Source organism: Kribbella sp. NPDC058245, assembly GCF_042882005.1.
Lineage (GTDB): Bacteria > Actinomycetota > Actinomycetes > Propionibacteriales > Kribbellaceae > Kribbella.
In genome coordinates this window covers 477,222-530,552 of record NZ_JBHVWY010000001.1, presented here as the reverse complement: position 1 = coordinate 530,552, position 53,331 = coordinate 477,222, and the positions used below count along the sequence as shown (strand labels likewise).

Sequence of the window (53,331 nt, the reverse complement as noted above, 5' to 3'; positions counted from 1 at the left end):
CCGGCCACGTTGCACTCCGCGCCACCCACCGACCGGCGGAACGTCTCCACGTCCTCCAGCGGCCCGGCGGCGCCCGCGAGCATGATCATCGCCTCGCCGAGGCAGACCACCGCGGCAGGTTCCGTCTCAGTGCGCGGGTCGGACATCTGCGCTCCTGGGGGCCGGGGTGATGGGATAGGCGTGAAACAGCGGTCGTTGACGCAACTTCGAGCGCGATGCTACAACCGTCAGGTCAGAATGTGCAATGAACGTTGCGTATTCTGCAACTACTCCCAGGGGACTCGATGCCTGCTTACGATGCCGCCGCCGTCGCCGCACTCGCCGACGAGCGGGTCAGCCGCCGCGACCGGGTGCTGCCGCCTGCCTTCTGGGGCCGGACGATCGCCGAGGTGCTGGCCGATCGCCCGCGGTTGTCCCAGTTGCCGACGCCGCTGATGACGCTGTCCGCGCCCGGGGTTCGGCACAACATCGAGACGCTGGCCGGTTGGTGCGCACACCACGGCGTCGAGCACGCACCGCACGGCAAGACCACGATGGCTCCCGCGCTCTGGGCGCAGCAGCTGGATGCCGGCGCCTGGGCGCTCACGCTGGCCAACGTCTACCACCTCGCCGTCGCCCGGCAGTTCGGCGTCCAGCGGGTGCTGATCGCGAACTCGGTCGTCTCTCCGCTGCAACTGCGCTGGGTCGCCGACGAACTGGCCCGCGATCCGGAGTTCGAGGTGTCGGTCTGGGCTGACTCGGTTCGCACCGTCGAGATCATGGAGGCGGCCCGGTCGGCGTACGTCGGTCCGGATGCGCGACCGCTCGACGTCATGGTGGAGCTGGGCGCACCAGGTGGCCGGACCGGCGCCCGGGACTTCGAGACGGCCGAGGCTGTCGCCACTGCGGTAGCGGAGGCATCAACGTTGCGCTTGGTCGGAGTCGCCGGCTACGAGGGCGCGGTCAGCGACAGCGTCGACGAGCCGGGACTGGCCGCCGTACGAGCGTTTCTTCGGGACATGGCTGAGCTGCACTCGCGACTGGGCAAGCTGTACGACGAGGGCGTCGTACCGATCGTCACGGCGGGTGGCAGTGAGTTCTTCGAACTGGTTGCGGAGGTGCTCGGCCCACTGACGGATGCACGCGTCGTCGTGCGCTCTGGCGCGTACATCTCCCACGACGACGGGCTGTACCGGCGGGTGTCACCGCTCGGCGAATCACCACGCACCGATGGCGAGCAGCTCGTCGCGGCGATGCACGGGTGGATGCGGATCACCTCGCAGCCCGAGCCCGGGCTGGCGATCTTCGACGCCGGCCGCCGGGACTTCCCGGTCGATCAGGACATGCCCGAGCCGCAGTTGGTCCGGCCGCGCTCGACCGGCGAACCGGTCCTGCCGGCCACGGGGATGACGGTGACCAAGCTGAACGACCAGCACGGCTACCTGCGGTTCGGCGACGAGCCGGTGGTGATCGGTGACGAGCTACGCGTCGGCCTGTCACACCCCTGTACGGCGTTCGATAAGTGGGGGCTGATCCCGGTTGTCGACGACCCGGACGCCGCCGACCCCGTCGTCGTTGACCTGATCCGGACGTACTTCTGATGGCCGCCTTGGATCCTGCCGCACCGTCCGGCAGCGGACTCCCGGCCTTCGGCAGCTCAGAACGGACGGCGCCGTGACGGACCTGCTGATCACCGGCGCAACCGTCGTGGACGGCAGCGGCGCCCCCGGCGTCCGCGCCGACGTCGCCGTCGGCGATGGGCGGATCGTGGCCGTAGGCAACGACCTGCCGACCGCCCGGCGAACGATCGACGCCACCGGGCTGACCCTGTCCCCCGGCTTCATCGACATGCATGCGCACTCCGACCTGCAGATCCTGGCGAACCCGGATCACACCGCGAAGGTCAGCCAGGGCGTCACACTCGAGGTCCTCGGCCAGGACGGTCTGTCGTTCGCGCCGATCGACGATCCGACCCGGGCCGCGATCCGCCGCCAGATCGCCGGCTGGAACGGTGAACCGGACGACTTCGACTTCTCCTGGTCCACGGTCGCCGGCTACCTCGACCGGCTCGACCAGGGCATCGCCTGCAACGCGGCATACCTGGTCCCGCAGGGCACATTGCGCATGATGGTCGTCGGCACCGAGAACCGCCCGGCGACCCCGGCGGAACTGGCGCAGATGGTAGACCTGCTCACCCAGGCCCTGCGCGACGGCGCGGTGGGGATGAGCAGCGGCCTCACCTACACCCCGGGGATGTTCGCGACCACCGACGAACTCGTCGAACTGTGTCGCGTCGTCGCTCAGTACGGCGGCTACTACGCCCCGCACCAGCGGTCCTACGGACAGGGCGCCCTGGGCGCGTACGGCGAGATGGTCGAGGTGGCCCGCCGGTCTGGCTGTGCACTGCACCTGACGCACGCGGTGATGAACTTCGCGCCGAACCAGGGCCGGGGCGCCGACCTGGTCGCGATGATCGACAAGGCCCTCGGCGACGGCCTCGACGTCACCACCGACACCTATCCTTATTTGCCTGGGGCAACCACTCTCGCGGCGACGCTGCCGAGCTGGACCGCCGAGGGCGGTCCGGACGCGCAGCTGGACCGGCTGCGTGATCCGGCGACCCGCGCCCGGATCGCGCACGAGATGGAGCAGGTCGGCTCCGACGGCTGTCACGGCTGCGTGATCGAGTGGGACACCATCGAGATCGGCGGCGTTCGCAATCCCGCGCTCGGCGACGCGGTCGGCCGGACGGTGGCCGCCCTGGCCGCGGACAGCGGGAAGCGGGCCACCGACGTCTTCTTCGACCTGCTGATCGCGGACGACCTGGGCACCTCGATCCTGCAGCACGTCGGGCACGAGGACAACGTGCGGACGATCATGCAGCACCCGAGCCACACCGGCGGCTCCGACGCGATCCTGGTCGGCGGCAAACCGCACCCGCGCTCGTGGGGGACCTTCCCACGCTACCTGGGCCGGTACGTCCGGGAGCTCGGCGTCCTCGAGCTGGCCGACTGCATCCATCATCTGACGGGTCGCGCGGCCCGGCGGCTGCGGCTGACCGACCGCGGACTGGTCCGGGTCGGCTACCACGCTGACCTGGTGCTCTTCGATGCGGAGACCGTCCACGACACCGCCACCTTCGACAACCCCCGACAGCAGGCCGAAGGCATCCCCTACGTCTTCGTCAACGGTGTTCCCGTCATCGACGACGGCCATCGGACCGATGACCTGCCCGGCCGAGCCATTCGTCGTACTGATGTGTGAGAGGACCTCGATATGACCACCCTGGACCTGCTGCGAGCCGACCGCGTGCTGACTGTTGTCAGGGCGCCGGAGATCGCTGATGCCCGGGACCTGTGCGCGGCGTTGGTGGCCGGCGGTATCCACGTCGTGGAGCTGACCTACACCACCCCGGACCTGCCCCGGCACCTGGAGCGCGCGGCGTCGACGGCCGGCGAGACCGGTGCCGTGGTCGGTGCCGGAACGGTGCAGACGGGTCAGCAGGCGCAGCAGGCGATCGACGCGGGAGCGCAGTTCCTGGTGACACCTGGCCAGGGTCTGGAGGCAGCCGCGATCGCCGAGGCGGCGCGGGCGGCCGGCATACCGGTGGTGCTCGGCGCTTTTACTCCGTCCGAGGTGATGACGGCGCTCGCGCTGGGGTCGGCCGCGGTCAAGATCTTCCCGGCCCACCAGCTCGGGCCGAAGTACTTCAAGGATCTGAACGGACCGTTCCCCGGCGTCCCGCTGATCCCGTCCGGTGGCATCAACGCCGGGAACGCCCGCGACTACCTGGACGCCGGTGCGCTGGCCGTCAGCGCCGGTACCGACGTGGTCTCCCCGACCGATGTCGCCGCCTCCGCCTGGGATGTCATCACCGGCAAGGCGAAGTCCTTCGTGGCCGCGATCAGCTGACGTTGATGCTGCCATAGCTGGTCCGCAGGAAGAGGTGATGCGTCGCGGCCGGATCATTGACGGGAACGATGTCCGTCGACCCCTGCGCCGAGACCGCATCGATGGTGTACGTCGTGGTCTGCGGAACCCGGAGGTCGATCGACCCGTCGCTGGCGATCGCCGTGACCTGCTCGGGCGGGTCGTCGAACTGCATCGTCACCGAACCCCGGCGGCCGTCGACCGAGACCTGCGGACTGCGGATCCGGCTCATCGTCACCGATCCGCCGTCCGTGTCGGCCTTCAGCTTGCCCGCGAGGCCGGCGAGCTCGAGCGAGGCTCCCTGGGTCTTGGCCTGCACCGCGGCGGCCTCGGGGACCTCGATCGTGAGCTGGAGCTCGCAATGTGCGCCCGGACAGCTGGTCCGGATGTCCAGCACGCCGTCGATCGTCCGCGACTCGATCACCGGCCGCTGTGCGGCATAGGTCCCACTGACGGAGATGCGGACCTGACTGCTCGCACCGCCGATCACCTGCGTCGGGATGGACGAGACGATCCGCACTCCTTGCGGTCCGACCGCCATGGTGGCCGCATAGTCGAACGGCAGCTTGCCGCGGATCAGCGCGACTGTGACCGCCGCGCCTCCAATCACCAGGAGGAGAAGCGGTACCACGCCGATCAGCAGCATTCGTCGCTGCGCTGTCGTGAGTGTCATCAGCTGCCCAGGAACCGCAACACGGCCAGCACCCTGCGGTGCTCGCCCTCGGTGGTCGGCAACCGCAGCTTCTGGAAGATGCTGCTGATGTGTTTCTCCACAGCGCCCTCACCCACCACGAGCGCCTGGGCGATCCCGGTGTTCGACTTGCCCTCGGCCATCACCCGCAGCACCTCTTGCTCCCGCGGGCTCAACGCCGCCAACGGATCCGCCTTCCGGGTCCGCACCAGGAGCTGCGAGATCACCTCTGGGTCCAAAGCCGCACCGCCAGCCGCCACCCGACGCAGGCCGTCGAGGAACTGGTCCACATCCGCCACCCGGTCCTTCAGCAGGTAGCCGACGCCGCCAGGGTTCCCGCCGATCAACTCGCTCGCATACCGCTCCTCGACGTACTGGGAGAGGACCAGCACGCCGGTCTGCGGATACTGCTCGCGCAGCACCAACGCAGCCCGCAGTCCCTCGTCGGTGAACGTCGGTGGCATCCGCACGTCAACCACGCAGACATCCGGCCGGTGCTGAGCAACCGCCTTTAGCAGCTCGTCCCCATCACCGACGGCCGCCACCACCGTGCACTCCTGCTCTTCCAGCAGCCGCACGATGCCCTCGCGCAGCAGCACCGAGTCCTCAGCAATGACCACCCGCAAGCTGTTCCCCTCCGATGCCATCACTGTTGGATCGCTCATGTGCACGGCACCTCCGCGGTGAGGACAGTGGGACCGCCCGCTGGGCTGGTCAGACTGAGCCGGCCGTCCACACCGGCGACGCGATCGGCCAGGCCTTGTAGCCCGGTACCGCCGTCCGGCTGGGCGCCGCCGCGGCCGTCGTCGGTGACCTCGACCCGGAGCACGTCGCCGATGCGGGTGATCGTGACCTCGGCCCGCGCCGCGGCGGCGTGCTTGGCAACATTCGTCAGCGCTTCGGTGACGACGAAGTAGGCAATCGACTCGATGGTGAGCGACGGGCGTGGCTCGACATCCACCGACACCCGGACCGGCACCGGCGAGCGGGCCGCGACCGCGGAGATCGCCGCGTCCAGCCCGCGGTCGGTCAGGATCGGCGGATGCAGACCACGGGTCAGATCCCGGATCTCCGCGATCGCCTGCAACGCCTCGGAGTGGGCGTCCTCGATCAGTGCTCGCACTCCGGGATCCGTGTCCCCCAACCGATTCTTCGCCCGGCCCAAGGTCATCGCCAGCGAGACCAGTCGTTGCTGGGCGCCGTCGTGCAGGTCACGCTCCATGCGCCGCCGCTCGGCCTCGGCCGAATCGACGACCTGTTGCCGGCTCGTCACCAGCCGGCTGACGCGCTCGGTCAGTGCGCCGGTCTCGTCACCGCCCAGATAGATCCGCGCCAGGTGCCCGTCCAGCATCGATGCGGTCCGCATCAGCACCGGCGACACGAAGAACAGCAACAGCACCCCGACCAGCGCCGCGGCCATCGCCTCGTGACCGGTGTCGACCACGAACGGACCGAACTGGGCCTGCCGCGCGGCGAACTTCGAGAAGAAGAACGGCAAGGTGATCAGCACCGGCGGAACCGACCAGGCGACGACGATCAGCAGCAACCAGAAGGTTGCTGCTGGCAACAGCAGGACGTAGTACAGAAACTGTCGCCACAGGCCCGGATCGGTGATGGCCCGACGGGCGTCGGCGATCCGGCGGCCGGACGGTTCGGGTGGCACCAGCGGCAGCACCTCCTGGCCACGGGTGATCCGCGCCCGGGCCCGCTCCCACTTCGCCAGCGCATAGACAACCTTGGCCGCAGCACGCGTCAATGGGATCCCAATATAGGCCAGCGGCCACCCGAGCAGGGCGACGCACACCGCCACCAGCGCGAGCACGCCGGAGGTGAGCACCACAACGCTGTCGCCGAGCAGATGGACCGTCGCCAGCCACAGGTACGGCGAGCGCCACAGCCGCCAAGGCCGCCCGGGAACCGGACTCGCGATCGTCGTCACCCGAACCACCTCCCGTGTCTGTGCGGATCCGTTGCGAGCACCAACCTACGTGCCTGCCGAGGGCATCGATATGAGGACAACCCCCGGATCGACTTCGGGTTAACCCCACCTCCGATTCGTGGGTTGTCCTCAATGTGCGGGAGGCGCCACCACGGAACGCTGGAAGCCATGACGACGACACTCCCGCAGGCTCCCTTGACACAGGCCGGCCGGCACCCGCTGAGCGTGCAGCTCGGCGATGCTATCGACGATCGCGTCGCCGAGGCGCTGGACGACTACATCGCCGAAGGCCGCCTCGACGGCCGGATCCGCGCGCGGCGCTCGCCCGGCGGCCTGGCAGCGATGGTGGCCGCCGGGGTCGCGGCCGTGCTGCTGCCCTGGTGCCTGATCCTGGCAGCCACCCTGCCGAGCACCTACCAGGCCAGTAACTGGAAGCTCACCTGGATCGGTCTCGACGCGGCGACCGCGATCGCCGCCGGTCTGACGGCCTACCTACTGCACACCCGCAACAGATACGCCGTCCTGACCGCGATGGCTGCCGGGACGCTCCTGCTGGCCGATGCCTGGTTCGACATCAGCACCGCCGGGGCCGGCCTCGACCGCACGCTCTCACTGACCGAGGGGATCCTCCTGGAGATCCCGCTGGCCGTGTGCGCCTTCGTGGTCGCCGCCCGTCAGCTGCGGCGCTAGCCGATCAACTCGAGGACGGGTCCCTCATGAAGCGCTCGGTAGACCTTGTCGCGCAGCAGGTTCGCCTCGGCATCGGTCAGCGTCCGGTCGACCGGACGGAGGACCAGCCTGACCAGGAGGTTCCGTTGTCCAGGAGTGATCTGCAGCCGCTCGCGCGCCGCCGGCGGCAGCTCGTCGTACGTCGTCTCTCCCAGGACATCCAGCGACTCGGCCGCATCCGCGTCCGGGCCGAGCGCATCGCGCACCTTGTCACCGAGCACCTCCGGCGACACGTCCGCCTCCGCGCCCACCACGACCGACAGGTCCCGGCGGACCGGTGGCATCGTCGACACCGATCGGTAGGGCGACAGGTCGAGCATCTGGCCGGCCACCCGTGGATCCGTCGACCTGAGCAACCGGATGTCGTGGATGCCCTTGCGCAGCATCAGGAGCCGGTCGAGTCCCGGTCCCATCGCGAGACCGGTCCAGCTGTCGTCCATGCCGGCCTTACGCAGGACCTCCGGCGCGGCCACCCCACATTCACCGATCTCGATCCACTGATCGTCGAGCAGGACATCGATCTGTCGTCCATGGGTCGTGTAGGGATGCACAGCGGGCACGGCCCGGTAGGTCTGTCCGGGCAGCACGGTCTCGACCAGCCGGGCGATCATGTCTTCGAGTTCGGGTTCGCCGAGGCTGACGTTGCGGCTGATCCGCCAGAGGTCGAGCTGATGCGGCGTGCCGGTGTGCTGCCAATCCACCGAATCCCGGCGATAGCAGATGCCGGCGCAGACCATCAGCACGTCGGAGGCGTCCGAGCCGGCGAGCTCACGCAGCGCCGGCGGGATCATCGCCGAGGTGTGGCTGCGCAGCACCTCGGTCTCCGAGGCATAGCGCGTGTAGCGGGCCTCGCGGGTCACCGCACCAGCGGCGTACCCGAGGTTGTCGTAGTTGTCGGCCAGGCTGACGACCGGATGGTCGCGCCGGGTCCAGATCTCCGTGTAGGGCCAGGCAGCGCCCAAGGCCGTGCGGATCGAGTCGACGATCAGCTGGACGGCATGTGGGCCCTGAGCCGGATCGGTGAGATCACGCAGGGACAGGGCAGAGTGCAGTTCCTCGAGGGTGAGGACGGACATGAGGTCTCTCCAAAGGGTGACGTCTCGACAGGGGGTCTTCACACACCCCGGTCGGCCACGGTCACCTCAGGAGAGAGCGCAGCAGCTCACCCCGTCGGCACCGTTGTGCCGGCCGGGGCGCAGAAATCGCCGCCCGTGCTGCGTCATGCCGACAGTCTACAGACCCGCGGACCACCAGGCCCGGAATTCTCCTCCCCCTTGCCTAACGAGTCAAAGTCTTTTAGGTTGTTAGGTGAGAGGTGATACCGATGGCCTATCAGCCGGAACTGATCGGCGGACACGTAGCTCTGGACCTGCTGAACACCGTCTCCTGGCGGCTGGACCCCACCCGCATCGTCGACCGGATCGCGACCCCCGAAGCGCTGGCGATCTGGACCGCGGCGGTGGGCCTCGGCACAGAACCCGCACCGTACGAGCGGGTCGCCGCTGTGCGGGAGGTTGTGTACGACGTCGTCCTGCCCGTCGCGCGCGGCATGGGCCCCGGAGATCTGCACGAACTGCAGAGGTTGCTGGTGGCCGCGATGGGGCGGGCGACTCCCACTGCGCTGCAGCCCTTGGACTGGCCGGGCGTCGACCCCGTGGACGAGTTGGTGTTAGCGGCCGGGCGACTGCTGGAGCGCGAGGACCTGAGCAGGCTGCGCGAATGCCAGGACGGCGACTGCGGCTGGTTGTTCCTCGACCGGAGCAAGAACGCGTCCCGGCGGTGGTGCAGTTCGGGCGATTGCGGGAACCGGGCCAGGGCCAAGCGGCACTACCAGCGGACTCGGATCGGGAGCGAAGCATGAGAGCCCCCACTGCATTACTCGAACGGCGGCAGGAGTTCTTCGAGGGCATGCGCCTGGGCATCGGGCCCGGTGCGGCGACGTTCGTGCTGGCGTTGAGCTTCGGCGCCGAAGCCGTCGCGCGGGGCTGGGGATTCGGGCTGCCGATTCTGTTCTCGATGTTCGCGTGGTCAGGGTCGGCGCAGTTCGCGTTGCTGACCTCGTTCGCCAGTGGATCTGCGGTCGTCGCCGTGACGTCGGCTGTGCTGATCAACGCCCGGTATCTGATGATGAGTCTCGCCCTCAACGACAGCCTGCGCGGCCGCAGGTTCTCCCGCGCGCTACAGGCCCAAGCACTCTGCGACGCCTCGTTTGTCGTTGCCCACGGCACCAAAGGCGGCTACGACATCGTCCGGCTCGTCGGAGCGAGCGTCCCGCAATGGTTTCTCTGGGCCGCCGGTACGGCGGTCGGCGCACTGACCGCGCCTTCGCCCGGCCTGATGCATCACCTGGGTCTGGATGTCGCGTTCCCGGCGTTCTTCGTGATCCTCGCGCTCGACGAACTGCGTCGCTCGAAGCGCGCCTTGGCGGCCGGTCTTCTCGGGGCCACGATCGCCGCTGGGCTGTTGTTCGTCACCACCCCCAGCTACGCGTTGCTGGGAGCGATCGCTGGGGCGCTCCTCGGCGTACTCCCCTACAGCGCAGTCCCCGAAGAGGAGGGTGAGCAGGCATGAAGCTCTGGTTGTCCGCACTCGTCGTCACTGTGATCAGTTGGCTGATGAAGGCGAGCGCACCGCTCGCCATCGGCGGCCGCAAGCTCCCGCCGACCGTGCTCAGGCTGACTGCCCTCACCGCTCCGGTCCTGCTGGCCGGTCTGATCATCACCGAGTTGGGCGGCGAACACTGGCAGGAGTTCGACTGGACGAAGGTGCTCGGCGTCGGCGTTGCCGGCGGGCTGTGCCTGGCCAAGGTCCCGATGCTGCTGGCCGTTGGCGGCGGCATCGTCGTCACTGCCCTGATCCGGCTCGCCGTGCAGTAACAATCAGGTCCGCAGCGACCAGTCAGGAGCGACCAGGCGACGGAAACGCGGCTGTTGCTCCCGCAGCGCGGATGCGACGATGGGCCGCATGCGATGGATCGACTCGTTGGAAGCCGCGGCCGCCGAGAAGCTGCCCGAGGCCGTGCACCGCTACTACCGGCAGGGATCGGCCGGCGGGATCAGCGTCGGGGAGGCGGTCGCGGCCTGGTCGGCATACCGGTTCCGGCCGCGCGTCCTGCAGGACGTGTCGGCGATCGAGCTCGGTACCACGGTGCTCGGGTCGCCGGTCACCTCGCCGGTGCTCGTTGCACCGTCGACCCTGCAGCGGCTGGCCGATCCCGACGGCGAGATCGCGATGGCGAACGGCGTCCGCGAAGCCGGCTCGTTGCTGGGTGTCTCCAGCAACGCCGGGACACGATTCGCCGATGTCGGTGCAACCGGAGTCCCGTGGTGGCTGCAGATCTACATCGTCCGGAACCGCAGCATCACCGAGCAGATGCTGGACGCCGCCGTTGCCGGTGGCGCCAAGGCGATCGTGCTCACCGTCGACACCCCGGTGGTCGGCCGCAAGGAGGACGACGGCCCGGTGGTCTGGTCGTACGTCCAGCCCGGTCAGCTACGCATCAACGTTCCCGAGGGCGACTGGACCGACGCCGACCTCGACAAGGCCGACGACCTGACGCCCGACGTGATCGGCTGGCTGGCCGAGCGCACCGGACTCCCGGTCGTCGTGAAGGGCGTCCTGCGCGGCGACGACGCCAAGCGGATCTCCGACGCTGGAGCAGCCGGCATCATCGTCTCCAACCACGGCGGCCGTCAGCTCGACGGCTCGATCCCCACCGCCCAAGCCCTCCCCGAGGTCGCCGAAGCCCTGGCCGGCACCAGCACCGAGCTGTACGTCGACGGCGGCATCCGCCGCGGTGAACACATCCTCGCCGCGCTCGCTCTCGGCGCCCGCGCCGTCTTCGTCGGCCGCCCAGCGTTGTGGGCTCTATCCGTGGACGGCCAAGCCGGCGTCACCCGCCTACTCACCGACCTCACCACAGAGCTCGAGCACTCCCTCCAACTCGCAGGCGTCCCCAACCCCGCCGCCCTGACCCCCGACCTACTGGCACCCCGCCGCTAACGCCGATCAGGCGAAATGGCTCGTCAGCGCCGGTATGAGCTCCGCCGCATGGGCTGCCGGAAGCGAATGATGAGTCGCCGCCTCAATGTGCACGACGTAACCTCCGGCCGCGGTCGCCCGGGTAGCAAGCACCCGCGGATCATGAGCCTTACTCCGGTCGGCGACGATCACCAATAGGTCGGCTTGCAGGCTGGCGAGATCCGCCGCGGACGGACGGCGCGGGCGTACCGGAGAAACAGCCGGCCGTACGGCGGCCAATCCGGCGAGGTGAAGCCATGCCGGGTCGACGTCGACGCCCTGGATCTCCCAACGCAGAAAGGCCTCCGAACGGGCCTCGGACGGCCGGAGGAGCAACGGGAGCGCCTTGGCGACGTAGCGAACACTCGGCCGGGTGAAGCAGTCGGTGGGATCGATCAGCGCAAGCCGGTCGACCCGATCCGGAGCCGCCAGTGCATACGTGAGAGCGAGCCAAGCGCCGTACGAATGTCCGATGAAGCCCGCCCGATCAACCCCCAGGCCATCGAGGACCTCGGACAGCCACCCGACAAGATCGGCCGTCGTCTTCGGGCGCGGACCGCTGAGAGTGCTGCGTCCGGCGTCGCCGATCAGGTCGATCGCGTAGACCCGATGGGTCCGCGCCAGCGCGGTCGCGACCGTCCGCCAGACTGCGGAGGTTGCCCCATGCCCGGCCAGCAGAACCAGCGGCGCAGCATCCGGCGATCCGCAGGCGGTGACCGCGGTCATGCCGAACTTCCCCGGCAGTTCGAGCCGCTCCACCGGGACTCCCCAGCGGGCGAACAGTTCGTCGTACGCGCGATCGAAAGCGCTCATCGCCGCACAGTAGCCCGAAACGCAGCAAGGCCCCGGGAGACCCCGGGGCCTTGCTGTTCGTTGGCTACCTGAAGATCAGGCGTCCGCGTTCTCGCCGAGGAGGTTGCGGGTGGCGTTCGGGTCCACCGGGACACCGGGGCCCATGGTGGTCGAGAACACCGTCTTGCGGATGTAGCGGCCCTTCGAGCTGGCCGGCTTCAGCCGCAGGATCTCCTCGAGCGCGGCGCTGTAGTTCTCCACCAGCTGGGCCTCGTCGAACGACGCCTTGCCGATGATGAAGTGCAGGTTCGCGTGCCGGTCGACCCGGAACTCGATCTTGCCGCCCTTGATGTCCGTGACGGCCTTGGTGACGTCCGGGGTGACCGTGCCGGTCTTCGGGTTCGGCATCAGGCCACGCGGGCCGAGGACGCGGCCGAGGCGGCCGACCTTGCCCATCAGGTCAGGGGTGGCGACGACGGCGTCGAAGTCCAGCCAGCCGTCGGTCACCTTCTTGATCAGGTCGTCGTCACCGACGTAGTCGGCGCCGGCGGCCTTCGCGGCCTCGGCCTTGTCACCGGTGGCGAAGACGAGGACCCGTGCCGTCTTGCCGGTACCGTGCGGAAGGTTGACGGTGCCGCGCACCATCTGGTCGGCCTTACGGGGGTCGACCCCGAGGCGCATCGCGACGTCCACGGTCGAGTTCAGCTTCTTGCCCGCGCCGGCCTCCTTGGCCAGCCGGACCGCCTCGAGCGGGGAGTACAGGTGATCCAGGTCGATCTTGTCCGCGATCGCGCGGTATGCCTTGCTGCGCACTGCCATTGCTGTTTCCTCTCTGGGGTGTGGTCTCCGGGCGGCGCTACGCCCTGCCACAACTACTCGTCGTACTGGTGGTGCCGGGGCGCTCAGGCCTCGACGGTCACACCCATGGAACGGGCGGTGCCCTCGATGATCTTCATCGCGGCGTCGATGTCACGGGCGTTCAGGTCCGGCATCTTGGTGGTGGCGATCTCGCGGACCTGGTCCTTGGTGATCTTGCCGACCTTGTCCTTGTGCGGGACGGCCGAGCCCTTCTGCAGACCGGCGGCCTTCTTGATCATCTCGGGCGCCGGCGGCGTCTTGGTGACGAACGTGAAGGAACGGTCTTCGTAGATGGTGATCTCGACCGGGACCACGTTGCCACGCATGGATTCCGTCTGGGCGTTGTACGCCTTGCAGAACTCCATGATGTTGACACCGTGCGGGCCGAGCGCCGTACCGACCGGCGGGGCGGGCGTCGCTGCGCCGGCCTGGAGCTGCACCTTGACCAGGGCAGCGATCTTCTTCTTGGGAGGCATTCTGTCGGGTCCTTAGACTTTCTGGATCTGGTTGAAGCTGAGTTCCACCGGGGTCTCCCGGCCGAAGATCTCCACCAGCGCCTTGATCCGCTGTGCGTCGGCATTGATCTCCGTGATCGTGGCGTGCAGGGTCGCGAACGGCCCGTCCACCACCATGACCGAGTCGCCGACCCCGAAGTCGGCCACCTCGACCTTCTTCTTGGCCGCCGTCTTGGCGGGTGCGGAGCCTGCTTCGGCTGCCGCCGCCTCGGCCGCCGCAACGACGGCCGGAGCGAGCATCTTCTCGACCTCTTCGAGGCTGAGCGGGACCGGCTTCTGGCTGTTGCCGACGAAGCCGGTCACCGACGGCGTGTGCCGCACGGTCGACCAGGACTCGTCGGTCAGATCCATCCGGACCAGGACATAACCGGGGAGGACGGTGCGCTTGACCATCTTGCGCTGACCGTTCTTGATCTCGGCGACCTCTTCGGTCGGCACGACGATCTCGAAGATGTAGTCCTCCATGTTCAGGGAGTTGATCCGGTTCTCAAGGTTGCCCTTGACCCGGTTCTCCATCCCTGAATACGTGTGTACGACGTACCAGTCGCCGATCTGCGAGCGCAACCGGCCGCGCAGCTCCTCGAGCGGGTCGCCCGGCTCAGCGGGCTCCTCGTCCTCGTCGGCCACCGCCGCGGCGGCTGCCGCCAGGGCGTCGTCGTCGGCGTCGTCGTCAGCGCTGGAGAAGACCACCGCGTCGACGGCCGGCTCGGCCTCCGTGCTGTCGTCGAGCGCGGTCTCCGCTGTCTCGTCGGCCAGCTCCTCGGCGGCGTCCTCGACGTCGGCCTGGGTCACCACCTCGGCGTCCTCGGACTCGTCCGCTGCGGCGACCACCACGACCGGCTCCTCGTCGGAGTCGTCGGTCTCGGCGGGGCCGTCCTCGGCCTCGTCGTCCGCGGCGTACTCCGGCACCTCGGCGACGACCTCGTCGGTCTCGTCGTCGGAATCCTCGTCGTCGATACCGGCGAACGGGTCGTCGTCATCGTCGGCGAACAGGTCGTCGTCCTCCTCGACAACGGCCGCCTCGTCGAAGTCGAGGTCGTCGTCGGAGTCGGATACGTCGAACTCGTCCTCGAGCTCAAGGACCTCGTCGTCGCGCTCTGACACGTCGTACTCCGTCATCTGTGGATCGGTTCTGGATCTGGCGTCGGGGACGGACCGTGGTCCGGCTCCCCGGCCTTGCGTGGGCGGTGTCGGCCTCAGCCGAAGATCTTGAGTACTGCCCAGCCGAAGGCGAGGTCGAGGACCGAGACGATCGCGATGACGAACACCACGAAGGTCAGCACCACCACGAAGTAGGTGGACAACTGCTTGCGGGTGGGCCAGACGACCTTGCGGAGCTCGGCGACCACCTGGCGGTAGAAACGCAGCAGGCCTCTGCCTTGCTTGCCTTCCGCAGGCTTACCGGCGCCGGACGGTGCCGGGGTGCGCGTCTCCGTCACGACCTACCTCTTTCGCTAGCGGCGGCCTGACCGGCCCTGCGCCGGTCAGGATGTGCAGGGCACGAGGGACTTGAACCCCCAACCTTCGGTTTTGGAGACCGATGCTCTGCCAGTTGAGCTAGTGCCCTCTGCAATCCATCCGGACGCCGCACAGGACCTGAACTCGGGCATGCCGAGTCAGGGCCATCAACGCCCGGACTAGAAGAGTGTACGGGTTCGGAGCCACCTGGTCGAACTCGGCCTGTCGGCGTCGTCCTGCCCTGCTCCTTGCCCCGCACAGCCCCCGAACCGGGCGCCGTACCGCGACCAGAACCATACAGCCTGCACTCGGGCACAACGGACCGCACCCCCTGTGTGTTCCCCGGATCACACCCGTCCGGGTCCCGATATTCCGGCGACCGCCGCGCGGGGTGCTGCCAGGATGGCGTCATGAGTTCCAGGATCTCGGCGCGGATCGGCGCCATCAGTGAGTCGGCAACCCTGGCGGTGGACAGCAAGGCCAAGGCGCTCAAGGCCGCCGGCCGCCCCGTGATCGGCTTCGGCGCGGGTGAGCCGGACTTCCCCACGCCGGACTACATCGTCGAGGCCGCTGTCGAGGCTGCCCGGGATCCGAAGAACCACCGCTACAGCCCGGCCGGCGGTCTGCCGGAGCTGAAGCAGGCGATCGTCGACAAGACCAAGCGCGACTCCGGGTACGAGATCGAGGCCGCGCAGGTCCTGGTGAGCAACGGCGGCAAGCACGCGGTCTACAACACGTTCGCGACGCTGCTCGACCCCGGTGACGAGGTGCTGCTGCCGGCGCCGTACTGGACGACCTACCCGGAGGCGATCCTGCTGGCCGGCGGTGTGCCGGTGGAGGTGCTCGCCGACGAGTCCCAGGACTACCTGGTCACCGTCGAGCAGTTGGAGGCGGCCCGGACCGAGAAGACCAAGGCGCTGCTGTTCTGCTCACCGTCCAACCCGACCGGCGCGGTCGACAGCCGGGAGTCGATCGAGGCGATCGGCCGCTGGGCACTCGAGCACGACATCTGGGTGATCACCGACGAGATCTACGAGCACCTCACGTACGACGGCGTCCGCTCGACGTCGATCCCGGTCGTCGTACCGGAACTGGCCGACCGGACCGTCGTACTGAACGGCGTCGCCAAGACCTACGCGATGACCGGCTGGCGGGTCGGCTGGATGATCGGTCCCAAGGACGTCATCAAGGCCGCCACCAACCTCCAGTCGCACCAGACGTCGAACGTCGGCAACATCGCTCAGCGGGCGGCCATCGCGCGCTCACCAACGACCTGAGCGCGGTCGAGGAGATGAAGGTCGCCTTCGACCGCCGCCGCCGCACCATGGTGCAACTGCTGAACGAGATCCCCGGTGTCGAGTGCCCGATCCCTACCGGCGCGTTCTACGCGTACCCGTCGGTCAAGGGCCTGCTGGGCAAGGAAATCCATGGCCGTACGGCGACCACGTCCGCGGAGCTGGCCGAGATCATCCTGGACGAGGCGGAGGTGGCCGTCGTACCGGGTGAGGCTTTCGGTGCGCCTGGCTACCTGCGGATGTCCTATGCGCTCAGCGACGAGGACCTGGCCGAGGGCATCGGCCGGATGGCCAAGCTGCTGAGCTGATTCGCCCGGGTCCCTGCCCGCCTGGATTTCACCGGGCGGGCAGGGACTCTGTAACCTTCGGTAATGACGCAGCGTGACCTGCGGGTGCTGCCCAAGGCGCATCTGCATCTCCACTTCTCCGGCTCGATGCGGCATCTGACGCTGGTCGAGCTCGCGGACAAACACGGGGTCCGGCTGCCGGACGCGCTGCGCACCGAATGGCCGCCGGATCTGTCCGCGGCCGACGAGCGGGGCTGGTTCCGCTTCCAGCGGCTCTACGACATCGCGCGGTCGGTGCTGCGCACAGAGGACGATGTACGGCGTCTGGTCCGCGAGGCGGCCGAGGACGACCGCGCGGACGGTTCCCGCTGGCTGGAGATCCAGGTCGACCCGTCGGGGTATGCGGGGCGTTTCCACGGCATCACCGAGTTCACCGACCTCGTGCTGGACGCGGCCCGCGACGCTGCGGCGTCCACCGGCATCTCAGTCCAGGTGATCATCGCCGCCAACCGCACCCGGCACCCGCTGGACGCCCGCATCCTGGCTCGGCTCGCCGCGCAGTACGTGGGGCGTGGCGTGGTCGGCTTCGGCCTGTCGAACGACGAACGCCGCGGTACGACGTCGGAGTTCGCCCCTGCCTTCCGCATCGCCCGCAACGCCGGTCTGCTCGCAGCCCCGCACGGCGGTGAGCTGTGCGGCCCCGCCACCGTCCGCACCTGCCTCGACGAGCTCGGTGCCGGTCGGATCGGCCATGGCGTCCGCTCTGTCGAGGACCCAGAGCTGCTCAAGCGCGTTGTGGACGCTCAGGTAGCCCTTGAGGTCTGCCCGGCCTCCAACGTCTCTCTGGGCGTCTACCGGCACCCCGAGGACGTCCCCCTCCGCCACCTCTACGAGGCCGGCGCCCGCATCGCTCTGGGCGCCGATGACCCGCTGCTGTTCGGCTCGCGCCTTGCCGAGCAGTACGAGACCGCCCGCACCGTGCACGCCTTCACCGACGAGGAACTGGCCGACCTCGCCCGCTCCTCGATCCTCGCGGCCACCGCTCCCCCGGACGTTCAGAAGACCTTGCTCGCCGATATCGACAACTGGCTCACCGCGCCCGCCGCAGTTCCGTCGTACTAGTGGTGACCTACCTGGCCCGCCACGGCCAGACCGAGTGGAACCTCGCAGGCCGCCGCCAAGGCCGGCTGGACTCACCGCTGACCGCGTTGGGCGTCCGCCAAGCACAGCGCAACGCTGAGCTGCTTCGGCACGAACACATCGACGCGATCTACAGCAGCCCGCTCGGCCGCGCGCAGCGAACCGCCGGCATCATCGGTGATCTGCTCGGCGTTCCCACGCAGGTGCTGCCGGATCTCGCAGAGCTCGACCACGGCGATTGGTCCGGACTGACCTCGGCTGAGCTCGACGCCGGCTGGCCGCGTGAACGTGCCGCGCGGGCGCTGTCTAAGTACACCTACCCGTTTCCCGGTGGCGAGAGCTACGCCGACGCCGAGGTGCGGATCGCCCGGGCGCTGGATGTGATCGATGCGTCGCGACCGTTGGTCGTCTCCCACGAGATGGTCGGACGGTTGCTGGTACGGCGGTTGGCGGGGCTGACGGTGGACGCGGCGATGCGGCGCGATCACCCGTCGGATGTGGTGTTCCGGGTGGCCGAGGACGGGCGGGTCGATCGTTTGGAAAGTGCCGGATAAATGCTTCGTGGGTTCGGGTTCAGGGCATTGTGAGGGGTGTCGGCGGCGGCCAGGATTGCCGCATGACGGCTACCAAGATCTTGCTTCCCGAGGACGAGCTGCCGACCCGGTGGTACAACGTGTTGCACGACCTACCGACGCCACCACCCGCGGTGCTGCACCCGGGGACGGGGCAGCCGGTCGGGCCCGAGGATCTGGCGCCGTTGTTCCCGATGGACCTGATCAGGCAAGAGGTCTCGCAGGAGCAGTACGTCGACATCCCCGGTGAGGTGCTCGATGTGTACCGGTTGTGGCGACCGAGTCCGCTGTATCGGGCGCACCGGTTGGAGAAGGCGCTCGATACGCCGGCCCGGATCTACTACAAGTACGAGGGTGTTTCGCCGGCCGGGTCGCACAAGCCGAACACCGCGGTGCCGCAGGCGTACTACAACGCCAAGTCCGGCGTCCGGAAGCTGACCACCGAGACCGGGGCCGGTCAATGGGGGACGGCGTTGGCCTTTGCCTGCGCGCAGTTCGGGCTCGAGTGCGAGGTCTGGCAGGTGCGTGCGTCGTACGACCAGAAGCCGTACCGGCGGGCGATGATGGAGGTCTTCGGGGCGACCGTGCACCCGAGTCCGTCCGATCTGACCGAGGCCGGCCGGAAGATCCTCGCCGAGAACCCAGCCTCGACAGGTTCGCTGGGGATCGCGATCAGCGAGGCGGTCGAGGCCGCCGTGCAGTCACCCGACATCCATTACGCCCTCGGCTCGGTGCTCAACCACGTGCTGCTGCACCAGACGATCATCGGCGAGGAGGCGCTGATCCAGCTCGCGATGGTCGGCGAGACACCGGACCTGCTGGTCGGCTGCACCGGCGGCGGGTCGAACTTCGGCGGTCTGGCCTTCCCGTTCCTCCGGGAGAAATGGGCCGGCCGGATGTCACCGGTGGTGCGCGCGGTCGAGCCGGCCGCCTGCCCGTCACTGACCCAGGGCACCTACGCCTACGACTTCGGCGACACAATCGGCCTGACCCCGCTGATGAAGATGCACACGCTCGGCCACGACTTCGTCCCGGACCCGATCCACGCCGGCGGCCTGCGGTACCACGGCATGAGCCCGCTGGTCAGTCACCTCTACGAGACCGGCGAGATCGAGGCCGTCGCCAAACCCCAGTCGGAGTGCTTCGCCGCCGGAATCCAGTTCGCCCGCACCGAAGGCATCGTCCCCGCTCCGGAGCCCACGCACGCCCTGGCGACCGCCATCGAGGAAGCCCTGCTCTGCAAGGAGTCCGGCGAGGAGAAGGTCATCCTCACCGCACTCTGCGGCCACGGCCACCTCGACCTCGCCGCGTACGACGCCTACCTCAGCGGCGCTATGACGGATCGCAACTGGGGTGACGCGGACACCCAGGCGGCCGTCGCCCAAGCACTCAGCCGCCTCCCCGCGATCGGTTAACTCCCGCGCTTCCACCAAGGCTTGGGCTGCTTGCCCACCGCCGTCAGCCAGTCAGCCGGCACAGCCCAGCCCTTGGCCTGGATCGCATCGAAGAACGCCACCTTCAAGCTCTCCGGCAACCAGTAGGTCGCCCGGACCCGACCCGACACCTCGAAGTACGTCGTCCGCCGACCCTCGCCCCAGACCGTGGCCAGGTTCGCGCAGTGCGCCAGCCGGACGTAGTCCCACCGCGCCTGCGGATCCGTCATGTCGTACTCGCGCTCCGTCGACCGGAAGAGCCCCTTCACCGCGGGCTCGGCCTCGATCTCCTCGATCAGCCCCTGCACCAGGGCCCGGTCGTCGGTCATCTCGTCCGGCAGCCGCAACCCCACCGGATCCAGCACCACCGGCCCCAACCACGGCCGCCCCACCTCCAGGAAGACCTCCAGCAAGGCGAACCCTTCCTCACCCCGCCCGAACCGTCCCAGCTCAGCCCGCAACGTCGTCACAGCTTCTTCGGCCACCCCAGGAGCCTATTTCACGCAGGGAAGCCCTCATCTGCCCCGGGATGCCCCGCGGGTTCACGCTCAGCAGCCGACCCCGCGGCCCCGAAATGCCCCGGCACCTCGACGGAGCGTCCGTTTTTTCGGCCAGGACCGCATTTCTATCGATGCAGATCGGGGCATCCCGGGGCATTCCGGGACATCGCGGGGCAGATCGTCTCCAGCCGTCCTTTCCGTCGTTGCAGAGAGTGTTCGCAGACCTACAGTTGCCGCCATGCCAGCCGCCAATGACCTGTTGCGCAGCGCACGAGAGCGCACCCCTTCTCGGCGCGCACCCGGCGAGTACATGTCCCGCGTCGAGCTCGCGGAGACCGTCTGTGCGTGGCTCTGGGAGACGACCGAGGTCCGCTACGAACTGGACGGCCATTACATCGCGAAGCTCGAGCGGGGCGCGGTCCGCTGGCCGGGCGCCGCCTACCGCTCCGGCCTGCGCTACGTCCTGAATGTTGCCTCCGACAACGAGCTCGGCTTCCTCCCGCCGCCCGGCGCACCGGCCGGCGAGCTGGAGCTGGTCCCGCCGTCGACCATCGGCTTCGACGAGGAGGTCGGGCTCGCCGGCGACGAGTCGATCGCCCTGCTGACCTTCGCCGAGGAGTCGAACGTCGGTGACCTCACCGTCGAGCAACTGCACGCCGATATCGAACGCATCTCCCAGCTCTACCTCCGCACCGCCACCAAGCCGTTGTTCGAACGCAGCCGGGCCGTCCGTGACCGGGCCTTCGTCCTGCTCGCCGGGCGGCAGTCACCGAAGCAGTCACGCGATCTCTACGCCGCCGCGGGCTGGGCGATCACCTTGCTGGCCTGGATGTCCGTCGATCTCGGCCACCCGGAGGTTGCCGAGAGCCACGCGCGGACGGCCTGGGCCTGCGCCGAGGCCGCGGACCACAACGAGCTCCGCGGCTGGATCCGCGCGACCCAGCACACCGCCGCGTTCTGGCAGGACGAGTTCGACCGAGCCGCCGACCACGCCCAGCACGGCCTGCGCTACGCCACCGGAACATCGCGGCTCTTCCTGACCAGTGCACTCGCGGTCGACCTCGCGCGCTCCGGCCGAGTCGCCGAGGCCCGAGCGGCGCTGGCCGCTGCCCAAGAGGTGCCGTGCACGCCATCGATTCCGGAGCTCGGTGGACCGCTGCTGTGTACGCCGGAGCGCGCCGAGGGTTTCTGGGCCGACGCCCAACTGACGCTGGGAGATGCAAAGGCGACGCTCGTGCACGCCGACCGTTCGGTGGCCCGCTTCGAGGCCAGACCACATGCCCTGCGCAACCCAGGATCCGAGCGGATGGTCCGGCTCCAGCAGGTCAAGGCCCATCTGACGCTCGGTGAGCTCGACGGTGCCATCGCCGCTCTCGAGCCCGTCTTCGCCACATCCCTCGAGTACCGGGTCCGCCCGTTGATCCACCGCATGGGCGAGGTCGCTGCCATGACTGCCCCCTACACCCGCGTCGCGAGAGCGCGACAGCTCCGCGAGCGCATCAGGGAGTTCATCTATCGCCCTGACCTACCGGGCCGGCAGCTCGACCACAGACCGCAACCCCTGATCGCAAAGGAGTCCTAGCCACATGATCGACCACGTCCGCGACCACTGGTACTGGCGTCCGGGCTGGCGACAGGGACGGTCCTTCTACACCTGGCACCTCACGTTCCGGTACGCCGCTGCCCTCGCGGCACTGCGCAGCACCTACGAGCCTCTGCTGTGCTCGATGCCGGAGCTCACGCCCGTCCCCCGCCAATGGCTGCACCTGACCCTGCAGGGTGTCAGCTTCGCCGACAAGCTCAGCCCAGCGGACCTCGACCCAATCGTCGCCGCCACTCGCGACCGCCTCGCGTCAGTGGCGCCCTTCGGCGTCACTGTCGGGCCGGCGATCGTCGACATCGAGAGCCTCCAACTCCCGGTCTACCCCGCCGACAACCTCCGTCAGCTCCGTATCGTCCTGCGCGACGCGATCAAGGAGATCTGGGGCGAGGACTCCCTCCCGGCCTTCCCCGACCTCGACCCGCACATCTCACTGGGCTACTGGAACCAGTCGGCCCCGGCCGCATCCCTCCGCGACCGCGTGGCGAAGTTCGGCGAGCAGACCACGCAGCTCTACATCAACGAGGTCAGCCTGATCGACCTGAACCGCGACCAGCTCTGCTACCAATGGACGCCGTACGTCGCCCTCCCCCTCGGCCGGCCCACCCATGACTGACGACAGCGCAGCCCGCGTGATCCGTGCCCTCCTCGACTACGGCTCCATCTGGACCACCCACGACCTGGTCGACCTCAGCCAGGCTCCGGCCCCCGCCGTACGGCGAATCATCGACGACCTGAGCGCGATCTCCCTCGTGGAACGTCGCCGCGGCGGCATCATCGCCGTACCGGACTGGTCTCGCCTGCTCCGCCACTGGGCCGCCGATTCCTCCGCGCCGGCCGCCAGCCAACTCTCCCGCTGGAAACCCGCCAGCAGCCACGACGACCTCTTCACCGACATCGCGACCAGCCCGCTGCGATACGCCCTCACCGGCACCCACGCGGCCGCCTTCTGGACCGCCGACCCCACCGAAGACGACCCCGTCATCTACACCCCCGACCCCCAAGCCGCCGCCACCGCCTGGGACCTCACCCCATCCCCCACCGGCACCGTCGTCCTAGTACAACCCACCACCGAAGTCGTCTACACCCGCCGCCGAAGCACCCCCACCGGCCTCCGCCTAGCCGCCCCCACCCAAGTCCTGGCCGACCTCCTCACCCCCGAAGAAGACCCCACCCGCAAGCGGCCATCCTCCTCACCCGCTGGATGCAAACCCACATCCGCTCATGGCGCTACTAGCTCCCGCCCCAACCCGCCGTACCAGCTGGGCAGTCGTTCCATTGGGCTGTCCCGCGCGGATTGGGAGATGACGCCGGCCGGGGCCGGACAGCGCAACGTCCTGAAAGCACACTACGAGCGCGTTGGCTCCGGCCCGGTTGCCTACTTGGACGAGACCTACCACGTCGAACAGGACGGCCGACCACAGTTCTACGTCATGGCAGCCGTCGTCGTACTGGAGCCCGATCGCGATGCCCTGCGCAACGAAATCGACGGCCTCGTTCCCTCCGGCTGGTGGCACACCACGAACGAACTGCGCTCCGCGGACGGTCGAGCACGTGTCCGGACGTTGCTGGAGACCCTCCGAGTGCCGGACGAGACATGCATCGTCGTCGACAAGGTCTCGGTGAACCACGGCGATGACAAAGACGGAACCCGTGCTCGCGGCTCTGTCCTCGGACGGCTCCTGACTGTGCTCCACACCGCCGAGCATGGGACTCATCCGCCGGTTGGACTCGCTGTCCTGGAAGAGCACCGGGTGGCGCGGATCAACAACTATGACCGTGCGGTCAGAGCGGGCTTGATCGCAGCCGGTGGTATCGCCGAGTCGATGGCGCTGGTCTCAGTCTCTCCTGGATCGGAACACCTGCTGTGGCTGCCCGACCTCGTCTGCAGCGCCTATCGGCAGAAGATGGTGGCGGGTCGGCGCGATCTGTTCGATGCGATCGAGAACCTCACCCACGTCGTACAGCTTCCCTAGAAACAGCAAACCCCCGGCTGCCGTAGCTACACCGGGGGCCAACCTGGCTCACTCAACCTGAAGGCGAGAAGCCTAAGCCTTTGCTGGTCACTAACTTACTAGGGCATTTGAACGCTGTCCAACCCATCTGCCGTGGCCGGCGAGGCCTGGCTGGGTTAAAGGGTGCAGTTCACGAGGACTGGTTCGTTGACGAGGGTGATGGCGAAGGCCTGGTGGACTTGGGAGCGGACGTGGGTGGCCAGGGAGAGGATGTCCTTGGCGGTGGCGGTGCCTCGGTTGGTGAGGGCGAGGGTGTGTTTGGAGGAGACGGCGGCGGCGCCGAGGGTGAAGCCCTTGGGGATGCCGGCGTGTTCGATGAGCCAGGCGGCGCTGGTTTTGACGCGGCCGTCGGGCTGGGGCCATTGGGGGGCGCCGGCGGGGACCTCGGCGGGGGTGTCGAGGATGGGGTTGGTGAAGAAGGAGCCGGCGCTCCAGGTGTCGTGGTCGGCCGGGTCGAGGACCATGCCTTTGCTGCGGCGCAGGGCGAGGACGGCTTCGCGGACGTCGGCCATCGGGGCGCGGGAGTCGGGTTCGACGTCGAGGACGCGGGCCAGTTCGGCGTAGCCGATGGGGGCGGAGAGGTTGCCGAGCTTCAGCTGGAAGGCGACCTCCAGTACGACGAAGCGCTCGGGCGCGGCCTTGAAGCGGGAGGAGCGGTACTCGAAACCGCAGTCGGCCGCGAAGATCGTCCGGATCCGGGACTCGGAGCGGTCCCAGACGCGGACCGAGGCGATCGTCTCGGCGACCTCGTGGCCGTAGGCGCCGACGTTCTGGACGGGGGTTGAGCCGGTCAGGCCGGGGATGCCGGACATCGACTCGAGGCCGCTCCACTCTTCGGCGATCGCGCGCTGTACGACGGCGTCCCAGTCCTCGCCGGACTGGATGTGCACCATCGCGCCGGAGCAGGCGTCGGCGTCGATCTTGATGCCCTTGGTGGCGATCTTGATGACCGTGCCACGGAAGCCGTCGTCGCCGATCACCACGTTGCTGCCGCCGGAGAGCAGCAGCACAGGCTCCTCGGCCGCGTCGGCGTCGCGGACGGCGGTGATCAGCTCGTCCTCGGTGGTCACCTCGACGAGTTTGTCGGCCGGCCCACCGATGTGGAGGGTGGTGAAGTCAGCCAGCGGTACCTGGGTTCTCACGAGACGCGCACGACCGCCCGGGACCGGCCGAGGACTTTCTCGCCGCCGAAGACTGCGGTGATGTCGAACTCGGCGAGACCGTCGGCGACCTTGTCGGCCTTGGCCGAGAACGTGACCTCGGCGCCGTCGGCGTCATCCGGTACGACGACCGGCTTGGTGAACCGGACGCCGTACTCGACCAGGTCGGCCGGGTCGTCCAGCCAGTCGGTCACCACGCGGACCGCGGAGGCCATCGTCAGCATGCCGTGCGCGATCACGCCGGGCAGGCCGAGGGAGGCCGCCATCCGGTCACTCCAGTGGATCGGGTTGAAGTCGCCGCTGGCACCGGCGTACCGAACCAGGTCCTCGCGCCGGAACGTCACAGTGAGCGAGGGGAGGACATCACCCGCGGAGACCGTCTTCATGAATCCGCCCGGTTGTGCGAGATCGTGGAGGTCGAGGTGGCGATCGGCTCGCCGTCGACCGTGCTGAGCGCGGTTTCGTACATGATCACCTCGACGTCACCGGCCTTGCGCACGGTGGTGATGGTCGCGGTGGCCGCGATGTCGTCACCGGCCTTGATCGGGCGGGTGTAGCTGAACTTCTGCGCGCCGTGCACGATCCGGTCGAGCCGCAGCCCGAGCTCCTTGTCGTTCAGCAGCTGGTCGAGCGCGCGGCTGCCGAGCATGAACGCGAAGGTCGGCGGTGCCACCGCGTCGTCACCGGTGTACGCCGGGTTGTCGTCGCCGATCGCGGCGGCGAACTCCCGGATCTTCTCCCGGCCGACCAGGTAGGACTCGGCGGCCGCGTAGCTCCGGCCGACCATCGTGGCGTCGATCGTCATATCGCCAGAGCCTACTGGCAGACTGGGACGCCCGGAGCCGCCACCCGGGAACCGTGCGACCCGACTGGGGAAGGTTGAACGTGACGGCAGTAGCGGCGCTGGCCAGGTATGCGCCTCGGTACAAGCTGGAGATCGGTACGCCGAGCGGCCCGGAGTGGCTGCGGGTGGACAGGATCCTCGAGCAGGACGGCCCGGAGCTCACTGAGCTCCTCAAGCGGGACAACGACGCGAGCGGACACGTCTCGGCGCATGCGAACGCGCTGAGCCTGATGTCGTTCTACGCGGGCCGCGCACCGGCCGCCGCACTGCTCTTATGGGCGCTCGAAGGCCACGTCCTCGACATCCGGCCGCAGAACGTGTGGCTAAGACCACACGACGGCCACGGCCTCGCCGCCGTCGCCATCCGGTCCGCCGACTACCTCCCCGGCGGTCTACAGACCCTGTACGACGTTGTGCTCCGTCAGCACCTGCTCCCGCTGTCCGAGGAGTTGCACCGGCGGACCAGAGCCGGTCTGCGCCAGGTGCACGGCGGAGTGGCGGCGGGCTGCGCCATGGCGTTCTGCGCGGCCACTCGGGAGGAAGAGACGGTTGACCCGGGATTCCTGCTGGAACGCTGGCAGACCTTCGTGGCGAAGGCACCGGGCGGACTCAACAGTTTGGGCGACGTGGAGCTGGCCGGCGGGAAGCTGGTCTACCTACGGAAGACCTGCTGTCTCTACTACACGAGCGAGGTCGGCGACGGAGTGCTCTGCGGCTCCTGCTGCCTCACGCCGCGGGACGAGCGGCTGGCGGCCTACGAAGCAGGCCGGCCCATCATCACCGTCTGAACAAGCGAAAGGGCCGCACCGGTTACCCGGAGCGGCCCTCACGAAAGCTGCTGGAGATCAGCGGGTCTCGCGGTGGTCCGTGTGGTCGTTGCAACGCGAGCAGTACTTCTTCATCTCCAGGCGATCCGGGTCGTTACGCCGGTTCTTCTTGGTGATGTAGTTGCGCTCCTTGCACACCGTGCACGCCAACGTGATCTTCGGGCGGATGTCGGTTGACTTGGCCACTGCTGCCTCTTTAGCTCATGAGTGCGCAACTTGGGTGATCGCACTCTCGAAGTACTGCCTTGCGTGGTAGCGGGGGCGGGAGTCGAACCCGCGACACCACGATTATGAGCCGTGTGCTCTAACCACCTGAGCTACCCCGCCGGGAGATTTCGTCAGCCCATCCAGCGAACCGGATGAGCTGTCGATCTCAGAGCCCCTTTACGGAATCGAACCGTAGACCTTCTCCTTACCATGGAGACGCTCTGCCGACTGAGCTAAAGGGGCGGGCCGAGGAGAGAGATTACACGGTCTGCCGCCTCGATGTGAAATCGAGCCAGGCGCACTGTGTGCCCCCCTCTGTCCGACTCGGAAATCATACCGGGTCCCGGGGAGTGCTTTTGACCAACCCCAGGACCAATCTTGGTCGGGCCGGTGTCGAGATTGGGGAACCGGCTTCGTCGTACAGGTAGAGGCATCCAGCGAGGAGAGGACGATCAGATGACCGCGCTACCGACAGTGGTCCCGGCTGAGGACTGGGAGAAGGCCCGGGCCGAGCTGCTCACGGCCGAGAAGGAGGCGACCCGAGCCCTGGACCGCCTGGCGGCCCAGCGCCGGCGGCTGCCCATGGTCCGGTTCGGCGAGTACACCTTCGAGTCCCCGAGCGGCCCGGTGACGCTCCTGGAGCTGTTCGGCGACCACCAGCAGTTGGCGCTCTACCAGTTCATGCACACCGGCCCCGACCACTTCTGCCCCGGCTGCACGAACTTCACCAACCAGGTCACCGACCTGGAGGGCCTGGCGCGCGACGGCGTGGCCTGGGCGACGGTCTCGGACATGCCGCTGGCCCAGATGAGCGGCTACTGGGAGCAGAAGGGCTGGACGGTCCCGTTCGCCTCCTCAGCCGGTACGACGTTCTCCGCCGACTGTGGAGCGGGTGGCGGCTTCCTGCTGAACGTGTTCTTCCGTGACGGCGACACCGTCTACCGCACCTACTCCACTACCCAGCGCGGCGTCGACCGGCTGATGTTCGTCCCCAACATCCTCGACCTGGCGCCGTACGGCCGGCAGGAGGAGTGGGAAGACTCCCCTGCCGGCTGGCCACAGCACCCGACGTACGGCTGAAAGAGGCGGCTAGTTCCAGACCCGCGAGGGGTACGACGAACGCAGTACCGGCATCACATCTGTGACGAAGGTCTCCACCGAGGCGCGGTTCTCGGCCTCGGGGAGGCCCGGTACCTCCAGTGAGACGCCGGACAGCTCATGCCCGAACGCCTCCTGGTAGCGGCCGAACTTGTCGATCACCTGCTCCGGCGACCCCACCAGCACCGAGCCCTGCTCGAGGAAGTCCTCCAGCGACGTGAACGGCAGCTTGTTGTGCTTGGCGCCTGGTGAGTCCATGAACGCGTCGAAGATCGGCCGGTAGCCGTCCAGCGCGTCCTGTGAGCTCTTCCGCACGTAGAGCCCGTTGAACCCAGCACCGACCACGGCGTCGGCCGGGTCGTGACCGTAGGCCTCCCACCGCTCGCGGTAGTGCCGGATCAGCCCGGCGTACTTCTCCAGCGGGTGGAAGCCGTTCGCCGAGAACAGCGGGTCGCCAAAGCGAGCCGCGAGCTCCGTGGACTCCTCAGAGGACGCCGAGCCATGCCAGAGCGGGATGCCGTCAGCTCGGAAGGGCCGGGGCTGCGTGGTCGCGTCCACCAGGTCCGGCCGGTACGTCCCCGACCAGCTCACTCCGGTCTCCCGCAGCAGGCGGCGGAGCAGCTCGTACTTCTCCCGGTTCCGGTCCCATTGCCCGTCCAGGTCGTACCCGAACAGCGCGTTCTGGTCCGGGTCGTTCCCCTTCCCGATGATGATGTCCAGTCGCCCACCGGACAGCTGGTCCAGCGTCGCGTAGTCCTCAGCCACCCGCACCGGGTCCAGCAACGACAGCACTGTCACTGTGGTCAGCAGCCGGATCCGAGACGTCGAGGCGGCGATGTAGGACAGCACCACCGGCGGCGACGAGGAGATGAACCGCTGCGCGTGCCGCTCCCCCACGCCGTACCCGTCGAACCCGAGCTCCTCGGCCCACTGCGCCTGCCGGACCACGTGCTGGAAACGCTCGTACGTCGTCAGCTGCTCACCACTGATCGGGTCCGGCGAGTTGTCGATCAGCGTGTAGGTACAGAACTTCACCGGACCTTCTTCTCGCCGGCGGTCACCGGCAGTCCGAGCCGGTTGCCCGTCACGGGCGCCGGGCAGGTCCCAAACGCGGTGAAGGCGAACGGCAGGTTGATGGCTCGGTTGAAGTCGATCAGCACTGAGCCATCGCGCTCCACCACACCTGTCGTCACAGTGCGCCAGGGCGCAGTCTCAGAGCCATTGGTGGAGTCATGGAAGGACAGCGAGAGCCGCCCGTCCGACGCAGCCGTCGCCACCAGCTCGTACGCCGAGTCGCCCAGCGCCAGGTGAACAGTCCCAACCGCAGTGACGTGCTGACGCAGGTCCTCGCGCGCCGTCGACACCTCCACCCGCTCCGGAGCACCGTACGGCGTGTACCAGCCGCGCACCGCCCACTCCGGATCCAGCTGGTACGTCGGTACGCCGGTGAACCCTTGTCGGGTCTCAGCACCGGGGTCGCGCTGGCGAACGGCGAACCGGCCGCCACGTAGTACCAGCTCGATCAGGCGGTCGCCGTACAGCAGCCAGCTGAGTGAACCGGCCTCAGCGACCGTTGCCGACACAGCTCCATCCACAGGCACGCCGTTCAGCGTCAACGAGCCGTCAGCCACCACATGTGCACGGCCGTCGGCTGCCCACCACTTCCCCGGCAGTCCGGACAACTCACCAGGCTCAGCGGGCAGCCAGTCGAAGCCGACGATGCTCAGCCAGCCGTAGTCCGTGTTCAGGTCCTGCTCACGCGCCGCGTGCCAGGTCTGCCAGTCCTGCTCCAGATCAGAGACAACGGTCATGAGGCCAGGTCCTTCCGGGATTCGCGGTGGGCAACTTCGGAGCGGACCAGCGGGATGACGTAGCGGCCGAAGTCGATCGCGTCGTCGTAGATGTCGTAGCCACGCGCCGAGAAGATCCGGATGCCGAGGTCGTAGTAGTCCAGCAGCGCAGCAGCGATCGTCTCGGGTGTTCCGACCAGTGCGGTCGAGTTGCCGCCACCACCGGTCAGACCGGTCGGCCCGGTCCACAGTGCACGGTCGTGCCGCTCTCCCTCGGCCACGGCCTTGAGCAGCCGCTGCGAGCCGGCGTTCTCCGGATTAGTCCGCGACCGAAGCCGGGCCTTCGGAGACGGCGTACCGGCTTGGACGTCCTTGATCCGGCCCAGGATGCGCTCGGCCTTCTCCCAGGCCAGCTCCTCAGTCGCACCGATGATGGGCCGGAACGCGATCTGGATGGTCGGACGATCGCTCCGCCCAGCTTTGGCAGCTTCCGTCTCGATCGTGGCGAGCTGCTCGCGCGTCCCGGCCAGCGGCTCACCCCAGAGCGCGAAGATGTCCGCCTCGGCCGCACCGACGGCGTACGCGGCGGCCGACGAGCCACCGAAGGAGATCCGCGGCCGGGGCTGCTGCAGCGGCTTGATGTCCGCGACGAACTGCTCGAACTGGTAGTGCTTCCCGGCGAAGTCGAACCGCTCGTCGGACGTCCAGGCCTGCTTGAGGATCTGGATGAACTCCTGCGTCCGACCGTACCGGTCGTCCTTGCTCAGGAAGTCTCCCTCGGCGGCCTGGTCGGCGGTCGAGCCGCCGGTGATGACGTGCACCTCGAAGCGCCCGCCGCTGATGTGGTCGAGCGTCGCGAAGGTCTTGGCGGTCAGCGTCGGGTAGGCGACGTTCGGCCGGTGCGCGACGACCAGGTTGATGTGCTCGGTCTTGCCTGCGACGTAGGCCGCGACCTGCGACGGGTCCGGTGAACCGGAGTGGTACGCGAACAGGATCCGGTCCCAGCCGTTGTCCTCGTGGGCGCGGGCCAGCTTGGCGGTGTACTCCAGATCGAGCGCACCACCGGTGCGCGGCTCGACCTCACTGGCCGGGTTGGTCCCGGCGATGCCCAGGAACTCAACTGGCATGACGTTCTTCCTTCCGTACGGCGGGCGCCAAGGGCGCTAGCAAAGTGAGCAGATTCCGGGCGACCGCGTCGTTCTGACGGAAGCCGGGACCGTTGAAGTGCGGGCGAGAGAATCCCGACGACCCGGCCGAACCGGAGACCGACGGGCCGAGCAGGAACAATCCGGGGTGAACGGAACCGTCGGCGCGAATCGCCCGACTGGCCGCGTCGGCCTTGAGCTGACCACCGCCGAGACTCGTCCCGTCCGCGGCGAACAACTCATCGGCGGCCAGTGTTCCGTCGGCCAACAGCCCACGCAGCAAGGGATCCGTGGCAGCCAGTACGTCGGGCCGCGGCAACCGTGCTTCGACAAACGCCCGGGCCCGGACCTTCCCGCCGATCGCCGGGGACTGGGCCACGAACCGATCGTTGTCAATGGCAACTTCCAGGTCGGGACCGGCGAACCGGACGATCCCGGCCCGATGCAGAGCGAGCAGCTCTTCGAGCCGACGCGGCGGCGGACCGCTCGCGACGAACGAGAAGAACCCGTGCCACTCGGTCTCGACTCGCCGTACTCGGTCCTCGTCGCTCAACCGTCCTTCGGTGATGGCGACCGACAGCACGCTGTAGATGCTGAGCAACGCATTGAAGACTGCGAGGTCGGCCGAGTGCTCCGGGTTGGCGCGACGCAGCAGGTCGTTCTCGATCAGCTCGGTCAGGAACTGCTCGAACGTGAACCAGTCCTCGAAGAACCGGCCGTGCAATGGCCGATCCACCGCCGACCGCACGAACCGATCAGCAGGATCCGGTACGGCGTCAGCCACCGCGGCCACGAATTCCGGTGCGTCGGGCAACGATCGGTCGAGGACCTCCAGGAAGCGAGGCCATTCCCAGCGCGTCCGTTCGGAGTGCGCGTTGAACAGTTGCTGGTAATGCGCGAAGGCCAGTTCCTTGTCGATCAACGGCTGCAGCTGAGTGTCGAAGTCGAGCACTCCCTCGCCGTACGAGTCGAGCGCAGCCTTGGTCAGGTACCGAGTCGGCACGGGCTTGGTTCCGGCCACGGTGTAGCCGAGTTTCGCGTGATACGGGACGCCGCGCCGCGAGCCGACGTACAGGATCGGCTCGGCGCCGGACGGGTTGTACGTGAGCAGGCCGTCGCACTCGTCGTACCAGCCGCCGCGGGCCTCGGTGAGCAGGACCATCAGGTCGATGAAGGCCTGTCCGAAGCCACGGACGATCACGTGTTCTCCGGGCTCCAGATCGCCGAGGTCCACGTCGGCGGTGTAGCCCGGTGGGATGTAGGTGAGACCAGCAGCCCTGGCCTTCGCGGCCCAGGCGGTCTCCGATGCCGTCGGCAACCGATCGAGATAGCCGAGCGCCAAAACCACCAGGTCTGCTTGGATTTCGGCTCCCGACGCGAGGATCACCCGCTGGTCGGGGGTCAGTTCGACCGCCCGTTCCAGGTGGGTGGTCACCGTGGCCGGTAGGTCACGGATGACGCGATCCCAGACCCAGGAGAGGTACTCCGCCTGGACCAGCCGGGGTGGGAAGTCCATCGGGCCGGGCTGCTGGATGCCGGCCCGTTCCAGGATCGTCGCGCCGACGCCGGCCACCCAGGTGGCCAGGTCAGGACCCGGACGGATCGGGCCTTCGCACTCGACGGATTCATCGGTGAAGATCGTGACGTCCGAGGTCATCGAGTTCATCCAGAGCAGGCGCGACTGCTCGCGTCGCCAGATCCGGCCGCCACCAGCGGGGAACGGATCCACGACATGGATCTCGACCGGGCCGTCGGCGAGCAGCTCCTCGGCGTTGGCCGCGAACCGTTCGAGGAGGCCGACGGTTCGTGGTCCACCGCCGACGAAGACCACAGTCGGTCGGCGGTGGATCGTGCTCACCTCGCTCATGGGGCCTCCTGACCTGGACTGAGGAGCGGAGGGAGCGCAGCGACTGGAGTGACGAGGGAAGGGCTGGAGTCATAGCCCCATGACGCGCGGCGCGGAGCGTCGCAATAGGTACGACTCATTGGTCGATTCCGAGATGCGAGCGGAGCGTCGTACCGGCGTATTCGGAGCGGAAGACGCCACGTTCACGAAGCAGGGGGACGACTCGGTCGACGAAGTCGTCGAGGCCGCCGGGGGTCAGGTGCGGGACCAGGACGAAGCCGTCAGCGGCGTTCTCCTGGACGTGGTGGTTCATCTCGGTGGCGACGGTCTCCGGGGAACCGATGAAGGTCTGCCGGTTCTGCTGGTTGATCACCGTCTGCCGCAGAGACCAGTTGTTGGCCTCGGCCGCCTCGCGCCACTCCTTGATGATCGACGCCGGGTCGTTGAACCCGGTCCGGCCCTGGGTCACGTTGGAGCCGATCACCGGGTCCTCGGCAGGCAGCGGGCCGTCCGGGTCGTACGACGACAGGTCGCGGCCCCAGATGAGTTCCGCGAGGACGATCGCGGTCGGCCCGGAGACCTGCTGCTCGCGGATGTGACGCGCCTTCTCGACCGCCTCCGCGTCGGTGTCGGCGACCACGACGGTGACCGCGGGCATGATCTTCAGCGACTCCTCGGTCCGGCCGTGCTTGGCCAGGCGGTCCTTCACGTCCTTGTAGAAGGTCTGCCCGGCCGCGAACGACCCGTGCCGGCTGAAGATCACGTCCGCGCCGGACGCCGCGAAGTCCCGGCCCTGGTCGCTGTCACCGGCCTGGATCACGACCGGCCGCCCTTGTGGTGAAGGCGGCAGGCCGAAGCGGCCCTGGATGCTGAAGTGCGCACCGTCGTCCGCAAAGGCCCCAGTGCCTTCGCGGGCGAACACACCCGCCTCCTGATCCAGTACCAGGTCGTCGTCGGACCAGGACGCCCAGAGCTTGCGGACGATCCGGAGCGATTCCTGCGCCCTGATGTAGCGGTCGGCCTTGTCGAGGTAGCCGCCGCGACGGAAGTTCTCGCCGGTGAACGCGTCCCAGGAGGTGACGACGTTCCACGCGGCGCGACCGCCGGAGAGGTGGTCGAGCGTCGCGATCCGCTTGGCGAGTTCGTACGGTTCGTTGAAGGTCGAGTTGACCGTTGCCGCGAGACCGAGGTGCGTGGTGACCGCGGCCAGTGCGCTGAGCACGGTGAGCGATTCGGGTCGGCCGACGACGTCGAGGTCGTGGATCCTCCCCTTCACCTCCCGCAGCCGGAGCCCTTCGGCGAGGAAGAAGAAGTCGAACGTCCCGCGCTCGGCCGTCGCCGCCAGATGCTTGAACGACGCGAAGTCGATCTGCGAACCGGACTCCGGATCGGCCCACACCGTCGTGTTGTTCACGCCCGGAAAGTGCGCTGCCAGGTGGATCTGCTTCGTCATCGCGCCCCCTCCGCATACCGATTCGCCGGCCGTCCCAACCCCAACCGGCTTCGCAACGTCACCACCCGCTCAGACTTGCTTGCCTGCAGCAACGGCAACAACCGATCCGCAATCGCCGGTACGTCGAGCTCCAACGAGGCCGGCCGGAAGTGCACCCCATCCACCCCGGCGCGCTGCCACTCCCGAACCAACGCAGCGAGCCCTTCAACCCCACCGATGTAGTCGAACGACCCACCCTCAGCCCGCGCCTCCGCGGCAGCCGCATCCTCATCCAGCAGTACGCCGACCGAAACCAGCACCCGAGGTCCTCCACTCCCCGCCGCCGGCTCCGCCCCATCAGAGCGGGTCGCTGCTCGCACCCGCTCCGCCAGGTTCTCCGCTCCCGGCAGGAGGACGAGCTCGGCGTCTCCTGCCGCCTCGAGCGCCTCGGGGGTGTTCACTCGGACGGCTGTCACCGGGTGACCTTGTGGTGGTCGGGGGACGATCGACGGGCCTTTGATGGTGAAGGTGGGGCTTTCGTAGTTGACGTAGTGGAGGCGATCCCGGTCGATGAAGCGGCCGGTGGGGGCGTCGCGGATGATGGCGTCGTCGTCCCAGGAATCCCACAGACGGCGGCTCACGTCGACGACGTACCGGGCCTCGCGCCAGAGGTCGGCTGCCGGAGCCGGCTCGCGGCGACCGATGACGGCGGCGGCTGCAGCGGAGGTGGAGACATCGGCGACCCAGCCGCCTCGACCGGACGACACGTAGTCGAGTGTCGCGACCGACGCCTGCACGTGGAACGGTTCGGTGTGGGTGACCGTGATGGTCGGCAGCAGGCCGATCCGGGAGGTGGCCGGGGCGATGCGCGCAGCCAGACCGAGTGCATCCAGTCGCACGCTCACGGCCCCCGCCGCGTCGACCGGAGCTTCCAAGGTGTCGACGAACGTGGCGATGTCGATCCCAGCAGCCTCCGCACGCTGTACGGCGCGTAGTGCCAACGAACCCGTGAGGATCGCGCCCGGATCAACCTCCGGCCCACGCCATGCACCGGGGTGACCGCCGGCACCGTCGATCTCGATTGCGGTGATCAGTCGACTCATGAGGCCACCTTCAGAGCGAGTGTGAGGTCCTTGGTGAACGGCAGCGGGCCGATCGACTCCGGGTCGGCGTCGACGTCGAACTGCGGTTCGAAGCCGACGGCTCGGTAGAGCGCGGAGGCTTCCGGTTGGCGCGGTCCGGTGGTGAGGTAGAGCTTGCGGTAGCCGAGATCGATCGCCGCCTGCTCCAACTCCGCGAGCACCCGGCGACCCAACCCCTGCCGCCGATGCAGATGCGAGGTCCACATCCGCTTCACCTCAGCCGTCTGATCGTCGTACCGGCGAATGGCACCGCCGGCCACCGTCTGACCGCCGTACCGGAGCAGGACGAACGCGCCGCCGCTGTCAGCGTGGAAGTCGGTCGGCGGGACCTCGGTGAGCTGCGTGTTCTCGTTCGTCCGCCCGTAGCGAGTGCTGTACTCGACCACCAGATCGGCGAGTAGCGGTGCGGCCTCCGGGTCCTCGGGCCGAGCCCGGATCACCTCGATCGCCGCAGCCTGCACCGGCGGGCTGTCGACGACCTCGCCGCCTTCGACCGCGGTCAGGAACGCTTCGGTGACCTCATACAGCGGCACCGAAGCGGTCTGATCAAGCAGTACGCCGCCACCGTCGTACAGGTTGATGTGTGACGACAGCACGAACCAGCCCTGTGTGATCGCGCCAGGGCCGAGGCTGTTCAGCACCGGCCGCAGCGCGTAGTCGATCACCAGCACGTGCGCCGGCGTCCCACCTGTTGCCAACGGCAACACTGTCTTGCCTTTCAGGGCGTACTGCGGCAGCAGGTCCAGGAAGACCTTCAGCAGACCGGCGTACGCCGCCTTGTACACCGGAGTCGTGACGACGACCGCGTCGGCCGACTCGAGGGTTTTGACTGCGGCCGCGATGCCGGGGTCGTCGGCGTCGCCGTGCAGCAACGGGCCGGCCGGGAGGTCACGGAGCACGATGGGGGTGACCTCGTGGCCGTGACTGATCAGACGCTTGGTGACGTAGTCGAGGACGGCGTCGGTCCGGGACGGTACCGACGGGCTGCTGGAGATCGTTGCGATGGTCGCCATGTTTCTCCTACTCGTGCACTACTTGACTGGAGGCTTGGGAAGGCCGGGCGGGTTGACCAATGACTTCGGGACTGCCTCGGCACTGAGGCCCCACTTGGCCAGCACCTTGGCGTAGCTGCCGTCGGCGATCGCCGCGTTCAGCGCGTCGGCCAGCGGTTTGACCAGGCCGTTGTCCTTCTTCGTGGTGATCCCGACCAGACCCTGGATCGGGTAACCGGACGACACCGTGCCGACGATCTCGGTCTGGTGCTGCGTGGCGACGTGGTACGTCGCGTTCGGGTTCGGACCGAGGTACAGGTCGATCCGGCCGGACTGCAGCGCGAGGAAGGTGTCAGCGGACTGCTGGTAGTACTTGAGGTCGGCAGGCGGACGGCCGGCGGCCGCGTTCTGCTTGTTCCACTCCAGCAGGATCGCCTCCTGGAGCGTGCCCGAACTGACGGCGACCTTCTTCCCGGAGATGTCGGCCGGGCCGGTGATCTTCAGCCCGGAACCCGCCTTCGCCTCGAACGCGTGCAGACCGAGCCGGTACGTTGCGAAGTCGTACTTCTCCTTGCGCAGTTCGGAGACGCCGATGTTGGACGCGCCGATCTGGTACTTGCCGGAGTCCAGCCCGAGGAACAGGTTCTCCCAGCTCGTCGTCTGGACGTCGGCCTGCAACCCGAGCACGCTGGCGACGAGGTACGCGATGTCGATTTCGACACCGATCGGTGTCTTGTTGTCGTCGGCGGTGAACCCCAGCGGCGGCTGCCCGCCACCCGCGGAGCCGTTGCCGACCACCAACTTGCCACTCGCCCGGATCTCGGCGGGCAACTCCGCGGCGATCGAGTCGACCTTCGCCGACGTGATGTGTTCCTGCTTCCCCGAGGTGTCGAACGACACCACGGACGCGTCCGCCTTCGGCGCTTCCGTGGGCGGGTCGGCACACGCGGCCAGCGAGAGCAGCGCCACACCGATCAGAATCTTCTTCAGCATGATCTGCCCTCAGTCCGTGATCGGCAGGCCGGGCGGATTGATCTCCGACTTCTCGACGGCCTCACTCGCGACGTTCCAGCGGTCGAGGACCTTGGCGTAGCTGCCGTCGGCGATGGCGGCGTTCAGCGCGGCCTGGTAGGCCTTGACGAGCCCGCTGTCCTTCTTCGTCGTCGCCGCGATCAGCCCCTGCAGCGTCGGTCCCGCGCCGGAGAACTTCCCGATCGACTCGGTCTCGCCCGACGTCTTGATGTGGTACGCGATCGACGGGTTCGGTCCGAAGTAGCCGTCGATCCGGCCCGAGCTCAGCGCCAGGTAGGTGTCGGTGTTCTTCTGGAAGTACTTGATCGTTGCCGCCGGCAACCCGGCCTTGATGTTCTGCTCGTTCCAGTCGACCAGGATCTTCTCCTGGTTCGTCCCGGACCCGACCGCGATCGTCTTCCCGGCGATGTCCTTGCCCGACGTCACCCGCCAGGTTCCGCCCTTCTTCGCCTCGAACGCGATGTCGTCCTTGCGGTACGTCGCGAAGTCGTACTTCTGCTTGCGCTTCTCGGTGACCGTGATGTTGGTCAGGCCGACGTCGTACTTGGCCGAGTCGAGACCGACGAACAGGTTCTCCCAGCTCGTCACCTCGATCTCCGGCTTCAGCCCGAGCTCACCGGCGAGCAGATAAGCGATGTCGATCTCGAGCCCGATCGGCGTCTTGTTGTCGTCGGCGTAGAAGCCGAGCGGCACACTGCCGCTGCCTTGGCCGCTGCCGACGATCAAGGTGCCGCGCTCGCGGACCTTCGCCGGGAGCAGCGCGGCCGCGGCGTCGTTCTTCTTCACCTCGACGCGCTTCTGGTCGGCCGAGGTGTTCACGCCACCGGTCTCGGCCGAGACGTTGGTGGTCGGGTCGGCTCCGCAGGCGGTTGCCGCGAACAACAGTCCGGCGGCGAGAGCGACGACAGTGCCTTTCAAAAGCAGGGGATTTCGCATGTGACTTTCCTCAGAGGACTTTGGAGATGAAGGCGCGGGTGCGCTCGTGGACGGGGTTGTCGAGCACCTGGTGCGGTGGGCCCGACTCGACGATCACGCCGCCGTCGATGAAGACCACCGTGTCGGCGATCTCCCGGGCGAAGCCGATCTCGTGGGTGACGACGACCATCGTGGAACCGTCGCGGGCGAGCTCCTTGATCACGTCGAGCACCTCACCGACGAGCTCCGGATCCAGTGCGCTGGTCGGTTCGTCGAACAGCAGCACCTTCGGCTTGAGCGCCAGCGCGCGAGCGATCGCGACCCGCTGCTGCTGACCGCCGGAGAGCTGCCGCGGGTACACGTCGGCCTTGTCGCCGACGCCGACCCGCTCGAGCAGTTCGCGGGCGACGGGCTCGACCTCGCTGCGCTTGCGGCGCTGCGCCGAGACCGGCGCCTCGACGACGTTCTGCAACGCGGTCAGATGCCCGAACAGGTTGAAGTTCTGGAACACGAACCCGACCTGCGACCGCTGGTGCAGGATCTCGCGCTCACGCAGCTCGTACAGCTTGTCGCCGCGGCGCTTGTAACCCATCAGCTCGCCGTCGATCCGGATCAGCCCACGATCGACCTTCTCCAGATGGTTGATCGACCGCAGCAACGTCGACTTCCCGGAACCCGACGGGCCAAGGATCACGGTGACGGTGCCGGCCCGGACCTCGAGATCCACTCCCTTGAGGACCTCGAGCTCCCCGAAGCTCTTGTGCACACCCTTGATATCGACCATGGCACTCATCGGACGACCCCCGCCAGCACACGCCGTACCCGCTGAATAGGTGTCGGGGGCAACGACCTCGCCGTACCGCGGGCGAAGTGGCGCTCGACGTAGAACTGCGCGATCGACAGCAGCGTGGTCAGGACGATGTACCACACCGTTGCGACCATCAGCAGCGGTACGACGCGGCTGTTGCGGCCGTAGATCACCTGCACCTGGTAGAAGAGCTCGGGGATCGCCATCACCGAGACGATCGACGTGCCCTTGAAGAGGCTGATCACCTCGTTGGCGCCGTTCGGCAGGATCGATCGCATCGCCTGCGGAAGGATGATCCGGAAGAACTGCCGCAGCTTCGGAATCCCCAGTGCCGCAGCGGCTTCCGTCTGACCGGCGTCGACCGAGATGATCCCGCCGCGGATGATCTCCGCCGCATACGCGGCCTGATGCAACGCCAGCCCCAGTACGGCAGCGCCGAGCGGACCGAACAGGTTGTTCGTACTGAAGTGCACGAACTCCGGCCCGAAGGGGATTCCCAGGCTCAGTTCCTGATACAGGTAAGCGATGTTGAACCAGAACAGCAGCTGCACGATCAGCGGGATCGAGCGGAACGCCCAAATGTAGCCCCAGGCAACGACCTGCAGAAACGGACTGCTGGACAGGCGCATCGTCGCCACCACGGCCCCGAGTGCGAACCCCAGCACGGTTCCGTAGACCGTCAGCTGGATGGTCACCCAGAGCGCGGAGAAGATCGTCCGGGTGGTGAAGAACTGGAAGAACGTCGGCCAATCCCAACCAGGGTTGGTGACCAGGCCGTGCACGAACATCGCGAGCAACGTCAGGACGACCGCGACCCCGACCCAGCGCCACGGATGGCGCCGGCCGATGACAGGCAGGTCGGCATCGGCCAATCCAGCAGGCGGTGGTGGATCGGCGGTGCCCTGTTCGGACGTGAGTGAAGTAGTCGACACGGAATCTCCCTGGCGGTGGGCAGGCTTACGCGAGCACGGCTGCGCCGACGTCCGACACTGGACGCCTCAGGCCGTGCGAGGGATGACTAAGGAGTACTCAGCGCCGACAGAGTGCGCTGGAGACCCGCAGCAGGTCGATGTGGAGGCGGTAGTACGGCAGTGCGCGCGTCATTCCCGTTCCCTCCGTTTGCCACTGATATCTGCGGTCTCAACCAGTATGGGACGAAGTTCAAAGATCAGTAAGTTAGTGGACAAACATCTCAATATCTGGGCGCCTTATATCGGCTCCGGAGGGCGTGCCAGGGCCAGAACCTGGGTGATCCCGGTCACGCGGTGATCGCGGCTTCCGGCACGACACGCCACGCCTGAGCGGGTACGAGGCGGAGGACGGCAGTCGCTCACCGTGACCGAATTCCGTGATCCGGTTGCAATCCGCATTTGAGGCGCCCGTGATCTCGTCGTTATGGTCGTTGAGTTGCCGAGGGAGTTCGCCCCGGCACTACCCCCACCTGACAGCGTTAGATCGCTAAGGAAGGCCATCGTGTCCTCTCACCCTGTGGCCAGACATCGGTCCAAGGCCCGTAACAAGCAACGAAGTAGCAGCCGCCGGACGCAGCTGGTCGGTCTCACCGCCGCCCTCGCCGCGACCGCGGGCACCATCGGTCTCACCGCCTCCGTGGGCGAGGCCTCCACCGCGAGCACCGGACTGAGCCCCTCACAGGCCGACGCTCTCACCGCAGCCCGTGTCGAGCGTCGTGACCTCGGCTCCCGGGACACCAGCCGGATCAGCCTGTCGCTGGCCGAGGCGAAGGCCTACCAGGACCGTGCGGCCCGGGGCGCCATGACGACCCGTCGCGCGCTGGCCCTGTCCGCCGCCAAGGCGCAGGCGGTCAAGCTCGCCGCCGCCAAGGCCAAGGCTGACGCCAAGGCGAAGGCCGTCGCACTCGCGAAGGCCGCTGCTATCGCGAAGGCGAACGCCGCGCCGAAGATCGTCCTCCCGACCACCGGCTACCACCTGACCGCGCGCTTCAACCAGGCCGGCGGTCGCTGGGCCCACAACCACACCGGCCTCGACTTCGCGACGGCGTACGGGACTCCTGTTCGTTCCGTACTGGCCGGCGAGGTCATCCAGGCCGACTTCGAAGGCGCCTACGGCCGCCAGGTGAAGGTCCGGCACGCGGACGGCACCGTGACGTCGTACAGCCACATGGCCGAGTTCGACGTCTCCGTCGGCGACTCGGTCAGCGCGGGCAGCCAGGTCGGCGCAGTCGGCATGACCGGCAACACCACCGGCCCGCACGTGCACTTCGAGGTCCTCCCCGACGGCGAGAACCCGATCAACCCCGAGCCCTGGCTCCGCGCCCACGGCCTCACCCCGTAGTTCAGCACCACTCCCCGAAGGCGTCGCGCTCCCCTGCGCGGCGCCTTCGCGCGTTCACAACAGCTTCGCTAGTACGACGTCGTCCATCGGCTGGCCCTCGACCACGAACTCCGCGGAATGAGTAGCCTCGACGACGTATCCGTGGCGCTCGTACAGCCGCCGCGCAGTCGTGTTCGAGCCGAACACGTGCAGGCTCAGCTTCCGTGCGTCCCGCCTGACCGCCTCTTCGGTCGCGGCCGTCAGCAGCGCGGACGCAGCACCCTGACCCCGCGCGGCCGGCGCCACCGCGAGCCCGTTGACAGCCAGTACGCCGGCTCCCTCGGGGAACGGGTACTTGTTCTCCAGCCGCAGATACCCCACGACGACTCCGTCGACCTCCGCGACCAGGTGCACCTCCGGCCCACTCTTGGCGAAGAAGTTGTCGCCCATCCGCTCCACCATCGACGGGAACCCGGTCGACCCGTCCCAAGACGTCTGCTCGATCTCCAGCAGCACCGCCGCGTCCCCCGCAACCGCCCACCGCACCGTCACCTCACCCATCCCCCCATCGTCACCCAGCCGGGAGGTCACCCCGGTCGATGAAAGACTCGAGCTGTGAGAACCCAGGTAGTGACCGCCGAGGATCGGGCAGCGCTGACGCGGTTCCTGAAGGAAGCAGACCTGACGCTGAGCGGTCTCGACGATCCCGGCGTCCTGGTCTGGATCGACCGCGACGAGTCCGGCGCGGTGATCGGCAGTACCGGGTTCGAGCTCAGCACCGACCAGGACCACGCGCTGATCCGAAGCGTCGCCGTACATCCGGATGCTCGCCGCGGTGGCTATGGCACCGTGCTGGCCCGGTTCGCCTTGGACGAGGCAGCCCGTCAGGGCGCGCGCTCAGCCTGGCTGTTCAGCCGCCGATCCGGCCCCTTCTGGCAACGACTCGGTTTCCAGCCCGCAGACCGCCAAGCCCTGGCCGCCGCCCTCCCGGACACCCACCAAGTCCGCCTCTTCACCCAAACCGGCCAACTCCACCGCGAAGTAGCCTGGTCCCGCCCCCTACCTACCTAACGTCCGAAGGACCGGAGAGCCCGCCTCCGAATCTTCGGACGTTACGCCTCCCTTCGCGCTAACGTCCGAAGGATCGGAGAGCCCGTCTCCGGACGTTCGGACGTTACGCCGCCCCTCGCTAACGTCCGAAGGAACGCAGTACGTGGTCGGCGTGTTTTCGGACGCTAGCAACAGCTCCCGCACAGCGTCCGAAAGACCGCAGCACGTGGTCGGCGTGTTTTCGGACGCTAGCAACAGTCGAGGAGGGGAGCGGTGGGGAGGGTGACTGTGGCGGTGAGGCCGCCGGTGGGGTTGGGGGTGAGGTCTAGGGTGCCGCGGTGGGTTTCGACGATGCGGGCGACCAGGGCGAGGCCTAGGCCGTGGCCGGCGCCGTAGCGGTCTTTGGCGAAGGGTTCTGTGAAGGTACGCACCTGGGCCGGGTCGAGGACCGGGCCGGTGTTGCGGACGATCAGGCCGCCTGGGGTGAGGGCGAGCGCGACCGTGCCGCCGGGGCCGAGGTTGTGCCGGATGGCGTTCTGGACCAGGTTCGTGACCACTTGGTGCAGGAGAATCTCGTTGCCCTCGACAACAGACTCGGCGAGAGCCACCTCCACCGTGATCCCGGCCGCGCGCGCCTCGGACGTGAGCACGGGGAGCGCCGTACGGACGATGGCGGACAGGTCGACCGGGTCGAGCTCGACCTCGCGGTTGTTCAGCGCGGCCAAGCTCAGCAGCGCCTCCACGATATCGATCCCCCGCTGGTTGGTCTCGGCCAGGCGTTTCACCAGCTCAGGCACGTCCTGATGCGAGGGATCGGCCTGGGCGACGTCGAGCATCGTCTTCATCACCGCATGAGGCGTCCGCAGCTCGTGTGAGGCGTTGGCCGCGAACCGCCGGTACTGCTCGAACGACGCCTGCAGCCGATCCAGCATCGCGTCGAACGTGTCCGACAAGTCTGTGAACTCATCGCGGATCCCGGTCAGCCCGATCCGGTGATCGAGCGCGCCGGTGGAGGCCCGCTGGGCAGCCGCGGTGATCTCCTGCAGCGGTTTGAGCATCCGCCCGGCCAGGAACCAGCCGCCGACGAGGCCGACCACCGCCAGGAAACCGATCGCGTACGCCGATAGCTTGACCGTCAGATCGAGAATCTCACCGCGCGTCGGGGCCGGCCGCTCATCCCGCGGGTTGGCAGCCATGAACGGATAGTTCGGAACGATCCGGAAGACCAGCCACAGGATGCAGGCCATCACCCCACCGGCGACGACCAGCAGCCCGGCGTAGCTCAGGGTCAGCCGCAGCCGAACCGTCAACCGCGGCCGCCAGGTCATCAACGGCGAAGTCATGATGCGCCCATCCGATAACCAACGCCCGGCACGGTGTGAATGACCCATGGATCACCGAGCCGCTTCCGGACGGCCGAGATCGTGATCCGGACCGCGTTGCTGAACGGGTCGGCGTTCTCGTCCCAGGCCTTCTCCAGCAGGGTTTCCGCGCTGATCACCCCGCCCCGTGCGGTCATCAGCACTTCCAGTACGGCGAACTGCTTCCGGGTGAGCTTCACATAGCTTCCACCCCGATAGACCTCCCGGCGAAACGGGTCGAGGCGGACACCGGCGTACTCGATCACAGTCGGCGTAGCGGCAGCAGGCCGTCGTACCAGCGCACGGAGCCGGACGATCAGCTCCCGCAGCTCGAACGGCTTGGTCAAATAGTCGTCGGCGCCGAGCTCGAACCCGGTCACCTTGTCGTCCAGGTCACCGGCCGCGGTCAGCATCAGCACCCGGCAACCGATGCCCTGCGCAACGATCTGCCGGCAGACCTCGTCACCGTTCGGGCCGGGGATGTCGCGGTCCAGCACCACCACGTCGTAGTCGTTCACCGCGACCGCCTCGAGCGCCGCGTGCCCGTCGAAGGCGAGATCGGCCGCGATCGCCTCCAGCCGCAGGCCGGCCCGGATCGCCTCGGCGAGATAGACCTCGTCCTCCACGACCAGCACCCGCATACCGACCATTGAACCAGGCCGGACGTATCGAAAACGTATGCCGAAACCTAGACGCTCCGGCAACATCGCAGCAGATGAACTGTCGGCATGATCGAAACCACACCTCGTCGCTCCACTGCCCTCACCGGGCTGGTGATCGTTGCCGCGGTCACCAGTTTCGGTCTGACCGCCTGCGCGGCCGACCAGACCGACGCCGCCGCCCCTCCCGGCACCCCACACGGCAAGTCGTCGGGTGGCGGCAAGGGACTCCCGGGCGCGGCCGACGGCAAGCTGCCGGCCGGGACCAGCGCCTTCGACACCGACCTGCCCGGGATCGGCAAGCTCGATCCCGAGCTGCGCAAGGCCGTCCAGCAGGCCGAGAAGGCGATGAAGGCCGACGGCATCCCGATGCAGGTGACCACCGGCTGGCGGAGCAAGAAGTACCAGATCGAGCTGATGGACAAGGCGATCAAGCAGTACGGCAGCCGGGAGAAGGCGAAGAAGTACGTCGCCGACCCGGACGAGTCGCACCACGTCACCGGCCACGCGGTCGACATCGGCCCGACCAACGCCGACGACTGGCTGATCCGCAAGGGCAACCGGTACGGCCTCTGCCAGACCTACTCCAACGAGATCTGGCACTTCGAACTGGTCACCACGCCCGGCGGCGACTGCCCGCCGATGACCACACCTTCCTAACGGGGTTCCGCCGGCGGATCAGCCAGTACGGCGAGCCGCCGTTGCGCCCAGGCCACGTCGTGCCAGCCACCGAGTTTCCAGCCGATCTCGCGGTAGGTGCCGATCGGCTCGAACCCAAGGGCCGTGTGCAGTCCGACGCTGGCGTCGTTCGGCAACGTCATCCCGGCAATCGCCGTCCGGTACCCGCGGGCGATCAACCGCTCGAACAACGCCTCGTAGAGCGCCCGTCCCGCTCCGGTACGGCGGCGGCCGAGCTCGAGGTAGACGCTCACCTCACAGGACCACCGGTACGCCGCTCGGGCCTTCATCGGGCCGGCGTACGCATACCCGGTCACACGGCCGGCGTCCTCGATCACCAGCCAGGCATGGGTTTTCTGGGCCTGCTCGATCCGGACCGCCATCTCCGCGGCCGTCGGCGGCTCGATCTCGAAGGTGATCGTGGTGTCGGTGACATAGGGCGCGTAGATCGCCGCACAGGCCGCGGCATCCTCGGGGCCGGCATCTCTGATCATGTGACGATAGTAGCCATAAGTGCCGCTATAGTGGCAAGCGTGGATCTCTCCGACTCGCTCGCCGCGACCGTGCAGGCCGCCCGGATCGCCCAGGACCTGTCCGTCAACGCGCTCGCCGAACGCTCCGGCGTCTCCCGCGCGATGATCGGCAAGATCGAGCGCGGCGAGGCCCAGCCGACGGCGATCCTGCTCGGCCGGCTCTCCGGCGCCCTCGGGATGACGCTGTCGGAGCTCGTCGCCCGAGCCGAGAACACCGGCGACCTGCTTCGCCGTGCAGCGGACCAGCCGATCTGGACAGACCCGGTCACCGGCTACCAGCGCCGCGCCTTGTCCCCCGTGACCGACGGCCCGCTCGAGCTGGTCGAGGTCGAGCTGCCGCCGGGCGCCTCGGTCTCCTATCCGGCCGACGCGTACATCTTCAAGAGCCAGCAGTTGTGGATCCTCGAGGGCCGGTTGGAGTTGCACGAAGGACAGGAGGTGCACCAGCTGAACCCGGGCGATTGCCTGCAGCTGAGCGCACCATCCCCCACCACCTTCCGCAATCCGACCGACACCTCCTGTCGTTACGTCGTTGCGTTGGTCAAGCTCCGCACCTGAAACCACTTGCTCAGCGCATTGTTGAGACCCTCTTGATCGCCGCCGTCGTCCGCCGCCCAGGCGACGTACCCATCGGGCCGGATCAGCATCGCGACCTGCCTCTCACCTCGCCCGGCGACCAGGTCGACCCGGTCGCTGTCGACCTGGTACGGCGAACCCTCGAGCAGGTCGAGTAGTACGGGCCGACCCGAGCGCAGGATCTCGGCCAGCCGGACACCGTCCACTGTCAGGTCGGGGACCGAGCGGCCGATCAGCGGATGCGGACCGTCGAAGTACCGGACGTCCGCGCCGGAGATCAGGTTCGCAATGTGCTGGACGGTCGAGGGTTCAGTGAGCAGCTCGGCGAAGACCGCGCGGAGGGCAGTGACTTCGGGGCCGGGGGCAATCAAGGCGGACTGCGCCTGAGTCTGCAGGACCACGCGTTCACCGACAGGCCGGCGCTCGGACTCATAGGTGTCGAGCAGCCCTTCAGGCGCCCAGCCCTGAACCTCGGCGGCCAATTTCCAGCCCAGGTTGAGAACATCCTGCAGCCCGAGATTCAGCCCCGGACCGCCCATCGCCGAGTGCACGTGCGCGGCGTCGCCGACCAGCAGTACGCGGCCCACCCGGAACCGGTCGGCGATTCGCGTGTTGCCGCCGACATTCCGCCGTACAAACTCGGACTCCTGAACCAGCGGGAGGTGAACGGCGAGCACTCGGTCGACGCTTGCCTGAAGCTCCTCGAAGCTCATCTCACTGGTGCCCGGCTCGTCCCACTCGCCGGTGCTGACCAGCGGCTCCCGACCCGGGAAGGGCGCGTAGACGAACAGGCCGTGGTCCGAGCGGTGATGCATGAACGGCCGGATCTCGCCGTACCCGGGAATCCGCAGTACGCCGGTCGCCCGGTCGAAGTACTCGGCGGGGACGCTGGCGTGGCCGAGCCGGGAGACCATCGCATCGTTGGTCACGCCGACGAAGTCGATCCCGGCGAGTTTCCGGGTCAGGCTGCGGCCACCGTCGGCGCCGACGAGGAACTTGGCGCGCAGGATGTACGGGCCCTCGGGACCACTGACCTCGACGGTGACGCCGTCGGCATCCTGGGTGAAACCGGCCAGCTCGTGACCGCGGCGGAGCTCGGCGCCGAGCTCGAGCGCACGCTCCTCCATGACCGCCTCGATCTTCGGCTGCGGCGACGGCAGGATGTAGATCGGGTTGTCCTCGATCAGCTGCAGCGGCAGACGCATCGCGGCGAAGATGTACTCCGGCCGCGGGATCGGTCCGCCCGGGTCGCCGCCGAGAGGTTCGGCGAGACCGCGGCGGTCGAGGGCACGGGCAACCTGGCCGACCAGGCCGTTGGCGCGCTGTTCGTTGCTGCGTTCGGGGAGCCGTTCGAGGACGATCGGACGGGCTCCGGCGAGGCGCAGTTCGGCGGCGAGAAGCAGTCCGTTCGGACCGGCTCCGGCGATGATGACGTCGGCATCCATGGCGGTTCTCCCTTTCTGGGCAGGACTTTTAGGCAGGACTCAGTGCCCCGGCGGGTGGCCAGGGGTTGATGAAGTGCGATTTAGGAGGGTTCGGGGAGACCGGCGGTGATCCGGTCCAGAACCTCGTGGAACAGCTCGAACATCGACCGCGGCGGATCGGCCCGCAGCCATTCGTGCGTCGCGACCAACTGCGCGGAGCCGATGACCTCGGCGACCAGTCGTGGATAGATGCCGGTGGCACCGGTCCGCTCGGCGACGATCCCGACCAGCTCCTCGGTGACCGCCGCCTGCGCACCCGCCATCGCACCTTGCAGGGCCGGCTCGGCCACCATCAGCCGGACACCGGCGAGCCAAGACTCGTCCGGCAACTGCAGGCCGCCGGAACCTTCTTCGCCGAGCGCGAAGCCGGCCGCGACCGCGGCGCGAACCGCGTCCCACAAGGGCTCGTCCGCCGGTCGCTCGCGGAGCGCTTCGTTGACCGCATGACCGCGGTCGACCTGCCGGGCCGCGATCGCCTCGGCCTTGCTGTTGAAGTAGTTGCGGAACGTGCGGAGCGAGACCCCGGCCTCGGCAGCGATGTCTTCGAGCTTCACGTTGCCGTAGCCACGCTCCACCACCAGCCGGACCGCCGCCCAGCTGAGCGCGATCCGGGTCTCCCGCTTCTTCCGCTCCCGCAGTCCCTCGGTCATGCCACTGACTCTACACAAACTTGCCCTTTAGGCAAAGATGCCTTTCAGGCAAATTTCCTGAAGGTGGCGTGTCCACGGACACCGGCGTGATTGGCTGGCCCCATGACGCTGGCCTGGGTGTTGACCCTGCTCGGGATTGTCGGGCTGCTGCTGTTCGACTACTTCTTCCACGTCCGGTCGGCGCACGTGCCGACACTGCGCGAGGCCGCGGTCTGGTCCGCCCTGTACGTCGGGATCGCGGTGCTGTTCGGAGTCGGGACACTCGTCCTGGGCGGCTCGGCGATGGGGTCGGAGTACTTCGCCGGCTACGTCACCGAGAAGGCACTCTCGGTCGACAACCTGTTCGTGTTCCTGATCATCATGACCAGCTTCCGGGTACCTCGGGAGAACCAGCAGAAGGTGCTGCTGGTCGGCATCGTGGTCTCGCTGATCGCCCGGGCCGGCTTCATCTTCCTCGGCTCCGCGCTGCTGAACTCGTTCTCCTGGGTCTTCTACCTGTTCGGCATCGTGCTGCTGATCACCGCCGGCAACATGCTGAAGCCGGAGACCGAGGAGTCGCACCAGGCGCAGAACATCGTGGTCCGGCTGGCCCGCCGGATGTTCCGGACCAGCCCCGAGTTCGACGACGACAAGCTCTTCACGATGGTGGACGGCAAGCGGCTGATGACCCCGATGCTGCTGGTCATGGTCGCCATCGGCGGGACCGACCTGATGTTCGCGCTCGACTCGATCCCGGCGATCTTCGGGCTGACACAGAACGTCTTCGTCGTCTTCACCGCGACGGCATTCAGTCTGCTCGGTCTGCGCCAGCTGTACTTCCTGCTCGACGGCCTGCTCGACCGGCTGATCTACCTGTCCTTCGGGCTGGCGGTGATCCTGGCCTTCATCGGCGCCAAGCTGATCCTGCACGCCCTGCACGAGAACAACCTGCCGTTCATCAACGACGGCGAACACATCGAGGTCGTCGAGATCAGCACCGGCCTGTCCCTGGTGGTGATCCTGGTCGTGCTGGTGCTGACCATCCTCGCGTCCCTGTTCAGTACCCGCGGGCGGACCCAGACCGCGATGGCCCACATCCGCCGGGACGCAACGGCGTACCTGGACGTGGAGTACACCGACGACCCGGGCGAGCGCGAGCGCATCTTCCTCCGCCTCCTCCGCGCCCGCGACCACATCGTCGCCCTAGGCCCAAAGGCCCGCCAGCAAGTAAAGAACGAGCCCGAGCTCCTGGCCCTCTGCCACCAGGTAGCCGAAACCCACGCCACCCTCCACGCCGGCCACACCAAGGGCTACATCCAGCCCTAACGTCCGAAAGACCGGAGGGCCCGTCTCCGGCGCTTCGGACGTTAACCACCGCGCGTCCACAGCGTCCGAAGGAACGCAGTACGTGGTCAGCGTGTTTTCGGACGTTAACGACCGCTCTTCCACAACGTCCGAAGAACCGCAGTACGTCGTCAGCGTGTCTTCGGACGTTAACCACCGCACGTCCACAACGTCCGAAGGAACGGAGAGCCCGTCTCCGCATCTTCGGACGTTAACCACCGTTCCCCCACAACGTCCGAAGGAGCGGAGGGCCCGTCTCCGGGTCTTCGGACGTTAGGGGCGGACTAGGGTGGGTGGGTGCAGCGGATCTCTACGCGGAACGCCCGGTTCCAGGTGTGGCAGTCGTATTTGGGGAATCGGAACAAGCGGCAGCGGGCCGGGGAGTTTCTCGTTCATGGGGTGCGGCCGATCTCGTTGGCTGTGGACCACGGCTGGCCGATCCGGGCGGTGATCCATGACGCCGCTCGGCCGTTGTCCACGTGGGCTCGCGAGTTGTTGACGCGGCTGCCTGGGGTTGAGCGGGTGGCGATGGAGCCGGCGTTGCTTGCTGAGCTTGGCGAGAAGGACGAGCCCGAGTTGATCGCCGTCGTGGAGATGCCGGCCGACGATCTCGACCGGATCCCGGTCGGCCCCGACTTCCTCGGCGTGGTCTTCGACCGGCCGACCGGGCCGGGGAACATCGGCTCGATCATCCGGTCCGCTGATGCCTTTGGTGCGTCCGGCCTGATCGTCACCGGGCATGCGGCCGACATCTACGACCCGAAGGCGGTTCGCGCGACCACGGGTTCGCTCTTCGCCCTGCCGGCGGTTCGAGTCCCGTCACACCGCGAGGTGATCGACTGGGTACGCCGTACCGACGTCCCGATCGTGATGGCCGGGACCGACGAGACGGGGACCGTGGATGTCTTCGACTTCGACTTCACCCAGCCCGCACTGGTCCTGATCGGCAACGAGACCAACGGGTTGAGCTCCGCCTGGAAGGACGCCGCCGACGTACTGGTCCGGATCCCGATCACCGGCGCCGCGAGTTCGCTCAACGCGGCCAACGCGGCGACCGCCGTACTGTATGAGGTTTCCCGGCAGCGTTCCCATTCCTTCAAGACCGGTACGCCGCCGCCCGCCTAACGTCGTGGGCATGCAACCTCAACCCATGATCGCCGTGCGCGATGTCGAGAAGAGCAGTGCCTGGTACGGCGAAGTCCTCGGAGCCGCGAGCGGTCACGGCGGACCGGAATACGAGCGGCTCCTGGTGGACGGCGTACTGATCCTGCAGTTGCACCGGTTGGACGTCGGTCATCACCACGGGACGATCGGCGATCCCGAGCAGGTACTGGGGAACGGCGTCGCGCTGTGGTTCGCGACCGACGACCTGGAGCCAGCGGCTGCCCGGGCGCGGGCGGCTGGGGCGACGATCCAGACCGACATTCACCACAATCCGAACGCCGGCCACGACGAACTCTGGTTGCGCGATCTGGACGACTACCTCGTCGTCCTCGCCTCTCGCTGAGTCAGGCTGTGCAGAGGATCTCGCCGTGCAGGATCGAGATCCAGCCATCCGGCCGCGCTGCCCAAGCACGCCACGCTTGGGAGATGCCTTCCAGCGTTGCCTCCGGTACGCCGGACGCGCGGGCCTGGTCGGCCATCGCCGACTGGAGGATCCGGTCGGCCCACATGCCACCCCAGAACGCGCGGCCCTCGGGGTCGGCGAAGGTCCAGTTGCTCGCGGTCGGGTCGACCTTCTCGAAGCCGGCCTCGAGCGCCCACGACAGCAGCTGGCGACCCGCGTCCGGTTCGCCGCCGTTGGCGCGCGCCAGCTGCTGGTAGAGCTCCATCCACTCGTCGAGCTCGGGGAGCCTCGGGTACCAGGCGAAGGCGCGATAGTCCGAGTCGCGGGCGGCGACAATCCCGCCCGGCTTGCAGACTCGGCGCATCTCGCGCAGCGCCTGGACCGGATCCGCGACGTGCTGCAACACCTGGTGCGCGTGGACGACGTCGTACTCATCGTCGGGGAGATCCAGCGCATGGACGTCCCCGACGACGAAGTCGATCTCGATGTCCAGGTCGGCGAAGGTCGCGCGGGTGATGGCGAGAGCTTGATCGGTGGCCTCGAGGGCGGTGGCCCGGCCGGGCTCGACCAGGCGGGCGAGGTCGGCGGTGATGGTGCCGGGACCGGCGCCGATGTCGAGGAGCGACATGCCAGGGCGCAGGTGCGGGAGGAGGTAGCCGGCGGAGTTCTCCGCGGTGCGCCAGCTGTGCGAGCGCAGTACCGATTCGTGGTGGCCGTGCGTGTACACGTTATTCATCCCAGGCTCCTTTGCCCTCGGCGACACGCCTCAGGCTACCCCTGAATCTTGCTAGATGAGACCTATCGTCTTACATAGCGATACAAGCTAGTTGCCGGGAGCAAATGCTTCTATCCCTGATGACATGCCTGATCTCTCCTATGACAGTGCGCTGCCGCTGAATCCGGTCACCGACGTCCTGGGCGAGCGCGACGGGGTGGTGCTCACCCGGTGCAGTTACGACAACGCCGAGGGCTCGCGGGTCGAGGGCTACTTGGTCTTCCCGTCCGGCGCGCTGCTGGCCGGCGACGAGCTGGCCGGGGTGATCTATCAGCATTCGACCGGCGGGCGGGAGGCGTTCCTGCCGGAGGCGATCCAGGTCGCCGAGGCCGGCGGGATCGCGTTGTCGCTGGCCATCGCGGACACCGGCGACTCGGTCCGGAATCTCCGCGAGTCGATCTTCGCGATCCGGCGCGGGGCGGACCTGCTCACGTCGTACGGCGTGGATCGGCTGGGCTGCGTCGGGCATTCGATGGGCGCGATGATGGCCGGCACGGTGAGCGGGATCGACAAGCGGTTCCGATGCTTCGTGTTCGACTCGGGGATGTCGGGGATGAGCCAGTTCTACCGGGAGACGTCGTACCCGGAGATCCGGCGGATGCGGGAGGCGATGACGCCGGCCGAGTACGAACCGCTGCTGGCGTTGATGGAGCCTTACGACTGCGTTCACTTCGTCGGGGACGCGGCACCGGCCGCCTTGTTGTTCCAGTCGGCGTGGTTCGACCAGAACGTGAGCCGGGAGAGCTGCGAGAAGTTCTTCGCGGCGGGGAGTGAACCGAAGGAGTTCCGGTGGTACGACACCGGACACGTGATCAACGAGGTGGCGGCGTACAGCGATCGGGCACGGTTCCTGGCGCAGTGGCTGGACTTGCCGGGGTTGCCGGATCGGCTCCGCGCCCGCACCTAACCATGTCCGGATGTGGCCAGACTGCGATGGGGCCTGAGGGCGAATCTTGAGGGGCTTTCAACAAACCCTTTCAGGAGGAACTTTCCATGTTGGCCAAGGTTTTCCCCATCCAGCTCAAGCCCGGCAACCAGGCGGCCGCCGAGGAGATCGTTCAGGAGTTCGCGCCGCTCGGCCCGGGTGTCGAGGAGGGCACGCTGTCGTTCCGGGTCTACCGGCACCCGGCGAACCCGGACTACCTGCTGTTCGTCGAGCACTTCGCGGACCAGGCGTCGTACGACGCGCACACCGGATCGGCGGCGTACAAGGAACTGATCGCCGGCCGGTTCGCAGATCTGATCGTGGAGTTCGTCGAGCACGACCACGAACTCCTGGTCAGCCTGTGACCACTCAGGCCGAGCAGGCCCGGGGGGGGGGGGGGGGGGCCCCACAACCAACCCCCCCCCCCCCCCCCCCCCCAGCAGACACAACCCCCCCCCCCCCCCACC

The 53,331-nt window shown here is 67.9% G+C and carries 61 protein-coding genes, 3 tRNA genes and 1 pseudogene (1 of these 65 cut by a window edge); 28 read left to right on the top strand and 37 right to left on the bottom strand.

The window, feature by feature from the left end:
- Positions 1-146, bottom strand: partial view of a sugar kinase gene (locus ACFVWG_RS02605; protein WP_391541363.1) — the 5' end (the start) only. Its footprint begins 826 nt before the window's first position; the window shows 146 of its 972 coding nt (coding positions 1-146); the start codon lies at positions 144-146; its stop codon lies beyond the left edge, outside the window.
- A gap of 138 nt (positions 147-284) precedes the next feature.
- Here ACFVWG_RS02605 and ACFVWG_RS02600 point away from each other — a divergent pair, with 138 nt between their 5' ends.
- The 4 genes and pseudogenes from ACFVWG_RS02600 (at position 285) to ACFVWG_RS02585 (ending at position 3,891) form a co-directional block, all read left to right on the top strand.
- The gene (locus tag ACFVWG_RS02600; RefSeq protein WP_391541362.1) at positions 285-1,580 is read left to right on the top strand and encodes an alanine racemase; all 1,296 of its coding nucleotides are present in this window, start codon (positions 285-287) and stop codon (positions 1,578-1,580) included.
- A 19-nt stretch (positions 1,581-1,599) separates the two neighbouring features.
- Positions 1,600-1,749, top strand: a pseudogene (locus ACFVWG_RS02595) (hypothetical protein); the annotation flags it as partial.
- Positions 1,747-3,243, top strand: coding sequence for an amidohydrolase family protein (locus ACFVWG_RS02590; protein WP_391541537.1), 1,497 nt, complete (start codon positions 1,747-1,749; stop codon positions 3,241-3,243). The pseudogene ACFVWG_RS02595 and the gene ACFVWG_RS02590, both read left to right, overlap by 3 nt.
- A 12-nt stretch (positions 3,244-3,255) precedes the next feature.
- The gene (locus tag ACFVWG_RS02585) at positions 3,256-3,891 is read left to right on the top strand and encodes a bifunctional 4-hydroxy-2-oxoglutarate aldolase/2-dehydro-3-deoxy-phosphogluconate aldolase (protein ID WP_391541361.1); all 636 of its coding nucleotides are present in this window, start codon (positions 3,256-3,258) and stop codon (positions 3,889-3,891) included.
- On the opposite strand, the gene ACFVWG_RS02580 is transcribed toward ACFVWG_RS02585, so the two are convergent.
- Genes ACFVWG_RS02580 through ACFVWG_RS02570 form a run of 3 tightly spaced genes read right to left on the bottom strand, consistent with a single transcriptional unit; the run spans position 3,884 to position 6,539 of the window.
- The gene (locus tag ACFVWG_RS02580; RefSeq protein ID WP_391541360.1) at positions 3,884-4,582 is read right to left on the bottom strand and encodes a hypothetical protein; all 699 of its coding nucleotides are present in this window, start codon (positions 4,580-4,582) and stop codon (positions 3,884-3,886) included. The two genes, ACFVWG_RS02585 and ACFVWG_RS02580, sit on opposite strands and share 8 nt — an antisense overlap.
- Positions 4,582-5,226, bottom strand: coding sequence for a response regulator (locus ACFVWG_RS02575; RefSeq protein ID WP_391541536.1), 645 nt, complete (start codon positions 5,224-5,226; stop codon positions 4,582-4,584). The genes ACFVWG_RS02580 and ACFVWG_RS02575 overlap by 1 nt, the downstream gene beginning before the upstream one ends.
- Before the next feature lie 35 nt (positions 5,227-5,261).
- Positions 5,262-6,539, bottom strand: coding sequence for a sensor histidine kinase (locus tag ACFVWG_RS02570; RefSeq protein ID WP_391541359.1), 1,278 nt, complete (start codon positions 6,537-6,539; stop codon positions 5,262-5,264).
- Positions 6,540-6,707: 168 nt separating this feature from the next.
- Between ACFVWG_RS02570 and ACFVWG_RS02565 the strand changes: the two genes are divergently transcribed.
- Positions 6,708-7,229, top strand: coding sequence for a hypothetical protein (locus tag ACFVWG_RS02565; RefSeq protein WP_391541358.1), 522 nt, complete (start codon positions 6,708-6,710; stop codon positions 7,227-7,229).
- On the opposite strand, the gene ACFVWG_RS02560 is transcribed toward ACFVWG_RS02565, so the two are convergent.
- Positions 7,226-8,344, bottom strand: a complete 1,119-nt coding sequence (locus ACFVWG_RS02560) for a hypothetical protein (protein ID WP_391541357.1) — start codon at positions 8,342-8,344, stop codon at positions 7,226-7,228. The genes ACFVWG_RS02565 and ACFVWG_RS02560 overlap by 4 nt on opposite strands.
- Positions 8,345-8,592: 248 nt before the next feature.
- Between ACFVWG_RS02560 and ACFVWG_RS02555 the strand changes: the two genes are divergently transcribed.
- From ACFVWG_RS02555 to ACFVWG_RS02540, 4 genes are all read left to right on the top strand, one after another.
- The gene (locus ACFVWG_RS02555) at positions 8,593-9,129 is read left to right on the top strand and encodes a CGNR zinc finger domain-containing protein (RefSeq protein ID WP_391541356.1); all 537 of its coding nucleotides are present in this window, start codon (positions 8,593-8,595) and stop codon (positions 9,127-9,129) included.
- Positions 9,126-9,839 carry an AzlC family ABC transporter permease gene (locus ACFVWG_RS02550; RefSeq protein WP_391541355.1) on the top strand — a complete coding sequence of 238 codons (714 nt, stop codon included), beginning with the start codon at positions 9,126-9,128 and terminating at the stop codon, positions 9,837-9,839. The genes ACFVWG_RS02555 and ACFVWG_RS02550 overlap by 4 nt, the downstream gene beginning before the upstream one ends.
- Positions 9,836-10,144, top strand: a complete 309-nt coding sequence (locus ACFVWG_RS02545) for an AzlD domain-containing protein (RefSeq protein ID WP_391541354.1) — start codon at positions 9,836-9,838, stop codon at positions 10,142-10,144. Before ACFVWG_RS02550 ends, ACFVWG_RS02545 begins: the two co-directional genes overlap by 4 nt.
- Positions 10,145-10,232: 88 nt before the next feature.
- Positions 10,233-11,270: an alpha-hydroxy acid oxidase gene (locus ACFVWG_RS02540; protein WP_391541353.1), complete on the top strand. Its 1,038-nt coding sequence runs from the start codon at positions 10,233-10,235 to the stop codon at positions 11,268-11,270.
- Between the two features lie 6 nt (positions 11,271-11,276).
- On the opposite strand, the gene ACFVWG_RS02535 is transcribed toward ACFVWG_RS02540, so the two are convergent.
- The 6 genes from ACFVWG_RS02535 to ACFVWG_RS02510 form a co-directional block, all read right to left on the bottom strand.
- A complete protein-coding gene (locus ACFVWG_RS02535; RefSeq protein ID WP_391541352.1) occupies positions 11,277-12,101 on the bottom strand; it encodes an alpha/beta fold hydrolase in 825 nt (274 codons plus the stop codon).
- Positions 12,102-12,176: 75 nt separating this feature from the next.
- Positions 12,177-12,899 (bottom strand): 50S ribosomal protein L1, encoded by a 723-nt coding sequence (rplA, locus tag ACFVWG_RS02530; protein ID WP_391541351.1) that lies wholly within the window; start codon positions 12,897-12,899, stop codon positions 12,177-12,179.
- An 83-nt stretch (positions 12,900-12,982) separates the two neighbouring features.
- Positions 12,983-13,414 carry a 50S ribosomal protein L11 gene (rplK, locus tag ACFVWG_RS02525; RefSeq protein ID WP_132411459.1) on the bottom strand — a complete coding sequence of 144 codons (432 nt, stop codon included), beginning with the start codon at positions 13,412-13,414 and terminating at the stop codon, positions 12,983-12,985.
- 12 nt (positions 13,415-13,426) lie between these two features.
- The gene (gene nusG, locus ACFVWG_RS02520; RefSeq protein WP_391541535.1) at positions 13,427-14,287 is read right to left on the bottom strand and encodes a transcription termination/antitermination protein NusG; all 861 of its coding nucleotides are present in this window, start codon (positions 14,285-14,287) and stop codon (positions 13,427-13,429) included.
- Positions 14,288-14,649: 362 nt separating this feature from the next.
- The gene (gene secE, locus ACFVWG_RS02515; protein WP_132175403.1) at positions 14,650-14,892 is read right to left on the bottom strand and encodes a preprotein translocase subunit SecE; all 243 of its coding nucleotides are present in this window, start codon (positions 14,890-14,892) and stop codon (positions 14,650-14,652) included.
- 55 nt (positions 14,893-14,947) lie between these two features.
- Positions 14,948-15,020: transfer RNA gene (locus ACFVWG_RS02510), tRNA-Trp, on the bottom strand.
- Between the two features lie 301 nt (positions 15,021-15,321).
- Between ACFVWG_RS02510 and ACFVWG_RS02505 the strand changes: the two genes are divergently transcribed.
- The 5 genes from ACFVWG_RS02505 to ACFVWG_RS02485 all read left to right on the top strand — a co-directional run bounded on the left by ACFVWG_RS02505 (position 15,322) and on the right by ACFVWG_RS02485 (position 19,620).
- Positions 15,322-16,188 (top strand): pyridoxal phosphate-dependent aminotransferase, encoded by an 867-nt coding sequence (locus tag ACFVWG_RS02505; RefSeq protein WP_391541350.1) that lies wholly within the window; start codon positions 15,322-15,324, stop codon positions 16,186-16,188.
- Between the two features lie 14 nt (positions 16,189-16,202).
- Positions 16,203-16,514, top strand: a complete 312-nt coding sequence (locus ACFVWG_RS02500) for an aminotransferase class I/II-fold pyridoxal phosphate-dependent enzyme (protein ID WP_391541349.1) — start codon at positions 16,203-16,205, stop codon at positions 16,512-16,514.
- A 63-nt stretch (positions 16,515-16,577) separates the two neighbouring features.
- Complete coding sequence (locus ACFVWG_RS02495; RefSeq protein WP_391541348.1) at positions 16,578-17,615, top strand: adenosine deaminase; 1,038 nt, start codon at positions 16,578-16,580, stop codon at positions 17,613-17,615.
- On the top strand, positions 17,615-18,187 hold the full coding sequence (locus ACFVWG_RS02490) for a histidine phosphatase family protein (RefSeq protein ID WP_391541347.1): 573 nt from the start codon (positions 17,615-17,617) through the stop codon (positions 18,185-18,187). The genes ACFVWG_RS02495 and ACFVWG_RS02490 overlap by 1 nt, the downstream gene beginning before the upstream one ends.
- Before the next feature lie 62 nt (positions 18,188-18,249).
- Entirely contained in the window at positions 18,250-19,620 is a 1,371-nt protein-coding gene (locus ACFVWG_RS02485; protein ID WP_391541346.1) for a TrpB-like pyridoxal phosphate-dependent enzyme, read from the top strand.
- On the opposite strand, the gene ACFVWG_RS02480 is transcribed toward ACFVWG_RS02485, so the two are convergent.
- The gene (locus ACFVWG_RS02480; RefSeq protein ID WP_391541345.1) at positions 19,617-20,123 is read right to left on the bottom strand and encodes a hypothetical protein; all 507 of its coding nucleotides are present in this window, start codon (positions 20,121-20,123) and stop codon (positions 19,617-19,619) included. The two genes, ACFVWG_RS02485 and ACFVWG_RS02480, sit on opposite strands and share 4 nt — an antisense overlap.
- A 253-nt stretch (positions 20,124-20,376) precedes the next feature.
- On the opposite strand from ACFVWG_RS02480, the gene ACFVWG_RS02475 reads away from it, so the two are divergent.
- From ACFVWG_RS02475 to ACFVWG_RS02465, 3 genes are read left to right on the top strand one after another with little or no spacing between them, the layout of a single operon-like run.
- Positions 20,377-21,720, top strand: coding sequence for a hypothetical protein (locus ACFVWG_RS02475; RefSeq protein ID WP_391541344.1), 1,344 nt, complete (start codon positions 20,377-20,379; stop codon positions 21,718-21,720).
- Positions 21,721-21,724: 4 nt separating this feature from the next.
- The gene (locus ACFVWG_RS02470) at positions 21,725-22,354 is read left to right on the top strand and encodes a 2'-5' RNA ligase family protein (protein WP_391541343.1); all 630 of its coding nucleotides are present in this window, start codon (positions 21,725-21,727) and stop codon (positions 22,352-22,354) included.
- Complete coding sequence (locus tag ACFVWG_RS02465; RefSeq protein WP_391541342.1) at positions 22,347-23,714, top strand: hypothetical protein; 1,368 nt, start codon at positions 22,347-22,349, stop codon at positions 23,712-23,714. The genes ACFVWG_RS02470 and ACFVWG_RS02465 overlap by 8 nt, the downstream gene beginning before the upstream one ends.
- A 155-nt stretch (positions 23,715-23,869) precedes the next feature.
- On the opposite strand, the gene ACFVWG_RS02460 is transcribed toward ACFVWG_RS02465, so the two are convergent.
- From ACFVWG_RS02460 to ACFVWG_RS02450, 3 genes are read right to left on the bottom strand one after another with little or no spacing between them, the layout of a single operon-like run.
- The gene (locus ACFVWG_RS02460) at positions 23,870-24,895 is read right to left on the bottom strand and encodes a UDP-N-acetylmuramate dehydrogenase (protein ID WP_391541341.1); all 1,026 of its coding nucleotides are present in this window, start codon (positions 24,893-24,895) and stop codon (positions 23,870-23,872) included.
- Complete coding sequence (locus ACFVWG_RS02455) at positions 24,892-25,299, bottom strand: MaoC/PaaZ C-terminal domain-containing protein (RefSeq protein WP_391541340.1); 408 nt, start codon at positions 25,297-25,299, stop codon at positions 24,892-24,894. Before ACFVWG_RS02455 ends, ACFVWG_RS02460 begins: the two co-directional genes overlap by 4 nt.
- Positions 25,296-25,718: a MaoC family dehydratase N-terminal domain-containing protein gene (locus ACFVWG_RS02450; protein WP_391541339.1), complete on the bottom strand. Its 423-nt coding sequence runs from the start codon at positions 25,716-25,718 to the stop codon at positions 25,296-25,298. The genes ACFVWG_RS02455 and ACFVWG_RS02450 overlap by 4 nt, the downstream gene beginning before the upstream one ends.
- 80 nt (positions 25,719-25,798) lie before the next feature.
- Here ACFVWG_RS02450 and ACFVWG_RS02445 point away from each other — a divergent pair, with 80 nt between their 5' ends.
- Complete coding sequence (locus ACFVWG_RS02445; RefSeq protein ID WP_391541338.1) at positions 25,799-26,545, top strand: hypothetical protein; 747 nt, start codon at positions 25,799-25,801, stop codon at positions 26,543-26,545.
- 57 nt (positions 26,546-26,602) lie between these two features.
- Here the strand turns inward: ACFVWG_RS02445 and rpmG are convergent, their stop codons facing one another.
- The 3 genes from rpmG to ACFVWG_RS02430 form a co-directional block, all read right to left on the bottom strand.
- Positions 26,603-26,770 carry a 50S ribosomal protein L33 gene (gene rpmG / locus ACFVWG_RS02440; RefSeq protein WP_391541337.1) on the bottom strand — a complete coding sequence of 56 codons (168 nt, stop codon included), beginning with the start codon at positions 26,768-26,770 and terminating at the stop codon, positions 26,603-26,605.
- 64 nt (positions 26,771-26,834) lie between these two features.
- Positions 26,835-26,911, bottom strand: a tRNA-Met gene (locus ACFVWG_RS02435).
- Between the two features lie 50 nt (positions 26,912-26,961).
- Positions 26,962-27,034: transfer RNA gene (locus ACFVWG_RS02430), tRNA-Thr, on the bottom strand.
- Between the two features lie 213 nt (positions 27,035-27,247).
- On the opposite strand from ACFVWG_RS02430, the gene ACFVWG_RS02425 reads away from it, so the two are divergent.
- Positions 27,248-27,871, top strand: coding sequence for a DUF899 family protein (locus ACFVWG_RS02425; RefSeq protein WP_391541336.1), 624 nt, complete (start codon positions 27,248-27,250; stop codon positions 27,869-27,871).
- A gap of 9 nt (positions 27,872-27,880) precedes the next feature.
- Here the strand turns inward: ACFVWG_RS02425 and ACFVWG_RS02420 are convergent, their stop codons facing one another.
- The 12 genes from ACFVWG_RS02420 to ACFVWG_RS02365 form a co-directional block, all read right to left on the bottom strand.
- Positions 27,881-28,924 carry an LLM class flavin-dependent oxidoreductase gene (locus ACFVWG_RS02420; protein ID WP_391541335.1) on the bottom strand — a complete coding sequence of 348 codons (1,044 nt, stop codon included), beginning with the start codon at positions 28,922-28,924 and terminating at the stop codon, positions 27,881-27,883.
- Positions 28,921-29,700, bottom strand: a complete 780-nt coding sequence (locus ACFVWG_RS02415; protein WP_391541334.1) for a DUF1684 domain-containing protein — start codon at positions 29,698-29,700, stop codon at positions 28,921-28,923. Before ACFVWG_RS02415 ends, ACFVWG_RS02420 begins: the two co-directional genes overlap by 4 nt.
- On the bottom strand, positions 29,697-30,806 hold the full coding sequence (locus tag ACFVWG_RS02410) for an LLM class flavin-dependent oxidoreductase (RefSeq protein WP_391541333.1): 1,110 nt from the start codon (positions 30,804-30,806) through the stop codon (positions 29,697-29,699). Before ACFVWG_RS02410 ends, ACFVWG_RS02415 begins: the two co-directional genes overlap by 4 nt.
- Positions 30,796-32,691: an FAD/NAD(P)-binding protein gene (locus ACFVWG_RS02405; RefSeq protein WP_391541332.1), complete on the bottom strand. Its 1,896-nt coding sequence runs from the start codon at positions 32,689-32,691 to the stop codon at positions 30,796-30,798. Before ACFVWG_RS02405 ends, ACFVWG_RS02410 begins: the two co-directional genes overlap by 11 nt.
- Positions 32,692-32,806: 115 nt before the next feature.
- On the bottom strand, positions 32,807-34,123 hold the full coding sequence (locus ACFVWG_RS02400; protein WP_391541331.1) for an NtaA/DmoA family FMN-dependent monooxygenase: 1,317 nt from the start codon (positions 34,121-34,123) through the stop codon (positions 32,807-32,809).
- Complete coding sequence (locus tag ACFVWG_RS02395; protein ID WP_391541330.1) at positions 34,120-35,205, bottom strand: LLM class flavin-dependent oxidoreductase; 1,086 nt, start codon at positions 35,203-35,205, stop codon at positions 34,120-34,122. The genes ACFVWG_RS02400 and ACFVWG_RS02395 overlap by 4 nt, the downstream gene beginning before the upstream one ends.
- On the bottom strand, positions 35,202-36,257 hold the full coding sequence (ssuE, locus tag ACFVWG_RS02390; RefSeq protein ID WP_391541329.1) for an NADPH-dependent FMN reductase: 1,056 nt from the start codon (positions 36,255-36,257) through the stop codon (positions 35,202-35,204). The genes ACFVWG_RS02395 and ssuE overlap by 4 nt, the downstream gene beginning before the upstream one ends.
- 18 nt (positions 36,258-36,275) lie before the next feature.
- On the bottom strand, positions 36,276-37,229 hold the full coding sequence (locus ACFVWG_RS02385; RefSeq protein WP_391541328.1) for an ABC transporter substrate-binding protein: 954 nt from the start codon (positions 37,227-37,229) through the stop codon (positions 36,276-36,278).
- A 9-nt stretch (positions 37,230-37,238) separates the two neighbouring features.
- Positions 37,239-38,204 carry an ABC transporter substrate-binding protein gene (locus tag ACFVWG_RS02380; protein ID WP_391541327.1) on the bottom strand — a complete coding sequence of 322 codons (966 nt, stop codon included), beginning with the start codon at positions 38,202-38,204 and terminating at the stop codon, positions 37,239-37,241.
- A 10-nt stretch (positions 38,205-38,214) separates the two neighbouring features.
- Positions 38,215-38,976 carry an amino acid ABC transporter ATP-binding protein gene (locus ACFVWG_RS02375; protein WP_391541326.1) on the bottom strand — a complete coding sequence of 254 codons (762 nt, stop codon included), beginning with the start codon at positions 38,974-38,976 and terminating at the stop codon, positions 38,215-38,217.
- A complete protein-coding gene (locus ACFVWG_RS02370) occupies positions 38,973-39,923 on the bottom strand; it encodes an amino acid ABC transporter permease (RefSeq protein WP_391541325.1) in 951 nt (316 codons plus the stop codon). Before ACFVWG_RS02370 ends, ACFVWG_RS02375 begins: the two co-directional genes overlap by 4 nt.
- Before the next feature lie 97 nt (positions 39,924-40,020).
- A complete protein-coding gene (locus ACFVWG_RS02365; RefSeq protein ID WP_355460830.1) occupies positions 40,021-40,095 on the bottom strand; it encodes a putative leader peptide in 75 nt (24 codons plus the stop codon).
- 384 nt (positions 40,096-40,479) lie between these two features.
- On the opposite strand from ACFVWG_RS02365, the gene ACFVWG_RS02360 reads away from it, so the two are divergent.
- Positions 40,480-41,304 (top strand): M23 family metallopeptidase, encoded by an 825-nt coding sequence (locus tag ACFVWG_RS02360; RefSeq protein ID WP_391541324.1) that lies wholly within the window; start codon positions 40,480-40,482, stop codon positions 41,302-41,304.
- Between the two features lie 54 nt (positions 41,305-41,358).
- Here ACFVWG_RS02360 and ACFVWG_RS02355 read toward each other — a convergent pair whose 3' ends face one another.
- Complete coding sequence (locus ACFVWG_RS02355; protein ID WP_391541323.1) at positions 41,359-41,844, bottom strand: GNAT family N-acetyltransferase; 486 nt, start codon at positions 41,842-41,844, stop codon at positions 41,359-41,361.
- A gap of 54 nt (positions 41,845-41,898) precedes the next feature.
- Between ACFVWG_RS02355 and ACFVWG_RS02350 the strand changes: the two genes are divergently transcribed.
- Entirely contained in the window at positions 41,899-42,354 is a 456-nt protein-coding gene (locus ACFVWG_RS02350; RefSeq protein WP_391541322.1) for a GNAT family N-acetyltransferase, read from the top strand.
- 227 nt (positions 42,355-42,581) lie between these two features.
- Here ACFVWG_RS02350 and ACFVWG_RS02345 read toward each other — a convergent pair whose 3' ends face one another.
- Together ACFVWG_RS02345 and ACFVWG_RS02340 are read right to left on the bottom strand one after the other, a co-directional pair.
- On the bottom strand, positions 42,582-43,676 hold the full coding sequence (locus ACFVWG_RS02345) for a sensor histidine kinase (protein WP_391541321.1): 1,095 nt from the start codon (positions 43,674-43,676) through the stop codon (positions 42,582-42,584).
- Positions 43,673-44,335, bottom strand: a complete 663-nt coding sequence (locus ACFVWG_RS02340) for a response regulator transcription factor (RefSeq protein WP_391541320.1) — start codon at positions 44,333-44,335, stop codon at positions 43,673-43,675. The genes ACFVWG_RS02345 and ACFVWG_RS02340 overlap by 4 nt, the downstream gene beginning before the upstream one ends.
- An 87-nt stretch (positions 44,336-44,422) precedes the next feature.
- On the opposite strand from ACFVWG_RS02340, the gene ACFVWG_RS02335 reads away from it, so the two are divergent.
- A complete protein-coding gene (locus ACFVWG_RS02335; protein ID WP_391541319.1) occupies positions 44,423-45,013 on the top strand; it encodes a M15 family metallopeptidase in 591 nt (196 codons plus the stop codon).
- Here the strand turns inward: ACFVWG_RS02335 and ACFVWG_RS02330 are convergent.
- Positions 45,010-45,525 carry an arsinothricin resistance N-acetyltransferase ArsN1 family B gene (locus tag ACFVWG_RS02330; RefSeq protein ID WP_391541318.1) on the bottom strand — a complete coding sequence of 172 codons (516 nt, stop codon included), beginning with the start codon at positions 45,523-45,525 and terminating at the stop codon, positions 45,010-45,012. The two genes, ACFVWG_RS02335 and ACFVWG_RS02330, sit on opposite strands and share 4 nt — an antisense overlap.
- A gap of 39 nt (positions 45,526-45,564) precedes the next feature.
- Here ACFVWG_RS02330 and ACFVWG_RS02325 point away from each other — a divergent pair, with 39 nt between their 5' ends.
- Positions 45,565-46,122: a helix-turn-helix domain-containing protein gene (locus ACFVWG_RS02325; protein ID WP_391541317.1), complete on the top strand. Its 558-nt coding sequence runs from the start codon at positions 45,565-45,567 to the stop codon at positions 46,120-46,122.
- Here ACFVWG_RS02325 and ACFVWG_RS02320 read toward each other — a convergent pair.
- Together ACFVWG_RS02320 and ACFVWG_RS02315 are read right to left on the bottom strand one after the other, a co-directional pair.
- Positions 46,089-47,585 carry an FAD-dependent monooxygenase gene (locus tag ACFVWG_RS02320; protein WP_391541316.1) on the bottom strand — a complete coding sequence of 499 codons (1,497 nt, stop codon included), beginning with the start codon at positions 47,583-47,585 and terminating at the stop codon, positions 46,089-46,091. The two genes, ACFVWG_RS02325 and ACFVWG_RS02320, sit on opposite strands and share 34 nt — an antisense overlap.
- Before the next feature lie 80 nt (positions 47,586-47,665).
- Positions 47,666-48,274 (bottom strand): TetR/AcrR family transcriptional regulator, encoded by a 609-nt coding sequence (locus ACFVWG_RS02315; RefSeq protein WP_391541315.1) that lies wholly within the window; start codon positions 48,272-48,274, stop codon positions 47,666-47,668.
- A 102-nt stretch (positions 48,275-48,376) separates the two neighbouring features.
- On the opposite strand from ACFVWG_RS02315, the gene ACFVWG_RS02310 reads away from it, so the two are divergent.
- The 3 genes from ACFVWG_RS02310 to ACFVWG_RS02300 all read left to right on the top strand — a co-directional run bounded on the left by ACFVWG_RS02310 (position 48,377) and on the right by ACFVWG_RS02300 (position 51,104).
- Positions 48,377-49,579 carry a TerC family protein gene (locus ACFVWG_RS02310; RefSeq protein WP_391541314.1) on the top strand — a complete coding sequence of 401 codons (1,203 nt, stop codon included), beginning with the start codon at positions 48,377-48,379 and terminating at the stop codon, positions 49,577-49,579.
- 315 nt (positions 49,580-49,894) lie between these two features.
- Complete coding sequence (locus tag ACFVWG_RS02305; protein ID WP_391541313.1) at positions 49,895-50,722, top strand: TrmH family RNA methyltransferase; 828 nt, start codon at positions 49,895-49,897, stop codon at positions 50,720-50,722.
- Between the two features lie 25 nt (positions 50,723-50,747).
- Complete coding sequence (locus ACFVWG_RS02300) at positions 50,748-51,104, top strand: VOC family protein (RefSeq protein ID WP_391541312.1); 357 nt, start codon at positions 50,748-50,750, stop codon at positions 51,102-51,104.
- Between the two features lies 1 nt (position 51,105).
- Here ACFVWG_RS02300 and ACFVWG_RS02295 read toward each other — a convergent pair whose 3' ends face one another.
- Positions 51,106-51,900, bottom strand: coding sequence for a class I SAM-dependent methyltransferase (locus ACFVWG_RS02295; RefSeq protein WP_391541311.1), 795 nt, complete (start codon positions 51,898-51,900; stop codon positions 51,106-51,108).
- A 124-nt stretch (positions 51,901-52,024) separates the two neighbouring features.
- On the opposite strand from ACFVWG_RS02295, the gene ACFVWG_RS02290 reads away from it, so the two are divergent.
- Both ACFVWG_RS02290 and ACFVWG_RS02285 read left to right on the top strand, forming a co-directional pair.
- Entirely contained in the window at positions 52,025-52,846 is an 822-nt protein-coding gene (locus tag ACFVWG_RS02290; RefSeq protein WP_391541310.1) for an alpha/beta hydrolase family protein, read from the top strand.
- Positions 52,847-52,932: 86 nt separating this feature from the next.
- Entirely contained in the window at positions 52,933-53,229 is a 297-nt protein-coding gene (locus ACFVWG_RS02285; protein ID WP_391541309.1) for a putative quinol monooxygenase, read from the top strand.
- Positions 53,230-53,331 lie beyond the last annotated feature (102 nt).

Bases quoted from the DNA above. Each gene is read 5' to 3' on its own strand.
- ACFVWG_RS02600 (WP_391541362.1), top strand. From the start codon at position 285: ATGCCTGCTTACGATGCCGCCGCCGTCGCCGCACTCGCCGACGAGCGG.
- ACFVWG_RS02585 (WP_391541361.1), top strand. From the start codon at position 3,256: ATGACCACCCTGGACCTGCTGCGAGCCGACCGCGTGCTGACTGTTGTC.
- ACFVWG_RS02580 (WP_391541360.1), bottom strand. From the start codon at position 4,582: ATGACACTCACGACAGCGCAGCGACGAATGCTGCTGATCGGCGTGGTA.
- ACFVWG_RS02565 (WP_391541358.1), top strand. From the start codon at position 6,708: ATGACGACGACACTCCCGCAGGCTCCCTTGACACAGGCCGGCCGGCAC.
- ACFVWG_RS02560 (WP_391541357.1), bottom strand. From the start codon at position 8,344: ATGTCCGTCCTCACCCTCGAGGAACTGCACTCTGCCCTGTCCCTGCGT.
- ACFVWG_RS02555 (WP_391541356.1), top strand. From the start codon at position 8,593: ATGGCCTATCAGCCGGAACTGATCGGCGGACACGTAGCTCTGGACCTG.
- ACFVWG_RS02550 (WP_391541355.1), top strand. From the start codon at position 9,126: ATGAGAGCCCCCACTGCATTACTCGAACGGCGGCAGGAGTTCTTCGAG.
- ACFVWG_RS02545 (WP_391541354.1), top strand. From the start codon at position 9,836: ATGAAGCTCTGGTTGTCCGCACTCGTCGTCACTGTGATCAGTTGGCTG.
- ACFVWG_RS02540 (WP_391541353.1), top strand. From the start codon at position 10,233: ATGCGATGGATCGACTCGTTGGAAGCCGCGGCCGCCGAGAAGCTGCCC.
- ACFVWG_RS02535 (WP_391541352.1), bottom strand. From the start codon at position 12,101: ATGAGCGCTTTCGATCGCGCGTACGACGAACTGTTCGCCCGCTGGGGA.
- rplA (WP_391541351.1), bottom strand. From the start codon at position 12,899: ATGGCAGTGCGCAGCAAGGCATACCGCGCGATCGCGGACAAGATCGAC.
- rplK (WP_132411459.1), bottom strand. From the start codon at position 13,414: ATGCCTCCCAAGAAGAAGATCGCTGCCCTGGTCAAGGTGCAGCTCCAG.
- ACFVWG_RS02505 (WP_391541350.1), top strand. From the start codon at position 15,322: ATGAGTTCCAGGATCTCGGCGCGGATCGGCGCCATCAGTGAGTCGGCA.
- ACFVWG_RS02500 (WP_391541349.1), top strand. From the start codon at position 16,203: ATGAAGGTCGCCTTCGACCGCCGCCGCCGCACCATGGTGCAACTGCTG.
- ACFVWG_RS02495 (WP_391541348.1), top strand. From the start codon at position 16,578: ATGACGCAGCGTGACCTGCGGGTGCTGCCCAAGGCGCATCTGCATCTC.
- ACFVWG_RS02485 (WP_391541346.1), top strand. From the start codon at position 18,250: ATGACGGCTACCAAGATCTTGCTTCCCGAGGACGAGCTGCCGACCCGG.
- ACFVWG_RS02475 (WP_391541344.1), top strand. From the start codon at position 20,377: ATGCCAGCCGCCAATGACCTGTTGCGCAGCGCACGAGAGCGCACCCCT.
- ACFVWG_RS02470 (WP_391541343.1), top strand. From the start codon at position 21,725: ATGATCGACCACGTCCGCGACCACTGGTACTGGCGTCCGGGCTGGCGA.
- ACFVWG_RS02465 (WP_391541342.1), top strand. From the start codon at position 22,347: ATGACTGACGACAGCGCAGCCCGCGTGATCCGTGCCCTCCTCGACTAC.
- ACFVWG_RS02455 (WP_391541340.1), bottom strand. From the start codon at position 25,299: ATGAAGACGGTCTCCGCGGGTGATGTCCTCCCCTCGCTCACTGTGACG.
- ACFVWG_RS02450 (WP_391541339.1), bottom strand. From the start codon at position 25,718: ATGACGATCGACGCCACGATGGTCGGCCGGAGCTACGCGGCCGCCGAG.
- ACFVWG_RS02425 (WP_391541336.1), top strand. From the start codon at position 27,248: ATGACCGCGCTACCGACAGTGGTCCCGGCTGAGGACTGGGAGAAGGCC.
- ACFVWG_RS02415 (WP_391541334.1), bottom strand. From the start codon at position 29,700: ATGACCGTTGTCTCTGATCTGGAGCAGGACTGGCAGACCTGGCACGCG.
- ACFVWG_RS02410 (WP_391541333.1), bottom strand. From the start codon at position 30,806: ATGCCAGTTGAGTTCCTGGGCATCGCCGGGACCAACCCGGCCAGTGAG.
- ACFVWG_RS02405 (WP_391541332.1), bottom strand. From the start codon at position 32,691: ATGAGCGAGGTGAGCACGATCCACCGCCGACCGACTGTGGTCTTCGTC.
- ACFVWG_RS02400 (WP_391541331.1), bottom strand. From the start codon at position 34,123: ATGACGAAGCAGATCCACCTGGCAGCGCACTTTCCGGGCGTGAACAAC.
- ACFVWG_RS02395 (WP_391541330.1), bottom strand. From the start codon at position 35,205: ATGAGTCGACTGATCACCGCAATCGAGATCGACGGTGCCGGCGGTCAC.
- ssuE (WP_391541329.1), bottom strand. From the start codon at position 36,257: ATGGCGACCATCGCAACGATCTCCAGCAGCCCGTCGGTACCGTCCCGG.
- ACFVWG_RS02385 (WP_391541328.1), bottom strand. From the start codon at position 37,229: ATGCTGAAGAAGATTCTGATCGGTGTGGCGCTGCTCTCGCTGGCCGCG.
- ACFVWG_RS02380 (WP_391541327.1), bottom strand. From the start codon at position 38,204: ATGCGAAATCCCCTGCTTTTGAAAGGCACTGTCGTCGCTCTCGCCGCC.
- ACFVWG_RS02375 (WP_391541326.1), bottom strand. From the start codon at position 38,976: ATGAGTGCCATGGTCGATATCAAGGGTGTGCACAAGAGCTTCGGGGAG.
- ACFVWG_RS02355 (WP_391541323.1), bottom strand. From the start codon at position 41,844: ATGGGTGAGGTGACGGTGCGGTGGGCGGTTGCGGGGGACGCGGCGGTG.
- ACFVWG_RS02345 (WP_391541321.1), bottom strand. From the start codon at position 43,676: ATGACTTCGCCGTTGATGACCTGGCGGCCGCGGTTGACGGTTCGGCTG.
- ACFVWG_RS02340 (WP_391541320.1), bottom strand. From the start codon at position 44,335: ATGCGGGTGCTGGTCGTGGAGGACGAGGTCTATCTCGCCGAGGCGATC.
- ACFVWG_RS02335 (WP_391541319.1), top strand. From the start codon at position 44,423: ATGATCGAAACCACACCTCGTCGCTCCACTGCCCTCACCGGGCTGGTG.
- ACFVWG_RS02330 (WP_391541318.1), bottom strand. From the start codon at position 45,525: ATGATCAGAGATGCCGGCCCCGAGGATGCCGCGGCCTGTGCGGCGATC.
- ACFVWG_RS02320 (WP_391541316.1), bottom strand. From the start codon at position 47,585: ATGGATGCCGACGTCATCATCGCCGGAGCCGGTCCGAACGGACTGCTT.
- ACFVWG_RS02315 (WP_391541315.1), bottom strand. From the start codon at position 48,274: ATGACCGAGGGACTGCGGGAGCGGAAGAAGCGGGAGACCCGGATCGCG.
- ACFVWG_RS02310 (WP_391541314.1), top strand. From the start codon at position 48,377: ATGACGCTGGCCTGGGTGTTGACCCTGCTCGGGATTGTCGGGCTGCTG.
- ACFVWG_RS02300 (WP_391541312.1), top strand. From the start codon at position 50,748: ATGATCGCCGTGCGCGATGTCGAGAAGAGCAGTGCCTGGTACGGCGAA.
- ACFVWG_RS02295 (WP_391541311.1), bottom strand. From the start codon at position 51,900: ATGAATAACGTGTACACGCACGGCCACCACGAATCGGTACTGCGCTCG.
- ACFVWG_RS02290 (WP_391541310.1), top strand. From the start codon at position 52,025: ATGCCTGATCTCTCCTATGACAGTGCGCTGCCGCTGAATCCGGTCACC.
- ACFVWG_RS02285 (WP_391541309.1), top strand. From the start codon at position 52,933: ATGTTGGCCAAGGTTTTCCCCATCCAGCTCAAGCCCGGCAACCAGGCG.